Source organism: Paraeggerthella hominis, assembly GCF_021044775.1.
GTDB classification, from domain to species: domain Bacteria; phylum Actinomycetota; class Coriobacteriia; order Coriobacteriales; family Eggerthellaceae; genus Paraeggerthella; species Paraeggerthella hominis.
This window is the reverse complement of record NZ_JAJNOQ010000007.1, coordinates 1-57,412: the sequence shown is the minus strand read 5'-3', so window position 1 is coordinate 57,412 and position 57,412 is coordinate 1. Positions and strand designations below refer to the sequence as shown.

Below are 57,412 nucleotides of genomic sequence, written 5' to 3'. Positions count from 1 at the left end.
CTCGTTTCATTGGTGGGAAGATGGCGCCGCGTACGTGGGCTATGTTCTGCCCATGCAGGCTCGCTTGCGCGAGAAGGGCGCGGACATTCGCTTGAACAATCGCGCGCTCGAGTTCAGCTACGACGAATCGGGCAAGGTCAACGGCGTGTACGCTATCGACGCGTTCGGCGATTTGGTTCAGTATCAGGCGCAGGTCGTGGTGCTGGCTACGGGCGGCTTCGCCAACGATGATCGTCGCCTGACCAAATGGGGCTTCAATCTGGAGACGCTTGAACGCATCGGCACGCCCGGCCATTTCGGAGACGGCGTGAACATGGCTTTGGCTGCGGGAGCTGCCGAGTTCTCCGGTGTTTGCTATTTGAAGTACAACCGAATTTCTCATCAGGTGGAAGTGTTCGGTCCTCAGTGGTCGGCGTTCGCTTTCGGCGGCCCCATGCTTTGGGTCAACGAGGACTGCGATCGCTTCGTGGACGAGTCGTGCGCGCTTGTGGTCGAGAACGTTATCACGCAGTCTGCGCCGATTCACAATCAGAACGGTCACTGCTTCAGCGTATTCGATCAGGCTATTTACGACAAGCAGATCGCTCAATACAACCCTGAGGCTATTTCCGACTGGGGCGTTGATATCACCGAGCAAATGGAAAAGATCATTGCCGAAGGCGACGACGTATGGCGAGCGGATACGCTGGCTGCCGTAGCTGAAAAAGCCGGCCTCGACGCTGCGGCGCTGCAGGCTGCGGTAGACGACTACAATGCAAAATGCGCTGCCGGCGTGGATGATTTGTACGGCAAGAAGGCCGAATACTTGATGCCTATCGCTCAAGGCCCCTTCTATATTTGTGAGATTCACGAATGCATGGAAGGACCTTTGGGCGGCGTTCGAACCGACCGCAAGTTCCGCCCCGTTTTGGAAAAGGGCGGCGTCATGGAGAACGTGTTCGTTATCGGCCTTGACGGTATCATGCTGTATCGAGACGTCTATCCCATGGATGTCCCCGGATCTGCGAGCGCCGAGTGCTTGAACGGTGGTCGCTCTGCTGCCAATCAAGCTCACGATCTGCTTCGCGCGTAAAGCGAGCCGACTTGCTGCTTGAGCGATCGGCAGCAAGGTTTCGAGTCCCTCCCTTGCAAAAGCCAGGCCGAGCGTACGTTCGGCCTGGCTTTTGCTTTCGGGAAAGCTGGTGTGCGAGGCTAGCGCTTGAAAGCCTCGATAGCGTCTAGCAGCTCTTGACGGTTATGCAGGTTGCACTTGGTGTAGATGTGTCGCAGGTGGGTCTTCACCGTGTTCTCGGACAGAACCAGCATTTCTGCGATATAGGGTGCGCTGCGGCCTTCGGCGAAAAGGGCGAAGACGTCCTTTTCGCGTGCGGTGAGCTCGTAGGCGTCCGCAAAGCGATCGAGGTGGTCTTCCTGCTTGTCGCAGGCGTCTAGGGAGCTGTCCGCCGTGCTCGCTTCTACATCATCGCGCTGGCGGCGCCACAGTACGGTGCACAGGCGCGCTAGTCCCATAACCGCAATCAGCAGCAGATAGCTTAATGCCATCATCATGATGCTGTTCGTTGCGTTCGCTGATCCTCCCAATGCAATGCCAATGAGCTGTCCAGCCAGAATGCCGGCTTGCTCAGCCCCCATGGCGACGGCGAGGATGCGCAGGGGGGACGTTGCCGTCGTTTTCGCATAGAAAGCAACCAGCGTCCATACCAAAATGTCGAATCCGGCGTAGCCGATGGGGATGAATATGCGGGTCAGGCCCTGCACGTCGTTGGTGTAAAGCCCTACGGTCATAACCAGCAGGCCAAACACCATGAAGGAAAGGCACGCATTGAAAAGCGATTCCATGCGTCGCGCGGGGGCTGTTAGGCTGGCTATAAAGAACAGCAGCGATACAATGCCTCGCAAACCGACGATGTCGATGATCGTTTGACGCTCGGTGGCGGCGGGAGAGAATATCTCGAAGCTGCACATGAGTCCGAAAGCGATGCAGAATACAAGGATGAACGCAGGAAATCGAACGTCGACTCCCAGCACGTGCGCTTTCGCGGTCATGGTTTGTTCGGGTGTTTGCTCCGCTTGATCAATGCGGTAAGGGTCCGTGTGCTGGAGTTTCGCATCGATTGCGTACAGCGCGAAAGATACGAGGGGCAAAACGATTATGAAGGTGCCTTCTGCGATGGGGACCAAGCCTTCGGTAAGGATGTTGATAGCCAGTCCCAACGCCCAAGCGCCTGCAATGTGGGTCATGGCTTTGGCGGGTCCTTGGGCGATGCAGATGCGGCCCCATGAAATGTTGAGCACAGCCATCGACGAGCCCGTGACGAAAGCCCCTGCCATAGCAAGCGCAGTCATATTGGCGCTTGCGGCAAGAAGGATGGATGCCGTAGAAATTGCGCCTGCTACTGCTGCGACCAAGGTGGTCTTGACGCTCCATATCGATGAGGTCTGCCGTTTGGCGGCGACGGCCAGTGCGAGAAACACGATGGCGCTTGCCGCTAGCATGACTATGAACGATTCCTGGGCTAACTCAGGCGCTTGCGCAAGATCAAGCCCCTTTCGGTCGGCCAGCACGAAGTACAGGGAGTCCCCGAACATCGCCCGATCCATCCAAGTCCAGAAAAAACTTGCGCCAACAATTGCGAGCCAAGAAGAAGAGCCGCTCAGAGCTTTGAAATTCATAACACCGTTTCCCCAGAGGCGAAGTATCGAACCGCAACATCATATCATGATGCGCGACAGGCGTTTTCCAAAGCTCTAACCTCTTGCGTTATCCGCGGGACAGCTTGCCTTTCACCTTGCCGATGAGCGAGCCGACGAACGCGGCTTCGGGCACGTGCAGCTTGATGGACAGGCCGAACGTCACCAGCAGCGCCACGAAGCCTCCGACGAGCACGTACGTCAAAGCCAGCGGAATCGATCCGGCGATGGGGGCGACGAATGCTTGCAGCGCATACAGCACGCCGCCGCCGGCCAGTGCTCCCAAGCCGCCGAACACCAGGCCGGAGAAGCAGGCCTTCGCCACCGATCGCAGGCCGAACGCGCCCAGGCGGCTGCGCAGGTAAGCGAACAGGCACAGGTCCGCCACCACGTAGAACAGCACCTCCGCTACGGCGATGATCTCGATGGGGAAGCGGTCGATGTTGGCGGCGCCGTAGACGGTGAGCGCGATCTGAGCGGCGCCGGCTACGAAGTTGAACGCTGCGAACACGCCCATTTTGCGCAGGCTGCTGAAGATCTTCTGCAGGTACGTGTTGACGCCGTACACGGGCAGGGCAAGCGCCAGCACCGCCATGTACGAGGCGATGGATGCGACGTTCTCGGAGGTGAACGCGCCTGCATTGTACAGCGTGACCAGCGGCAACGAGAACACCATGAGGTACATGGCGAACGGGATCATGAAGAACAGGATCTGGTTCGTGCCCCCTATGATGCCGCGCTTCACGCCCTCCATGTTGTTCTCGGCCTGCATGTCGGCCAGCTCGGTGAACATGGCGGTGGTGATGGGCACGGCCAAAAACGCGTAGGGCAGCGTGAACCACTGGCGCGCGTACAGCAGGATGGACGGCCCGTTCGAGGCGAAGCTGTAGGCCGCCGCGTTCTGCACCGACACCACTGCGAACGAGCACAGCATGACGAACACGGCCGGCACGCCGATTCCCAGCGTCTCGCGCAAGGCGGGATCGCGCAGGTTGATGCGCGGTCTGATGCGGATGCCGTTGCGCTTGAGGGCGGGCAGCTGGATGGCCAGCGCAACGAACACGCCCAGGGGGTTGCCGATAGCTATGATGTAAAGCGCAAGCTCGGGGTCTTGCGGGGCGACCGCTGCGTACAGCAGAAACGAAGCGATGACCACCACGCTTTGCGCCGCCGGGGCGATCGACGACCAAAGGTAGTCCCTGTTGGCGTTGAGCAGGCCCGATACGATAGCCGTCGCGCCGGAGAACACGATCTGGATGGCGAAGAACTGGAAGAAGAACACGGAGAGCGCCATCTCGGATTGCTCCGAGAAGAAGCTCTGCGTGTAAATGGCGACTCCCGGAAACGCGATGCAAAGCGCCGACACCACGCCCAGCAGCAGCACGACGATGGTGAGCAGGTTCGAGGCGTACTCGTTGCCGGCCTCGCGCCCTAGGCGCTTTTTCACCGACAGGTACACGGGCAGGAAGGCGGTTACGATCATGCCGCCTATCACCAGCTCGTACAGCTGAGCGGGAAGGTTGTTCGCCACTTGATAGGAGCTCGACAGAAGCGTAGAGCCCAGGGCGAACGCCATGACCCAGGTGCGGACGAAGCCGAGCACGCGCGAGATCAGGGTGCATGCGCTGATGAGCGCAGCCGACGATCCGACCGCAACGGTTGTTTCCTCGGGCTCTGACGAGGAGACAATGGTCTTGTCCGTTCCGCCATGCTTGCTGATGATGGGCAGCTCCGAGGTGGAACCCGGGAAGGCCGCGCGCTCTTCGCGCGTGCTCCGCGCGGCTGCTTTCGCGGCATCGCGCGGGTCGGGGGTCTGCGGTTCGAAGGGGTCGCGCGGAGGCGTGGTCCGGTCGGGTCCGGCATGGCGCCCGCCGATGAATATCTCGGACGTCTCTCCTGGAGCCGCCGAACGCAGACGCGCCTTCGCGCTGGCGGGGTCGTGGCGCGGCTCCGGCTTCGGCACGACCGTCTGGGCGACCGCGGCCGCGATGGCGGTGCGATCGAGGCCTGCGTGGCGACCGCCCACGAATATCTCCGAGGTGGAACCGGGGTCGGCGGGGCGCATATGTTGAGCTCGTGCGAGCTTGTCGGACATGGAGGGACGCTTCCTTATGCATCGGATATAATGGCCCATCATAGCAAACCCGGAAAGAAGACCTTCATGCACATCCTCATCGTACGCAATAATTCCAACTCGAAAGCCGTGGACGCCTCGCTGCTATTGGCAACGTACCTGGCCACACAGGGGGTTGAGTACACGCTGGTCGATTCCACCGAGCTTTCGTGCGCATGCGACCACGACAGCTTGAACGCCGCGTTGGCGGCGGGCGTGGAGATGGCGGTAGTGCTCGGCGGCGACGGCACGATCCTGCGCACGGCGCGCCAGATCGGTACGACCGGGGTGCCTATCCTGGGCATCAATTTCGGTCGCTTGGGCTTTTTGGCGAATTCGAGCGATGCCGGCGTGGTTGCCATCGTGGCCGCGGCTTTGGCGGGCGACGTGGTGGCCGAGCAGCGCGCGAACCTGCGCATCGACGTTGTGTGCGAGGGCGAGCCCGACCCGTGGAGCGACGATGAGGACGGGGAAGGACCCTCGTGCGATGCGGCATCGCCGTGCAAGGCGGGCGCTCGTAGCTTCTTCGCGCTGAACGAGCTTGCGGTGACGCGCGGCGCGAACGGTCGCGTCATCGACTTCACGTTGGGGGTTTCCGGTTCGCACGTTGCCGAAATGCGCGGCGACGGCCTGGTGGTTGCCACGGCGACGGGCTCGACGGCCTACGCGCTGTCGGCGGGCGGTCCTTTGGTGGCGCCTGGGTTCACGGGGCTGGTGGTGGTGCCGCTCGCGCCGCATACGCTGCATTCGCGCGCCATCGTGACCGCATCGAACGACGTGGTGGAAATGGGCTTGCCGCGCGAGGCGGCCCGACGCGACGCCACCCTGTTTGCCGACGGGGAGCTGTTGTCGTTTGACCGTCCGGTGCGTCGCATCTACGTCAGCCGAGGCGAAGCCCCCACTGTTTTGCTGCGCCATCAGCACGAGGGCTTCTACGAGCACGCAGCGAAGGTGTTTTTCTAGCGGGTCGGAGGTTGGAGCCGCTGTAGCTTGCGTCGCCGTTCGGAGCGCGTGGCTTGACGGCCAAGGACGCCTTGCAAACCGGCCGGGGTGGTTACGTCGCTAATCCAACAAGCTTTCAACCGTGAATAGCTGTGCTGTGCTCGATTTTGTTTGAGCGAGACGGCGTTCGGCGCGCGCGATTTCGTCGCTTCGGGGGATACCGTAGCGTTCAAGGAGCCTTGCGAAACGATCGGCGTCCATCACGTCTTTGTAGGAAAAGCGCACGATAGGCATGCCGTGGAGGGTAAGCTGCGACTCCCGGTGCTGCTCGTCGGCAAGGACGCGCATCGGCGTTCGACCGTTGCGGAATGCGTCGCATTCGTACTTTTGCATGCCGTCGAATTCGCCAATGACATTGCTGCCGTCCATTCGCGTCCAAAGGAAATCGACGCGGAACGAACGTTGCGGGTCGAGCGGCCGCGGAAAAGCAACCTGGAGACAGGGGAGCGCGAGCCCCTGCTCAATCATAGTGGCGCGCGCAATGGATTCTCCGCCGCTTTCGCTCAGGGGATCGGCGTAGTACATGGTTCTTATGGCTTGATTGATGCCTGGGTACGTTGTGCCTAGGCGCTTGAAGCGAGCAGCGAACCAGCTTGGCGCATTTCCAGTGCAGCGTAGTGCGCCGTCGGCGATAGCCAAGGCTTGCTTGAAGCTGGTCGTTCGCATGCAATCAAAGGCGGTCCGAGTGAGGGAGGTAACGCGAAGACCCCGGACGAGAGCGGGCTCATCATCTTCAATCACATGCCAGCGGATGCTGGATGGCGACGCGTTGCGTTTCGCACGAGATGTTTCGACATGGATTGCGTCCATTTGGCTGAACGCGACGGGCAGGCCAAACGCAATCGCTGCCGATTCGTGGCAAAAGATCCAGTCGGGGTGCAGCTTCTGCAACGTGCGAAGGATGTGCATCGCTTGCTGGGGTTTCGCAAGAGCCTGCCAATACGAAGCTCGTGCATACATGCCGCGAACTGGGCGAATGGCTTCCCCTTGATTGATTTGCCGGCGTAAGAGTTCTCGGATGCGCGGGCTCGAGGGCACAAGGCACAGTTGATTGCGCTCGGCGCACAGGAAGAGGCGAGCCAGTTCGACATCGCGGACTTCGGTCATGAGCGCCCTCCTTGCACCGAGTGTTGTTTGCCCATTGTCTCACGATCCGTGCAATAAAATATAAGGAAGTCCATAATACTTATAAGGTACATTGTCGATCCAAAAACACGTTTTCGGGGCCGAAAACGTGTTTTTGGATCGACAATGAGAACGCGAGCGCCTTGCACCTGCAGATGGTAAGGGGTGGTGGTTGCAAGGCGCTCACATATCGAAGGGGCCCGCGGGCCCCTTCGATATTGCTTACTTGTGGTAATACCGGTGCTGCTCGTACTTCGGCTCGCAGCACACGTTGATGCCGAGCGTGCGGTACAGCTTCTCGTCGGTGGCCGAGATGATCACGCTGAAGTACGCATCGCAGCCGCGCAGGTCGTCGATGTGGTCGATCAGCGTGGCCGCAAGCGGATCGGTCGCGGAGCTGATGGACAGGGCGAGCAGCGTTTCGTCGGAGTGCAGGCGCGGGTTGCGGCTGTGCAGCTGCTCGGTCTTCAGGCGGCAGATGGGCTCGATGACCGCATCGCTGATCACGTTGATGTCCTCGACGCCGGCCACGCCCTTGAGCGCGTTCATGAGCAGCGACGATGCAGCTCCCAGCAGCGGCGACGTCTTGCCCGTCACCACGGTGCCGTCGGGCAGTACCATCGCGCCCACCGGACCGCCGGTGGTCTCCTCCTTCAGAAGCGCGGCCGATCGCGCCGGCGAGAAGCTTGCGTTCACGCCGGCTTGGTTCATCAGAAGCTCCAGCTTCTCCACGTGCTCTTGTCCCACGCCGGTGCGGCGCGTTTCCACCGCTGCCTGGAAGTAGCGGCGCACGATCTCCATTTTGGCGGCCTCGCGCACGGCGTCGTCGTCCACGATGGCGTTGCCGGCCATGTTGACGCCCATGTCGGTGGGGGACTGGTAGGGGCTCGTTCCGGAAATGCGCTCCATCATGGCCTTGAGCACGGGGAATATCTCCACGTCGCGATTGTAGTTCACCGTGGTCACGCCGTACGCTTCCAGGTGGAACGGGTCGATGGTGTTGGCGTCGTCCAGATCGACCGTGGCCGCCTCGTACGCGATGTTCACGGGGTGCTTGAGCGGCAGGTTCCAGATGGGGAACGTCTCGTACTTCGCGTAGCCGGCCGCCACGCCGCGCTTGTGCTCGTGGTACAGCTGCGACAGGCACGTGGCCATCTTGCCCGAACCGGGGCCGGGGGCGGTCACCACGACAAGCGGGCGCTTCGTTTCGATGTACTCGTTCTTGCCGTAGCCCTCGTCGCTGACGATGCGGTCGATGTCGTAAGGGTAGCCGGCAATGGGGTAGTGCAGGGAGCTTTTGATTCCCAAGCTGTCCAGGCGCTTGCGAAACGCCTCGGCCGAGGGCTGGTTCGTGTAATGGGTGATCACCACGCCGGTGGTGGTGAAGCCCATCCCGCGGAAGATGTCCATGAGGCGCAGCACGTCTTCATCGTACGTGATTCCCAGGTCGCCGCGCACCTTGTTCTTCTCGATGTCGTTCGCGTTGATGGCTATGATGATCTCGACGTCGTCCACCAGCTGCTTGAGCATGCGGATCTTCGAGTCGGGCTCGAACCCGGGCAGCACGCGGGCTGCATGGTAGTCGTCGAAGAGTTTCCCGCCGAATTCCAGGTAGAGCTTTCCGCCGAACTGGTCGATGCGGTTGCGGATATGCTCGGCCTGCAGCGCGATGTACTTGTCGTTGTCGAATCCGATGCGCATGGGAATGCGGCGCCCCTTTCTTGCCGTCGATGATGTTCGCGCACGACCGCAGAGGGCCGTACACAATCCGATTCAGTATACCCTACTTGGTAGGTGTTTCGTTTTTGTTAATTGCAGGTAACGAAGGGGATCTTCCTTCGGTTCGCCATACCTGCAGGTCCGAAGGCGTTCGGTGCCCGTCCTATCCGCACCTGGTTTTTCATAGCGTCATGCTATGCTGTTCGATCAGTGCGACGGTGCCGCAGCGCGTTTGGCGCGAATCGGCCGATCGTTGCTTTTCATGCCCGCTTGCCGGGTCGACGACGGGGTTGGTGGATGGACGAACTGGTTCGAGAATATCTGGCTCATCTGCGCATCGAGCGGGGAAGCTCGCCCCTTACCGTGTCTGCGTATGCTTCTGACCTGCGGGATTTCGCGGCGTTTTTGAACGCGTGCGGCGTGAAGGACGTCGGCGACGTGCAGCGCGAGACCATCGTGGCCTACGAGGCCGACCTGTTCGGCCGCAAATACGCCGCCGCCACGGTGGATCGCCACGTGTCGGTGCTCAAGGGCTTCTACCGGTTCCTCGTGCGGGAGGGGCACGTGCGTCGCAACCCCACCGACACGTTGCAGCTTCCCAAGGCTCCCGATCGACTTCCCGACGTGTTGAGCGCAGTGCAAGTGGAATCCATGCTAGCCGATCCTCCCAAGCGCGCGCCCATCCCGCTGCGCAACCGGGCCATCTTGGAGGTTCTGTACGGCTGCGGCTTGCGCGTAAGCGAGTGCGTGGGGCTTGACCTGGGCGACGCGGTGCTTGAGGAAGGGTACCTGCGCATTCTGGGCAAGGGCGGCAAGGAGCGCGTGTCGCCCATATCGGGCGCGGCGCTGCGGTCGTTGGCCGACTACCTCGACAACGGGCGTCCCGGTTTGACGAAGCCGGCAGCGAAGCCCACGTCGGCGGTCTTTCTGAACGCGCGCGGCGGGCGGCTCACGCGCCAAAGCGTGCACGCCATCGTGGCCGAGGCGGGGCGATCCATCGGCGTGGCGAACCTCCATCCTCACACGCTGCGCCATTCGTTCGCCACGCACATGCTCGAAGGCGGCGCCGACCTTCGCGTCATCCAGGAAATCCTCGGCCATTCGGACATCTCCACCACGCAGATCTACACGCACATCAACCGCGCCCACATGCGCGAGGAATATCTACGCGCGCACCCGCGCGCGAAGTAATGTACCGGCATCGTTCGGACGGGCGTCAGCACTGTTTGGATGCGCGCCGGCATCGCCTGGACGCGCATCGGCGGCGTCCTGCGGGGCTCGAGGCTTCGGCGCGCCGTCTTTCGCCGGCGAGGGGGGCGGTGGGACGGCATCCCATCGCGATCGCGGTCTGCGGGGGACGCGGTGGGGCGGCGTCCCACCGCAGGGGCGCCTTTCGCCGCTCGATTCCGCCCGTCTCCTCGCGCGTGTTGCCGAACGGTTTGCCCAACGAATCGGTCGGCGATCCGTCGTGCCACAGATTCCGCATAACTCGCTCCATATAGATGCCAAGGCCCTCTAAAGCGGTAGTGCGATCAATATCTTGTGTTCGTTTTCGTCCGTCGGTTCAATATCTAGCCGTGTCTCAATCTTGCATTTTTGGGGGTCGGGGGACAACTTGGGGAACGGGATGGTTTCAAAAGGGTCTAAATGGGTCAAAAGGCCGGATTTTGTTGCGAAGTGGGGCAAAGTGGGATAGAATTCCAAGCATCGAAAGGGCCGTGCGAGTCGCGGCGGGAAGGAAGGCATGGCCGAGGACACCGAAAAGGTGGTTGATCTCAACAGCGCGTACCGCCACAAGGTGGACGCCAAAGGCCGCATGTCTCTTCCCGCATCGTTTCGCAAGGTGCTTTCGACGGATTTGGTGGTAACCCGCAACCCGAAGGACGAATGCCTCTACGTGTTCGAGCCCGATGCGTTTAACGCATGGGTGGCCGGCGTGTTCGAGGACAAGTTCGAGAAGTTCGACCGCACGAACGATCTCCACGTGCGCCTGCGCCGCAAGCTCAAGTCTCGTGCAGCCGACGTGTCCGTTGACGCGTCCGGTCGCATCATGCTCTCGAGCGAACAACGTGCGGCTGTTGGCATTGACAAGGACGTCGTCGTGCTGGGCAACACGGGCTACTTCGAAATCTGGGACGCAAAGCGCTACGACCAAAACGACGAGGATACCGACCTCGGTCTTCTGTTCGACTGATTGTAAGGCGTGAGCGAAATGATAAACGAATATCGGCACACCCCTGTTCTGCTCGCCGAGTGCCTCGAATACTCGAACCTCAAACCACAGCATACATTCGTGGATGCAACACTCGGCGGTGCAGGGCATTCCCTCGAAGCGGCCAAGCTCATCGGGAGCGCGGGTACGCTCATCGGCATCGATCAAGACGAAGTGGCGCTTGCCGCCGCTCGTCAAAAACTCGGGACGTTGCCTGATGATGTACGCCCGCGCCTCGAATTGGTGCGCGGCAACTTCGGTGATATGGACGACGCGCTTCTCAGTGTGGAAGTGCCCGGGGTCGACGCGTTCTTGTTCGACCTTGGCGTATCGTCGGTCCAGATCGACACACCGTCTCGAGGCTTCTCCTTCAAGGAGAACGGCCCTCTTGATATGCGGATGGATCCGGGGAAACAAACCCTAACCGCAGCAGAGATCATCAACACCTACAACGCAGCAGATCTCACTCGGATCATCCGTACGTACTCTGACGAGAAGTGGGCCAGTCGCATAGCCGACTTCGTGGTCCGCGAACGTCAGAACGGGCCCATCGAGACAAGCGCGCAGTTGGTCGACCTGATCAAGGCTGCCATCCCGGCATCGGCGCGCCGAGCGGGAGGGCATCCGGCGAAGCGCACGTTCCAGGCGCTTCGCATCGAGGTGAACGGCGAGCTCGACGTGCTCAAGCGCGGACTGGACGCGGCCATACGCTGGCTGAATCCCGGGGGCAGGCTGGTGGTCATCAGCTACCACTCGCTTGAGGATCGCATCGTGAAGGACGCGTTCCAATCCTTCGCCCGTCGATGCACCTGCCCGCCCGACCTTCCGGTCTGCGTGTGCGGGAAAGAGCCGATACTCGACATAGTAACGCGTAAGCCGGTCCTACCGACCGCTGAAGAAATAGAGCGCAATCCGCGCGCTCGCAGCGCAAAGCTGCGCATCGCGCAGAAGCGCTGAACAACGAAAACCGCAGAACGTACACCACCCGAACAGGCAGCTAAAACGAAGAAAGGGGGTTGGGCATGAGCGCAGCACCGGCGTATTCCTATTATCCTGAGCGCGTACCTGAGCGTGAGCGCAAGGCTCGCATCAGCGTGGTTCCGGGTCGCGGCACGCGCACGCAGCCCGCTTCCCTTCCTTCCAACGTCGTGTTCTTGGCGAAGGCCGTTGCCGTCGTTTTGGTGGTGGCCGCGCTGGTTGCGTTCGTGCGCATCGGGCTTATGTCCGCTACGGTTTCCACCACCATGAGCTCCACGCAGCTTTCCAGCCAGATCAGCGATGCCCGTTCCTCGGGCGCTGCGCTCGAGGTGTCCCAAAGCGCGCTGTCAAACCCCACGAAGGTCAAGCAGCAGGCGGGCAAGCTGGGCATGGCCGCTCCTGAGGCAACCGGCGTGATCGAGCTGGGCAAAGACGTCGTTGCTACCGACGAGTCCGGCTCCCTGTCGCTTTCGAAGAGCATTGCCATAGCCGCCGGCGCTGGAGCGTAAAACCGTGGCCGATAGATCTCACATGCCGCGAGGCGAGCGTTCCGCTCGCGGTCGCGGAAGCTCCCGCTCGTCTGCGCGTCCTCCGAAGTCTCATGGTTCGCGCGGCTCCCGCGGTTCTCGCGGCGCGCGCCCTTCGCATACGGGCGGGCGCGGTTCGTTCGCCGACGTCGGAGCCGATTCCAATCGCGTGTTCCTTCCCATCCTGGTATTCGCGGTCATCGCGGCGCTCTTCTTGCTGCGCCTGGTGTTCTTGCAGGTGGTCGATGCGCCGCGCATGGCGGCCGAAGCGGAGAACGCGCGCATGAGCTACGACTGGATCGAGCCGCGCCGCGGAACTATCTACGATCGCAACGGTGTGGTGCTTGCCACGTCCGTCGAGTCCACCACCATCTACGTGGATCCCACCGAAGTGGACAATGCTGATGCTACGGCTCAGACGCTCGTCGACGTGCTGGGCGGGCAGAAGTCCGACTATCTGCCGGCCATCACGGCTTCGGGGACGCGCTACTCCGTCATCAAGGAGAAGGCCGACGTCGAAGTGGGTGAGCAGGTGCGCGCGCGCGTGAGCGAGGTCACGAAGAAGGACGCCGCGTACGAAGGCAAGGACCTGGGAATTCGCTATAAAACGCTGTGGAAGCGCGAGTACCCCAACGGCCAGGTGGGCGGCCAGGTGGTAGGCGCGTGCAAGCTCGACACGGAAATCGAGAACAACCGCGAGTACTACGAGGGCGTTTCGGGCTTGGAGCTGTACTACAACGACATCCTGTCCGGCGAAGCCGGGTACACGCGCGAGGAGCGCAGCCCCGACGGCACGCCGATTCCGGGCGGCACGCGGGACTCGAAGGCCGCCGTGGACGGCCAGGACATCATCATATCGATCGACATCGAACTGCAGCAGTACGTCGAAGAGCGCCTTACGGCCGACGAGAAGGGCATCACGGCGAACGGCGGCAGCGCGATCGTGATGGACGGCGGCACGGGCGAGATCTACGCCGCCGCGTCGCTTCCGCTGCTCAACCCTGCGGATCGTACGGAGATGAAGCCGGACGCTCCGAAGCTCAAGTGCGTGACCGACCTGTTCGAGCCGGGCTCCATCTTCAAATCGGTGTCGGCCATGGCCATTTTGGAGTCGGGCACCATGACGCCCGACAGCGAGCTGTTCTGCCCGGCCTACATCGAAGCTGACGGGTTCGTCATCTCGGACGCGCACGAGCGCGGCGATGCGACGTTCACGTTGCGCCAGATCATGGACCAGTCGTCGAACGTCGGCATATCGCTGGCCACCGAGAAGATGGGCTTCCAGAACCTGTACAACAAGATCAACGAGTACAACCTGCACACCAAGACGGGCGTGGACTATCCGGGCGAGGGGGAGATCGGCACTGACTACCTGGGCAATCTGCTGCCGTTCGACCAGTGGAGCAAGGTCACCGGCTACAACGTCAGCTTCGGTCAGGGCATGTCGCTCACGCCGCTGCAGATCACTCGATGGTACGGCGCGCTTGTGAACGACGGCGTGGAGTGCACGCCTCATTTCCTGCTCTCGAAGCCTCAAAGCGGCGAGACGCCCGAATACGCCACCGAGCAGGTTATCGAGAACAAAGCGGCCATCGCGGATTTGACCAGCATGCTCAAGTCCGTGGTGTCGGAGGGCACCGGCAAGAAGGCCGCTATCGAAGGGTTCAACGTGGCGGGAAAAACCTCGACGGCCGAGATTTACGACGAGGTGAACGGCGGGTATCGAAAAGGCGTGTACAACCTGGCCTTCACCGGTTTTTTGGCCGACTCGTCAAGCCAATTGGTTTGTTTTGTGGGTGCAAACGAGGTTCCCACCGACGGTGTGGTCACGCCAATTTTTAAGGATATAATGGCAACAGCCATCGACCGTTTCAACATATATCCGGAGTGAGGAAGCTATGGGCAAGACCTGTACCGAACTGTTCGCGGGCATAGACTGCACCATTATCGGCAACGCTGATGACGTGGCGGAGGGCATCGCCTATCGCAGCGACCGGGTTCAGCCGGACGACGCGTTTTTCTGCATCGTCGGCTTCACGACGGACGGCCATTCCTTTGCGCAAGACGCCATCGATCGCGGTGCGAAGGTGCTGGTCGTCGAGCGGAAAGTGTACTTGGCCGACGCGACCGACGTCACGGAGGTCGTGGTGAAGGACACGCGCAAGGCCATGGCTGTTGCGGCGGCGAACTTCTACGACCATCCTTCCAAGGACCTGTCGCTGGTGGGCATCACCGGCACGAACGGCAAGACCACCACCACCTACCTGGTGGAGCATATCGCGAAGGTGGCCGGCAAGCGCACGGGCGTCATCGGAACCGTGGGCGTTCGCATGGGCGGCGTGAGCGAGAAGTCCGCGCACACCACGCCCGAATCGCCCGATTTGCAGCAGCTGTTCGCGCGCATGCGCGACGAGCGCTGCGACACGGTGGCCATGGAGGTCAGCTCGCACGCGCTCGATCTGGAGCGCACATGGGGCACGACCTTCGCTGTCACGGCGTTTTCGAACCTGACGCAGGATCACCTGGACTACCATCATACGTTCGAGGCGTACTTCGAAGCGAAGGCGCGCTTGTTCTCGAAGGACTATCCCGCACGCCGCGTCATCTGCATCGACGACAAGTGGGGCAAGGAACTCCTGCGCCGCTGCTCGGTGGCCGAGGACAACGTGGTGACCACCGGCTTCGACCCGTCCGCTCAGATTCATCCGGTGGACGTGCAGTACGCGCCCACGCACACCACCGTCACGCTCGACGTGCGCGGCAGCCGCTTGACGTTCGACTACCCTCTGGTGGGCAAGTTCAACGTGGAAAACGTCATGTGCGCGTTCGGCATTGGGCTTCAGCTGGGATTCTCAGCTGACGTGATCGTGGAGGCCCTTGAAGAGGCCCCGCAGATTCCCGGCCGCCTGGAGCGCGTGGATGCGGAGCATACCGGCAACGTATCGGTGTTCGTGGATTACGCCCACACGCCCGATGCGCTGGAAAAGGCGCTCGGATCCATCATGGCGCTCACGTCGGGCCGCACCATCTGCGTGTTCGGCTGCGGCGGCGATCGCGATGCCAGCAAGCGGCCCATCATGGGACGCGCGGCGCTTGCGGCCGATTACGCCGTGGTGACTTCGGACAACCCGCGCACGGAGGATCCCAACGCCATCATCGAGGACATCGTAAGCGGCATGGGCGCGGGCTTGGATCGCTTCGACGTGGAACCCGATCGCCGCGCGGCCATCGCTCGCGCGCTGCAAATCGCGAAGCCCGGCGATTCGGTGCTCGTGGCCGGCAAGGGGCACGAGGACTACCAGTTGGTGGGCAACCAGGTGCTTTCGTTCGACGATCGCGTGGTAGCCGCCGAAGAGCTGGAGCGCGCGTTCGGCCCTGGCTCTGGATCGCAGGAGTAGCGCATGCGCTTGAACCTCAAACAGATAGCCGCCTGCACGAGCGGCTCCTTTTCGGTAGAGCCGCTTGATGCGTGCGTTATCGCAACGGGCCTGACGTGGGATTCCCGTGACGTAAAACCGGGCGACGCGTACCTGGCTTTGCCGGGCGAGCGCGTGGACGGCCATGATTTCGTGGCCGCAGCCTTGCGCGCGGGGGCCGTGTGCGCGCTTGTCATGCAGCCGATCGATCCGTCCGTGCAGATGCTCGCGCGCGAGCTGGGCGCTGCCGTGATCGAGGTGTCGGACACCGCGCATGCCGTGACCGACCTGGCGCGCGAGTGGCGCGGCCACCTGAAGGGCCGCATTATCGCGCTGACCGGCTCTACGGGCAAGACCACGACCAAGAACCTGGTGCGCGACGTGCTTGCCGCTTCCCACACGGTGGTGGCGACCGCCGGCAATCAGAACAACGAGCTGGGAGTTCCCAAGACCCTGCTGAACGCCCAGCCGGAAACCCAGGCCGTGGTCGTGGAAATGGGCATGCGCGGCTTGGGCCAGCTTGCCGACCTGTGCGATTTCGTGCGCCCCGATTGGGGCATCGTGGTGAACGTGGGCGAAAGCCACATCGAGCTGCTGGGAAGCCGCCAGAACATCGCGCGCGCCAAAGCCGAGCTGCTGTGCGCCCTGCCCGAGGGCACGGGCCGCGCGTTCGTGAACGCCGACGATGACTTCGCCTCGTACGTGCGCGATCACGCATGCCTTGACAAGCGCCGGGTGGACACGGTGCTGTTCGACGGATCGTTGCAGGCGGCCGACCGTCGCGCGGCTTTCTCCGAGCAGGATCGCGCGAACGCGTCCGTGTGGGCCGAGCAGATCGAGCTTGACGACCAAGGTCGCCCTTGTTTCATGCTGCACGCGTGCGGTTTCGCCGAGGACGGCGCGCACGAGGCGGTCGCGTGCTCGCTCAACCTGCGCGGGCTGCACAACGTGTCCAACGCCTGCGTCGCCGCGGCGGTGGGGCGTTCGTTCGGCATGAGCCTGCACGATGTTGCGGGCGCGCTTGCCAAGGCCGAGCCCGAGGCGGGACGGCAGGAAGTGCTCGAGGCGCGCGGCGGTTTCACCGTGGTGAACGACGCGTACAACGCGAATCCGGATTCCATGCGAGCGTCGTTGTCGACGTTCTGCTCGCTGAACGTTTCCGGAAAGCGCATCGCCGTGCTGGGAGACATGGGAGAGCTGGGCGACTACGCGTTGGCATGCCATGCCGGCATCGGGCGCCTGGCTGCGGATCTGCCCCTTGATCGACTGGTGTGCGTGGGCGAATTGGCGCAGGTCATAGCCGATGCTGCAGAAGAGTTCGGCATGGAGCCCGGGCGCATCGTGCGCGCGGCGGCGTTGTCTGAGGTTTTGGATTGTTTGGACGATTGCGTAGAGCCCGGCGATGCCGTGCTGGTGAAGGCATCTCACTTCATGGGTCTCGAACGCGTAGTCAAAGGACTGGTTAATTAATATGTTCACTATTTTCGCTCAATACCCGACGTTTCTCGTGTTCTTGGCCATCGTGCTGGCCATTGCGTTCACCATCGTGCTGATGCCGGCATGGATCAAGCTTTTGAAGTCGAGCCATATCGGGCAGCAGGTGCGTGCGGACGGGCCTGAAAGCCATCTGGTCAAGCAGGGCACGCCTACCATGGGCGGCGTCATCATGCTAGTGGCCGTTGTGGCGGTTGCTCTGCTGGTGGGCAAGCCCACGGCCGAAACGTTCGCGCTTGTGAGCGCTACCGTTCTGACCGGCGCGTTGGGGCTTATCGACGACGCGTCGAAGGTGGTCAAGGAGCGTTCCCTGGGCTTGACCCCGAAGGCCAAGCTGGTGGGCCAGTTCCTTATCGCTACGGTGTTCTGCCTGGTTGCGGTGAACTGGCTGCACGTTGCCCCCACGGTTGAGATCCCGTTCGTCTACACGTTCGACCTGGGCGTTCTGACCACGGTCGTGCCCGTTGGGGACGGTATCGCCATCCCTTGGCTGTACCTGGCGTTCGTGGACATCCTGCTGGTGGGCCTGTGCAACGCGGTGAACCTCACCGACGGGTTGGACGGCCTGGCGGCGGGAACGGTCATGATCGTCATGATCGTCATGGCGGCCATCGCGTACCGCTCCGACATGCTCGAGCCCGCCATCTTCGGTGCGGCGCTTGCGGGCGCGTGCATCGGCTTTCTGTGGTTCAACTCCTTCCCGGCCGACATCTTCATGGGCGACACGGGTTCGCTCGCTCTGGGCATGTCGCTTGGGTGCCTTGCGGTTCTCACCAAGTCCGAGTTCATCGTGCTCATCATCGGCGGCCTGTTCGTGGCCGAGGCGCTGTCGGTCATGATCCAGGTGCTGTACTACAAGAAAACGAAGAAGCGCATCTTCTTGATGGCTCCGTTGCACCACCATTTCGAGAAGAAGGGCTGGAGCGAAACGAAGGTGGTCGTGCGATTCTGGATCATCTCCGGCGTTCTGGCTGCAACGGGCTTCTCCCTGTACTTCGCCGAAACGCTCATGGCGGTGGCGTAGTCTATGGAGGATCGCGTGTACAGATCGCATTGCAAGCGCGCGCCGGAGAACTTGGGGCGCGTGCTCGTTTTGGGGCTTGGCAAAAGCGGGCGCGCGGTAGCCGATTATCTGGTTGCCGCGGGCGAGCGCGTCGAAAGCCTGACCGTGGCGGCGGGCGCGCGCACGGCGAGCGCCGAGGACGCTGCGGCTTCGCTTGCTTCGGCGGGCGCCGCAGTGCTGTTCGACCTCGATCGCATCGAGGGCGCGTTCGATCTTTGCATCGCCAGCCCCGGCATTCCCGAGGGGTCTTTGCTGTACCGCAGCGCCGCGCAGTGCAGCGCCGAGATCATCGGCGAGGTGGAGTTCGCTTGGCGCGAGAGCGCAGCCGACAGCCGTTGGGTGGCCATTACGGGCACGAACGGCAAGACCACGGTCACGGCTCTTGTCGCGCACCTGCTTCGCGCCGCCGGCATGAACGCGAAGGCCGTCGGCAACATAGGCGATACATGCTTGGAGGCCGTGGCGGGTGGCGACACCGACGTGTACGTGGCCGAAGTCTCGTCGTACCAGCTTGCGTCCACCGTCCGGTTCGCGCCGCAGGTGGCCGTGCTGCTCAACATCACGCCCGACCACCTGCATTGGCACGGCTCCTTGGAGGCGTACCGCGATGCAAAGCTGAAGATCCTCTCGAACCTTGCCGCCGTTCCGGAATCGGTTGCCGTGCTGGATGCCGTGAACGACGTCGTCCGGGTCGAGGTGCGCCGCCTGCGCGCGCTGGAGCCTGCGCAGCGCGGGTTCTCGTACGTGCCGCTGGGCACGAGCGCGGGCGTGCGCGGCGACATGCGCGCCGCATGCGGAAGCGAGAATGCGGCGTTTCTGGGACCTGACGGGTGGCTGCACGTGGCCGAAGGCCAGCATGACCGCGCCCTGGTTCCCGCCGAATCCCTGCTCATCAAAGGCGAGCACAACGTTTCGAACGCGCTTGCCGCAACGGCGGCGGCGCTCGCGTTGGGCGCGGACGAGGCGAGCGTGGCCGCGGGCTTGCGCACGTTCGCGCCGCTTGAGCATCGCGTCGAGCCGTGCGGAAGCGTGCGCGGCGCGGCGTGCTACAACGATTCCAAGGCTACGAACGTCGACGCCACGCTCAAGGCGTTGGCGGCGTTTCCCAAGGCGCGCCCGATCGTTCTTTTGGGCGGCGACGACAAGGGCACCGACCTGGCTCCTCTGGTTGCCGCTGCGCACGAGCATGCGCGCGCGGCGGTGTGCTTCGGCGCGGCGGGCGCTCGGTTCGCCGACGCTTTCGCGGCCGCGTCGCCTGAAGCCCCTGCCGGTTTTGAGCTGTTGCGCGCAGGCGGCCTGGAGGCTGCGTTGGACGAAGCGCTTGCCGTCGCGCGCGCGGGCGACGTGGTGCTGCTGTCTCCGGCGTGCGCGTCGTTCGACGAGTTCGGCTCGTTCGAGGAGCGCGGCCGCGCATTCAAAAGCCTGGTAGCCGCTCGCGCAGCGGCGCTGGGCGCGTAGCGGGTCGGCTATGGCGCGCACGCGAAGCGACAGGCGGGACGCTCCCGCTCACATCATGGGTCCGCAGATCATCCTGCTTCTGACGGTTCTCGCCCTCATGCTCATCGGGTTCGTGATGATCTACTCCACGTCGGCGGTCATCACCTTGGCCAAAACGGGCGCGGACGGAGCCGGGAACTCGATGGCCGAAACCATCAACCAGATCAAGTTCGCCGTCGTCGGCGTGGTCTTGGCGGTGGTGATATGGAAGTTCGTGCCCGTGTCGCTATGGCGCAGCAACGTGGTATGGGCGCTGTGGGCCTTGGCGTTCCTGCTGCTCGTGGCCACGGCGGTGGCGGGCGTGGGCGACGAGGAATGGGGCGCTCGCCGCTGGCTCAGCATCGGCGGCTTCAGCTTGCAGGCGTCCGAGTTCGCCAAGATCGCGCTGATCTTGGTGGCGGCGCGCCTGTTCGCCGACTTCCGTGAGGGGCAGTACACCACAAGCGCGTTTTTGTGCCTGGTCGGTTTGCTGGTGGTGGCCCCGGTGCTCATGATCTTGGGTCCGCAATCCGACCTGGGAACCGCTATGATCTGCGTGGTGGGCATTCTGGCCGTCATGTGGCTGGGGGAGGTTCCGCTTCGGACCATGCTCATCGTGGTGGGCGTGGTGGTCGCGCTGGGCTTGATCGGCATCTTCGGATCGTCGTACCGCCGCGATCGCCTCATGGTGTTCCTGAATCCGTGGAACGACGGGCAGGGAGGCTTCGATACGGGGTACCAGCTGATCCACTCGCTTTACGCCCTGTCGGGCGGCGGCTTGTTCGGGCAGGGCTTGGGCAACTCCCATGAGAAGTACCTGTACCTCACGCAGGCCGACACCGACTTCATTTTCGCCATCATCGGCGAGGAGCTGGGCCTGGTGGGCGCGCTCGTGGTGGTGGCGCTGTTCTTGCTGCTGCTGTACGCGGGCATGCGCATAGCGGGATCGGCCTCCGACAACTTCGGCACCATGGTTGCCGGCGGTTGCACCATCATGATTGCGTTCCAGGCGTTTCTCAACATAGCCATGGTCATCGGGTGCTTTCCCGTGGTGGGAAAGCCGCTGCCCTTCGTGTCGTCGGGCGGATCGTCGCTGGTGGCCATGTTGATCATGGTCGGGATCATTTTGTCGGTGTCCCAAAGCGCGAACGGCCCCACGGTGTACGATCGCCGACGTGCCGATCTGCGCGTGGTGCGCGCCGCCGAGCCCAGCTTGGACGGCAGGGGCGAGGGGCGCGGGTCAAGATCGTCGTCTCGACGTGGCAGGAGGTAGCGTCATGCTTATCGTTTTATCCGGCGGCGGAACGGCCGGCCACATCAACCCCGCGCTTGCGCTGGCCGAAGAGCTGGAGAAGCGCGGATGCACCGTGCGCTTCGCCGGTACTCCGACAGGCGTCGAGTCGCGCCTGGTGCCCGCTGCGGGCATCGAGTTCAAAGCGTTCGAAGCGCAGGGTTTCGATCGAAGCCATCCGCTGACGCTGCCGAAAGCCGTCATGAAGATACAGAAGAGCACCGGTGAGGCCAAACGGTGGTTCGACGAGATCCAGCCTGACGCCGTGGTGGGCTTCGGCGGGTACGTGTGCATTCCGGTGGCGCGCGCCGCCGAGCAGCGCGACATCCCCGTGGTGGTGCACGAGCAGAATTCGGTTATGGGCATGGCGAACAAGTACCTTGCGAAGCGCGCTGCCGCCGTGTGCCTGACCTACGAGCGCGCGGCCGAGGCGCTTTCGGACAAGAGCCGGGTCAAGGTGACGGGCAACCCTGTGCGCTCAAGCGTGTTCGGGGCGACCCGCGCCGAGGGGCGCGCTGCCTTCGGCGTGCCCGACGATGCGCGCATGCTGCTGGTTACCGGCGGCAGCCTGGGCGCGCGCCATCTGAACCAAGCGGTGACGGCGCTCAAAGACGCGCTGCTTTCCTACGAGGATCTGCACGTGGTGCACGTCACCGGCCCGAAGGAGCTTGACGCGGTGACGGACGCGCTTTCCCTCAGCGAAGTCGAGGCTCGCCGCTGGCACCTGTACGGCTACACTGACCAGATGGGCTTGGCCATGGCGGCGGCCGACGCCATCGTCTCGCGTGCGGGCGCCACGTCGCTCGCCGAGATATCGGCGCGCGCCCTGCCTGCTTTGCTGGTTCCGTTCCCGTACGCCACCGAAGACCACCAGACCATGAACGCGCGCGCGTGCGTTGACGCCGGCGCTGCGTTCATGGTGGCCGACGCCGACGTGGAAGGCCCCGAATTCGAGCGCTTGCTGCGCACGCTCGTCGAAGATGCCGACGTGCGCGAGCGCATGGCCTGCGCGGCGCGGGCGCAGAAGACGAAAGACGCCGCCGCCCTTTTGGCGGACGCGGTCATGCAGGCTGCGTCGAGTCGAGGCTCAAAAGACGCTCGGTAGGGTACAATGGCGGTTCGCGAAAGACGAGAGGCAATCGAAGGACGAAAGATGGAAACAACGCGCATCGAACAGGTTCACTTCATCGGCGTGGGCGGGGTCGGCATGAGCGGCATCGCGCGCGTCGCGTTTGACCAGGGGATGCAGGTGAGCGGCTCGGACATCAAGGAAAGCCGCTACACCAAGCAGCTCAAAGACGCCGGCATCACGGTGCACGTCGGCCATGATGCGTCCAATATTCCCGCGGGGGATCCCGTGGTCGTCGTATCGACCGCCATCTTGGACAACAACCCCGAGCTGATCGCCGCCAAAGAGCGCGGACTGACCATCTGGCATCGTGCCCAGATGCTCGCCCACCTGGGCGTGGGCCTGGAGACGCTTGCCGTGGCCGGCACGCACGGCAAGACCACGACCTCGTCCATGCTCGCCAGCGTGCTGGACGGAATGGGCGAGGACCCCACGTTCCTCATCGGCGGCATCGTGCGCGCGTACGGCACCAACGCCCATTCGGGTGCGGGTCGTCATTACGTGGTCGAGGCCGACGAGTCCGACAAGTCCTTCAGGCACCTGTCCCCGAAGGCCGTCCTCGTGACCAACATCGAGGCCGATCACCTGGACCACTATCGCGATCTTGACGAGATCTACGAGAAGTTCGCCGCCTTCATCGCATCGGTGCCCGCCGACGAAGGCGTGGTCGTCGCATGCGGCGAAGACGAGGCTTTGGTGCAGCTGGCGCAGCAAGCCGACCGCAAGCTGGTCGTGTACGGCTTCGCCGAGGGGTGCGACGCGCGCATCACGTCCTACGAGCCTCATGGCGTGGGCAGCGACTTCGTGCTTTCCCTGCCCGACGGCCAGCAGGTTCGCGCGCATGTCAAGCAGAATCCCGGTCGGCACAACGTGCTGAACGCCGCCGGCGTGGTGGCGCTTTTGTGGGCGCTCGGCTACGATGCGCAGGCTGCGGCCGACGCGCTGAGCGGGTTTGCGGGCGTCAAGCGACGCTTCGACCTGATAGGGGAGGTGGCCGGCGTGACCGTCGTGGACGACTACGCGCACCATCCCACCGAGATCGCTGCCACGATCGAAGCTGCCTCGCGCTTGGGATTCTCGCACGTGCACGTGCTGTTCCAGCCGCATCGCTACTCGCGTGCGCCGCTGTTCACCGAGGTGCTTAAAGACGAGTTCGCGGCCGCGTTCGACGCTGCCGACGCCGTGACGTTCATGGACGTGTATCCGGCGGGCGAGGCTCCCGTCCCCGGCGTGTCCGGCAAGACGTTCTTGAACGTCGTGCTCGACCACGTCGGTCATCCGGAGGCGGCGTACGTTCCCCGCCGCATCGAGGTGGTTCCCTACCTGCTGTCCAAGCTGGGCGCGGGCGACCTGCTCATCACCATGGGCGCGGGCGACGTGACGGCTATCGGGCCGCAGCTGGTCGATGCGCTTGAGCGGGGCGTTGATCCGTCTGCAGCGGCTTCCGGCCAGGCCTCGCGGGCGTGATGCCTCGATGACCGCTCGCCATACCTCTCCGCTCGAGGCGCTGCTCGTCGACGACGCGTTCGACGGCGACGTGTACCCGGCAGAGCCTATGGCTCGCCATACCATGTACCGCATCGGAGGGCCGGCTCGCTTTTACGTGCAGGTGGCGTCCGTAGGCGCGCTCAAGCATCTTGTCGAGGTGTGCGAGGCGTCCGGCGTCCCCTGGGTTGCCGTCGGGCGCGGAAGCAACCTGCTGGTTTCCGACGAGGGCTATCCGGGCGTGGTGGTGACGCTGGGCCGCGATTTCCGCACGTGTCGCTTCGACGAGGACGCGAAGCGTTTCTGCGTAGGGGCCGGGGTGCCGCTGTCGTCGGTGGTGCAGGAGGCGTTTCGCCGTTCGCTCGCCGGGTTGGAGTTCGCGGTGGGCACGCCGGGAACCGTGGGCGGCGCGTTGCGCATGAACGCGGGATCCCGCGACGAGTGGATTGGATCGCGCGTGGTTTCGGTGACCACGCTCGATGCTCGAAAAGGCCTGATGCGGCGCGCAGGGGACGAGATTTCCTGGGGGTATCGCTCCAGCTCGTTCGCTCCCGACGAGGTGATCGTGGAATGCGAACTTTCCGTAGAACCGGCCGACCCGTTCTACTTACGAGGTAAGATGGAGGCGTCGCATACGCGGCGCAAGAAGACGCAGCCTCTGTCGCTTCCTTCATGCGGCAGCGTGTTTCGCAACCCCGAAGGGGATTCCGCTGGCCGCCTTATCGAGGCGGTCGGTTTGAAGGGCTGCACGATCGGCGGAGCCCAGGTGTCCGAAGTTCATGCGAATTTCATCGTGAACAAGGGCACCGCGACTGCGCGCGACGTGATGGATCTGATCGAGCTGGCTAGATATAAGGTGTACGAAACGTATGGCATCGAATTACAACCGGAAGTCCGCTTCCTCGGGTTCTCGTAAGGCGTCTTCGCGCCCGCGGCGCTCGGCGGGCGCAAGCGCGCGGCCCGCTGCGCCTTCCCGCGGCGCGGCGAACCGTCCGGGCGGTCGTTCCTCGTCGTACGGCGGGGCTTATCGCGCTATGCCCGGCGGCCAGATGCCCAATCGCCGATCCGGTCAGAACCAGCCGCCGCTCACGTCCGTGCGCGTGGGCGACTTGGATCGTGCGCAGCGCTCTGCGCGCACGCAGCGCACGTATCGCCGCCATCTGGTTCGCATCGGCATTGCGGCCGCGTTCGTGGGCGCGCTCGTCATAGGTGGAGTAGGCGTCTACTATTCCAGCCTGTTCACCATCGAAAGCGTATCGGTGAAGGGCGTCGAGCACCTGACCGCCGAGGACATGCAGAACATGGCTGGAGTTCCGGCGGGCACCACGCTTTTGCGCGTGGACGCCTCCAAGATCAGGGACAACCTGCTGAAGAACTCCTGGGTGCAGGACGTGTCGGTGAATCGCATTTTCCCCGACACCTTGGAGCTGGCGGTGACCGAGCGCACCATCGAAGCCGTGGTGGAGGTGCCTACGCAAAACGCCGAGAAGACGCAGCCGTGGGCCATCGCGTCGGACGGCATGTGGCTCATGCCCATTCCCGACAGGGATTCGGAAGCCGGCAAGAAGACCAGCTCGAAGGTGTACGAGGACGCCGATTCCGTGCTGCGCATCACCGACGTGCCGTACGGAACCAAGCCGGAGGTGGGGGCGTACTGCACCGATGCCAACGTGAACAACGCGCTCGACATCGTTTCGGGAATGACAACCGAGCTTGCCGGTCGCGTGACCGCCGTCAAGGCTACGGAACGGGAGTCGACCACGCTCACCATCAAAGACGGTCCGGACATCGTCTTTGGAACCGCGGACAACATCCGTGAAAAGGAGAGAGTCTGTCTGGAAATCATGAAGCAGCATCCGGACGGCGTTGCCTACATCAACGTGCGCACCGTTGATCGCCCAACCTGGCGCGCTTCGTAAGTACGACGGGACGGCGAGACGTTACGCTCGCCGAACTATATGTGGACGTGCGGTTATCATTACCGCAGCGTAATTTGCAAATGGTTGATCATCGTGTACAATAACCGCACGTGAACGGTTCCCACGGAACAGAATCGCAGCATTTGAAAACGCAGCAGGTGTGGAGGAAACAATGCCAAACAATTTGGGTGATCATTTGGCGGTCATCAAGGTCGTCGGCGTCGGCGGCGGCGGCACGAATGCCGTGAACCGCATGGTCGAAGCGGGCGTGCGCGGCGTCGAATTCATCGCCGTCAACACCGATCGCCAGGCGCTGCTCATGTCGGATGCCGACAAGACGATCCACATCGGCGAAGAGCTGACGCGCGGTTTGGGCGCCGGTGCGAACCCCGAGGTGGGGTGCCAGGCGGCCGAGGAAAGCCGTGCGGAGATCCGCGAAGCGCTCGCCGAGGCGGACATGGTGTTCGTTACGGCTGGCGAAGGCGGCGGCACGGGTACGGGCGCTGCGCCTATCATCGCTGAAATCGCACGCGAGGAAATCGGCGCGCTGACGGTAGGTATCGTCACCAAGCCGTTCTCGTTCGAGGGACGCACGCGTCGCAACCAGGCTGAGCAGGGCATCGACCTGCTGTCCCAGAAGGTCGACACCCTCATCGTGATCCCGAACGATCGCCTTCTCGAGATCGTCGACAAGAAGACCAGCATGCTCGATGCGTTCCGCATCGCTGACGATACGTTGCGCCAGGGCATCCAGGGCGTAACCGACCTGATCACCATTCCGGGCCTTATCAACCTGGACTTCGCGGACATCCGCACCGTCATGAAGGACGCGGGCACGGCCATGATGGGCATCGGCCTGTCTTCGGGCGAGAACCGCGCTCTCGACGCCGCTCAGCAGGCTACGAACTCGAATCTGCTCGAGGCATCCATCGCCGGCGCGTCGCGCGTTTTGTTCTCTATCGCGGGTGGTCCCGACCTTACGCTGACCGAGGTTGACGAGGCTGCTCGTACGGTCGAGGCGTGCGCGGACGAGAACGCCAACATCATCTACGGCCAGATCATCGACGAGACCATGCAGGACCAGGTGCGCATCACCGTTATCGCTACGGGTTTCAAGATGGGCTCTGCGCAGCAGTCCGCCATGGACTTCTCGCGTAAGGACCTGTTCGCATCGACGTCCGCTCCGGAGCCTGCTCCCCAGTCGGTCCCGATGTCGTCGTACTCCTCGCGCACGAACGCATCCGGTCGTTTCGCCGACGAGGACTACATTCCCGACTTCCTGAAGCGCCAGCATTAAGAGCGGCCGCCGAATGGTTGCGACCGAGCAGCTGCCCAGTCCGCTTTTGAACGCGCGCCGTTTCGGCGCGCGTTGTCTTCCTGCGCTTACCGACGACAGGCTGTATGAGAACATCGGCGTGCGCGTTGCTTTCACGGGCCGCGAGGGCGGCGTGAGCAAGGGCCCGTACGCATCGCTGAATCTAGGTTCCCACGTGGAGGACGATCTTTCTTCCGTGCAGGAGAACCGCAGCATCCTGCTTGAAGCCCTTGGCGCTTCGGATGCCCGGCTCGTCATGGCGAACCAGGTGCACGGCGATACGCTGGTATGCATCGAGGATGCATCCGCACCGCTTGTCGACGAGGCTTGCACGCAGGCCCAAAAGGGAGCCGATGCGCTGGTAGTCGGGGCTCGCGGCGTTGCGGCGCTGCTGTGCTTCGCCGATTGCGTGCCCGTCGTGATCGTGTCTCCTACGGGGCGTTTCGCCGTGGTGCATGCGGGGTGGCGCGGCGTGATGAACGGCGTGGCTGCGAAAGCTGCGGAAACGCTGGCGCAGCTTGATCGCCCTCGTTTGGGAGCAGGCGCTTCGAGCGAGTACAACGTGTACGTAGGCCCTCATATTCGCACATGCTGCTTTGAAACCGGCACGGACGTGCGCGATCGGTTCGCTGCTCGATTCGGAAGCGGCTGCATCGCGGACAACGGTCATGTCAGCCTGGTGAAGGCCCTTTCCGTCGGCTTGGAAGAGGTGGGCGTTTCCCCGCATCGCATCGTGGATGCGGGCGTATGCACCCAGTGCTCGCATGAGGAGTATTTCTCGTATCGCGCGTCAGGCGGCGTGTGCGGCCGGCACGGTGCGATCGCGTATAGGAAGGCAAGGTAGGCATGGGCTTCAAAGAACGCTACGAACGTACGCTGGCCGATCTTGCGGCAAGCTGCCGGGACGCCGGGCGCGACCCTCGCGAGGTTCGCTTGGTGGCTGTCTCCAAAACGGTGGGCGTGGCCGAAGTGGCTGCCGCGCTCAAGGCCGGGGCCTGCGATTTCGGCGAGAATCGGCCGGACATGCTTATGGAGAAGGCCGAAGCTTTCCCGAACGCTACCTGGCATTTCATAGGGAACATCCAGTCGCGCAGGATCGGCGACATCGTGGCGCATGCATCGCTTGTCCATTCGCTGCATCAAGAGCGGCATCTGGCTAAGTTCGACGCTGCCGCAGCCGAGGCGGGGAAGGTGCAGGACGTGCTCTTGGAGGTCAACGTGTCGGGCGAGGCCAGCAAAAGCGGCCTTGCGCCCAACGAGGTTGTCCCCATGCTCGCGCGGTGCGCGGATTTCCCGCATGTGCGCGTGCGGGGGCTCATGACGATGGCTCCGCAGGGAGATCTTGACGCGGCGCGCGCGTGCTTCGAGGATCTTGCGCGTTTGCGCGACGAGGTGCGCGGTACTCTCGATGCGCAGCGAGCAGCGGTTTTCGATGAACTTTCTATGGGTATGAGCGAGGATTGGCACGAGGCCGTTCTTGCAGGCGCTACCATAGTGCGCATCGGTCGAGCCCTGTTCGACGAGGAATTCGAAGCAACGCACGCGTGAGAGCGCGACGCGAACCGAAACAGTTTGCAGCGGCGGCGCGACCGTCGGAAATGAAACGAAGCAGGTGAACGGTATGGAGTTGCCAAAGATGAAGAAGTCCGGGGGCGGCGGGATGCTCGACGGGATCAAATCGAAGCTCGGCTTTGCCGATGCGAACCAAGAGTACGACGACGGTTATTACGACCGCGGCTACGATGATCGGAGCTTCCAAGACGACTTCGACGGCGATTACGCCGGGGACTACGGCGAGTACGGCCCCGATTATCGCGAGGATGCAAGCCTGGGCGGTGACGCGCCGGCATCCAAGTACGATCCGTACGCGCCGGTTACCACGCGTCCGGCGCGCTCGTCGAGTCGCGCGTCGGCGCGCAGCGCAGGGTTCACCCCGCCGAAGCTCGTCTCCATCGACGACGTGCGTGCGCACACCCAGGTTCCCGAAAGTCTCAACCGGGATCCGCTGCCGCAGCGCCGCGTGAGCTCGATTTCGTCGGCGGCTTCGTACCGCAGCGATCGCACGATGGTCGACGCGGCAACTTCCGCTCCGGCCAACACGCCGAACGCGCGCGCCGCAGCCGCTCAGAACCGCGAGCGCTCCGAAAGCTTGAACTCGCTGTTCACGTCTACGGCTCCCGATCCGGTCTTGGACGCCGCGCCCGCAGCCGCGGGCGCAAGGTCGAACGCCACCGTGGCGACGGCTGTCGCCAATCCCGGCGCTGGCGTAACCGCTCCCGCGCCTGTTGTCGCGGCTGCTCCTGCGCGCGCCATCACGTTGCTCAAGCCTGCCAGCTACGGTGAGGCGGAGCGCGTCGCGAAGGCCCTCAAGGAAGGCGACGCGGTGGTCATCGCTTTGCGTAACACGCCCGATCATCTGTCGAAGCGCATTCTCGATTTCGCGTTCGGCGTGTCGTGCGCGCTTGACGCAAGCGTCGACTGCATTGCCGACAAGGTGTTCGTCATCACGCGCGGTGCCGCTCTCAGCGAAGCCGAGAAGGCCGCGTTGCGCAATCAGGGCGTGCTGTAATGGCGCGCGCGAGCGTTTCCCGCATCGCCGTCATCGGCGGCGGAAAGATGGGCGAGGCCATCATGGGCGGCTGGATAGCCGGTTCCTCTGCGCCCGCCGATGCGTTCGACGCATCCGTTTTCGTGGTTGCCGATCCCGGCCAAGAGCGCCGCGACTATTTGTCCGAGCGCTATCGCGTTGCCTGCGTGGCGGATGCGAGCGCGGTGGAGGGTGACGTCGATCTTGTGCTTTTAGCCGTTAAGCCGCAGGTTATGATGGATGTGCTGGAGGGAATTGCCAGCCAGCCTTCGTTTGCGGGCGGGGTCGAGGGCCCTTTGTTCGTGTCCATTGCCGCAGGGCTTTCGACCGAGCGCTTGGAAGCCGCCCTGCCGGCGGGCGCGCGACTGGTGCGCGTCATGCCGAACACGCCGCTTTTGGTGGGTGCCGGCGCGACCACGGTTGCCGCGGGCTCGCAGGCGTCTTCGGCCGATGTGGAGCTGGTGCACGGTCTGTTCGCCTGCTTGGGCGAAGCGTACGTCGTCGACGAGGAAGCCATGGACGCCGCAGGTGCCGTGAGCGGCTCCGGTCCGGCGTACGTGGCCGCTATGATAGAAGCGCTGCGCGACGCTGGCGCGAGGCAGGGGCTCGATCCTCAGCTTGCCGAAGCGCTTGCGCTGCAAACCGTGTACGGAACGGCTTCGCTCATGAAGGAGACGGGGCAGGACCCCGCCACCACGCGCGTTGCCGTGTGCAGTCCCGGAGGCACCACGTTGGCGGCGCTCGCCGCTATGGACGAGGCCGGGTTCTCGCACGTGTTCGATGCCGGCGTTGACGCCGCCGTCCGCCGATCGAAGGAGCTTTCTGCATGTTGAGTTTGAAGTACCTGATCATTTCCATCGCCGACGTTTACAGCATGGTGTTGTTCGTGTACGTGATGATGTCCTGGCTTCCTACCGATCGCGGTATCCTGGCCGACATCAACAACGTGCTCGCAAAGCTGTGCGATCCGTACCTCAACCTGTTCAGGAAGCTGATTCCCCCGCTTGGAGGTATAGTGGACGTTACTCCCATCATTGCCCTGCTTGTATTACAATTAGGAGTACGTTTACTGATTGGCTTGTTCTAACGCGTACAATCGTGCCTGCTTGCAGTGTGCGTACTGGATGAAGGGAATAACAGATGGCTATCACCTCGGCTGAGATCCACAACCAGAGCTTCTCGATCGACCGCAAGGGATACGACGTCGATGAAGTGGACGTGTTCCTCGAGCACGTTGCCGACGAGATCGATGGCATGAACGCCCAGATCATTCAGCTTGAAAACCAGCTGGATGACCGCAAGTTCGACGGGTTCGACACGCCGGCTCGCACGGTTGAGATGCCGGTCGTCGACGACAGCCTGCTTGCCGAAAAGGACGAGCGCATCGCCGACCTGGAGCGCCAGCTTGAGGCGAAGAAGGCTGATGACAACGCCATCGCTCAGGCGCTCATCATCGCGCAGCGCTCTGCCGACGAGATTATCGCCAACGCGAACGCCCAGTCTGCGGCCACCATCAAGGATGCCGAAGAAGAGGCGCAGCGCATCATCGACAAAGCCGAGAACGAGAAGCAGAAGGTTCTCGACGCCATCAAGAAGCTCGAGGACGATCGCGAGGATTCTCGCGAGGAGTACCAGGAGCTGCTTACGGACTTCATCAGCGACGCAACGCGCAAGCTGGCCGAAATCGGCGGCTCGCTGCCTACCGGCGGCATCGCGCTGCCCGCAAGCGCTCATGCGCGCGTGTCCGCACCTGCCGAAGCGGCGTCTACGGGTCGCGTGACGTCTCCGGCGCAGGCTCCCATCAACCGCGACGGTGCGGGCGCCTACACCGCTCCTCAGCCGACGACGGGCGCGGTGGTTGCTCCGGCAACTCCCAGGCCGTCGGGCGCAGAGAAGGACCTTTCGGGCTTCGGCGACGCCGACGACGCTTTCGAGTTCGAAGATCTGGACTAGTTCTTGCCGGCCTCGAGCCGGTGAACCTGCTTGACGTTGCGAAGCCCCCGCGCTCCGTTTCGTTGCCGCAGACCCCCGTTCGTGCGTACGTGCATGGGCAGGGATTGCGCGACGGATTCGGATGCGCGGGGGCTTTTGCCGTTCCTTGGTGCCGTTTACGTTGGTTTTCAGTCTATTCCCAGGGATTTTCCCGGTATTTGTTGCCATCTTTTGAAAACCGTTGACGATGACGCTACGTCATCGCCTATGCTCGGACACGTGAACGCGCGGGGGCGTGTTTGCCAGGACGAGTACGTGGCAGCCTAGCGAGCTGCCGCAAAGGAGCATCCATGACCGATCCGAACTACCTGACTGTAGGAGAGCTGGCGCGGCGCGTCGGGGTGACGGTGCGCACTATCCAGTACTACGATCAGCAAGGCTTGCTGTCGCCTTCTGCGAAGGGGCCTCAAAACCAGCGCCTGTACACCGACGCCAACGTGAAAGACCTGTATCGTATTCTGACCTTGAAGTACCTGGGCTTGTCGCTCACTCAGATCAAATCCGACGCAGCTCTTTACCAGCAGGCCGCCGCGGTGCAGGATCTTGCGGATGCGCAGATGGATGCTATCGAAGAGCAGTTCCTTTCCCTGTTCAAGCGCATGACCACGCTTCGTGCGCTGCATGATGAAGCGCAGAGCGCGCAAGACGTCGACTGGGCGCGCATGGCCGAGGCGGTCGAGCGCTGTCAGGACGAAAGCCGCTTTTTCTGGAGGCTCACCTGCATCCGCGACGACGCGCCGCCGCAGGAAGCCGAGGAGCGGATCGCTCGCGGCGAGTCCGTGTCGAAGTGGCACGAATTGATTGCCGACACCATTCGCCAGATGCCCGCGCGCGAGTCCTTGACCAGCCCGCGGAACCAGGATCTTGCGCGGCGGTACCTGGAGCTCGAGGATTCGCAGGACGCCGCCCATGCGGAAGCGAACTTCATCCTTATGGAGAACATGGCCCCGCATGCTCATGGAGACGGCTCGTTCGACGAGTTGCGCCAGGCCGTGTTCGACCACCTTGAGGCTGTGGTGGCCGCGTATCAAAACTATTCCGGGCCGGTCGAGTAGCCGTGCCGAGCGCGACGTTCAGGAGCGGAGACGTCTCTCCTCCATCTCCGACCCGTTCCTGAACGTCGCGGATTTTACCCGTGTTCCAAGCTGAAGGACGGCGTGCGCCGCCCCTGGCTTTGCATACCCTGGACTTGAAAGGAACCGCCCATGATCGTGTCGTGGATGACGACGAACAAGTGCAATCTCAAGTGCGTGCACTGTTACCAGGATGCCGAGGAGGCAACCGATCGGGAGCTTTCGACCGAGGAAGCCTTCGCCATGATCGAGCAGATCGCACGCGCCGGATTCAAGATCATGATCTTCTCGGGCGGCGAGCCGCTCATGCGCCCGGATATCTATCAGCTGGTGTCGCATGCGGCTTCGCTTGGCTTGCGGCCCGTGTTCGGCTCGAACGGCACGCTTATCACGCCCGAAGTGGCCCAGCGCCTCAAAGACGCGGGCGCTTGCGCCATGGGGATCAGCGTGGACAGTTTGGACGCTGCCAAACATGACAAGTTTCGCGGGCTGGAGCATGCCTACGATCTGACGATGGGCGGCATCGAGGCATGCAAGAGCGTAGGGTTGCCGTTTCAGCTGCACACGACCGTGGTCGACTGGAACCGTGACGAGGTGTGCGACATCACCGATTTCGCCGTGCAGGCAGGCGCCATCGCCCATTACGTGTTCTTCCTCATCCCCGTCGGGCGCGGGAAGTTCATTCAGGAGACCAGCTTGCACGTGCTTGAGAACGAGCGCCTGCTCAAAGACATCATGACGAAAGCCGCCGAAGTTCCCATCGACGTGAAGCCTACGTGCGCGCCGCAGTTCACGCGCGTGGCGAAGCAGCTTGGAGTGGACACGCGCTTCGAGCGCGGATGCCTGGCGGGGCTGACCTACTGCGTGATCGGCAGCGAGGGCATCGTGCGACCCTGCGCGTACATGACCGAGGAAGCCGGCGATGTGCGGCAGACGCCCTTCGACGAGATCTGGAGGACGAGCCCCGTGTTCGAGCAGCTGCGGACCCAGGCATATTCCGGCGCATGCGGCACCTGCGACTACGCGCAGGGCTGCGGCGGATGCCGGGCGCGTGCGGCGTACTATCACGACGGGGACATTCTGGCGCAAGACGACTATTGCGCGCACGGGCTTCAGCTGGATGATCCAATGTGCCAGCCGGCGTAGAGCTTGTTGGTTTTGTATAAGTATTTGACCAGGTCATTCGATGAAAGGACTGTTCTATGATCCAAGGCACATTTTCTCAGCGCGCGATGGCGTGCGCAGCTGCGGCGGTTTTGGCTGCATCGATGCTGCTTGCCGGATGCGCAAGCTCGGCTCCCGCCGAATCCGGCGAAACCGCTCCGGAACCTGCGGTAACCGCTGCGGGCAGCGTTACGTTCGTGGACGATACCGGCACCGAGGTGACCGTTGACAACCCGCAGCGCGTGGTGGCCTGCATGGGCAGTTTCGCAAGTGTTTGGGAGCTGGCGGGCGGTACCCTGGTGGGCGCTTCCGACGACGCGTTCACGCTTTCGAACTATGATTTGACGTCGGAGAACGTGCAGAAGGTCGGAGACTTCTCCAATCCCAACCTCGAGTCCATCATTGCGCTTGAACCTGATTTCGTCATCATGACGAGCGGCACCGGCGGGCGCGGTGGCAATTCGAGCCAAGCCGAGATCAAGGCGGCTATCGAGGCGTCGGGGATCCCGGTTGCATGCTTCCAGGTGACCACGTTCGACGACTACCTGCGCATGCTGCGCACCTGCTGCGACATAACGGGCCGCGACGATCTGTATCAGAAGAACGGCCAGGAAACCGCTGACAGGGTGGAGGCCGTCAAAGCGAAGGTGCCTGCGGACAAGTCTTCTACGGCCCTGGTCCTCACCACGTATTCGGGCGGGACGCGCGTGCAGTCGTCTTCGACCATGACCGGCGCCATGCTGGCCGATCTGGGCGTCAAGAACCTGGCCGACGAGAACCGCAGCCTGCTCAAGGATTTCAGCTTGGAATCGGTTATCGAGATGAACCCCGATTTCATCTTCGTGGTTCCCATGGGAAACGATAACGCTGCGGCTATGAAGGCGCTCGAGGACCAGACGGCGGCGAATCCCGCATGGGCAACGCTGTCCGCCGTCGAGAACGGCCGCTATATCACGCTTGATCCCCATCTGTTCCAGTACAAGCCCAACGAGCGATGGGATCAGAGCTACCAGGTGCTGTTCGACGCGCTGTATGCGTAAAGCGAGGTTTTGACGTGCGTTCTGCAGATCGGGGAGTACCGGCCTTGATTGTTTTGCTCGTGTCCGTTGCCGCCCTCGTGGCGGCAACGGTCGCTGCGTTTCTGGTAGGGTCGTCTTCGGTGAGCTTGCCCGAGCTTGTCGCCTGGGCGACGGGCGCAGATGTGAGCGCGGCCGCCAAAAGCATCTTGGTCAATGTGCGTTTGCCGCGCGTGCTCGCCGCGCTTTTGGCGGGTTCGGCGCTTGCCGTTTCCGGTGCCGTCATCCAGGCGGTGCTCGACAATCCGCTGGCAAGCCCCAACGTCATCGGCATCAACTCCGGCGCCGGCTTGTTCGTGCTGATTGCTGCGAGCGTGGCTCCGAGCATCCTGTGGCTCCCGCCGTTGGCAGCGTTTCTGGGAGCGCTTGTCACGGCGCTCATCATCTTCGGCATTTCGCTTGGCGCGAACGTGTCGCGCCTGACCGTGGTGTTGGCCGGCATCGCCATCACCACCGTGTTCGGCGCGGGCATGAACACGGTGCTCATCGTGAACCCCGATGCGTACGTGGGGTCGTCGGCGTTTTTGGTGGGCGGGTTGTCGGGAGTGCTCGTGAGCGATCTTTGGTGGCCTGCAGCGTATGTGGTGGCCGGGCTTGCTGCGGCGCTGTTCGCGGCGGGCAAGCTCAATATCATGGCGCTCGGCGACGACACGGCTCATGCTTTGGGGATGAATGTAGGGGCCTGTCGCTTGACGATGCTCGGCTTGGCCGCCGTGCTGGCGGGCGCGGCGGTCAGCTTCGCCGGCCTGCTGGGTTTCGTGGGGTTGATCATTCCTCATCTGGTGCGGTTCTTCGTCGGTCATGACAATCGCTGGGTCTTGCCGGTTTCGGCGGTGTCGGGCGCGGCATTCGTTGTGGCGTGCGACTTGCTGGCGCGGGTGATGTTCGCTCCTTACGAGGTGCCGGTGGGCATCCTCATGGCGTTTCTGGGCGGGCCCTTCTTCATCTACCTCATTTTGAAGAACAGGAGGGGTTCCCTTGATTGATGCGATCGATTCATCGGGTGCGTTTGGGCGGCGGGGGTCTGCTGCTCAAGCAGTCCTGCTCGCGCGAACAGCCCGCTGGGCTGTTCGGCTCGTGCGGAACTCGCCTCAGACCCCCGCCGCCCAAACGAAGGGGGCGGAATCGAAGGTCGCGGGGCCGTTTGGGGCGGCGGTGGATATTCGAGGGGTTTCGTTCTCTTATGGCAAGGAGCCGTTCATCGAGGGGTTGAGCGCTGCGTTTCCTCACGGTGCGGTGACCAGCGTGGTGGGGCCGAACGGGTGCGGCAAGTCGACTATGGTGAAGCTGATGGACGGCATAGTGCGGCCGAGTGCGGGCGAGGTGCTGATCGACGGCGTTCCCACCTTGGGATGCAAGCCCAAAGAGCGGGCAAGGCGCGTTGCCGTGCTTGCTCAGGCCGGGCGTCCCCCGGCTATGACCGTGGAGCAGCTGGCGGCATGCGGACGCTATCCGTACCAGGCGCATCAAGGCAGGCTTTCGCGCGAGGATCGCGACCATGTTGAGCATGCGCTTGAACTTGCCGGGGTCGCGCGCTTTCGCCATCATGACCTGCGGCGCTTGTCCGGCGGAGAGCGTCAGCGCGCGTTCATCGCCATGACGTTGGCGCAGGATACCGACACCGTCGTGCTCGACGAGCCCACCACGTACCTGGACATTCGCGCATGCCATGAGCTCATGGAGTTGGTACGACGCTTGAATCGGGAGCAGGGAAAGACCGTGGTCATGGTCATCCATGATCTTGACCTTGCGTTGCGCTATTCCGATCGGCTGCTGGTCATGGAGCGCGGGCGCGCGACGGCGGCCGGCACGGTGGACGAGGTTCTGGAAACGGGGGCTATCGAGCATGCCTTCGGAGTGCGGATACGGGAGCATGTCTCGCCCGAAGGGAGCGCGTATTCGCTGTTCCCCGCGTGATGCGACGTTCGTGCAGTTCCGCTGTCGCGCTTCCCCCGCGTCGGCGACGTTCGTGCCGCCTGCTGCCGCGCTTTTCCGTACCGGAGCCTTTCGTGCCGCCCGCTGTCAAAACGGACGAGTTTTGCGGCGATTTTTCGCCCTGGCGGCATCGCTCTGCTTGATGCGTTTTTCATTGTACCAGGTCACAAGCTTGTCGCCTTGTATTATCCTTGCTTGAACATCAGCAAAACTCATCCGTTTTGACAGCGGAGTCGAATCTGCGGTCAGGCTCGGGGCTCAGGGGTGAGGGATGCGGGGCGCGGGGTAGTGGGCGGCGGGGTAGGTGCCGCGAGGTGGAAAGAAGTGCGAGCGGGTCGGTAAGCCGGGTTCTGTCGTTGGACGACCATTTATCTCGAACGCCTGTCGCCAGGCGCCTCAAGCACGCAACCCGAACGTACGACGGGCAGCCGTATCGCGTTCCTATTTGCGCTTGCTCCAGATGGGGTTTTCCAAGCCGCGCCGTTGCCGACGCGCTGGTGCGCTCTTACCGCACCGTTTCAGCTTTTCTCCCGTTGCCGCGCGCCGAAGCGCGTGTTCGCGGGGGAGTTTTCTTTTCTGTGGCACTGTCCGTCGGGTCGCCCCGCCCAGCCGTTAGCTGGCATCTTGCCCTGTGGAGCCCGGACTTTCCTCACATCCGAAGATGCGCGATCGTCTGGCCCGCTCGCGAATGGTATTCTAGCAAATCGAAAGCGGCGCGCTTGCGTGAAACTCGAAGCCCCTCGAAAAACCGATGTTTCAAGGCGATGAAGGCCGCATTGCGTCTCCTCGGTTGGGCGAGGGTTTTGCGAGCGAAGCCAAGGACTCGTTGTGGAGCTCTGCGTTTGCGCGCTATGCTATGCTGACAGGTCGAACGACAACGATGCGAAAAGGACGGACGATATGGCGGCTTGCGCTTTGGTGGGGGCGATCGATTTCAACGCAGATGATTTTCTCGCACGGCGCGAATCGGGCGAGATCGAGTATGTGATCGCCGTCGACGGAGGCTTCGCGCATCTAGAGGGCATCGGCGTGGCTCCCGATATGGCCGTGGGCGACTTCGATTCGCTTGGATACGTGCCGAAGTGCAAGCGCGTATCCCGTTATCCCGTGCAAAAGGATCAGAGCGACATGGAGCTGGCCATCGAGAAAGCCCTGGCATGGCGCTACGACGAGCTGCTGGTGTACGGCGGATTGGGCGGGCGGCTCGACCATACCGTTGCGAACCTGCAGTTGTTCGCGCGCTTCTCGGAGCAGGGCGCCTATATCACGGCCATAGCCGATTCGTACGCGGTGCGCCTGCTGACCGGTCCGGACGTGTTCGAGTTGCCGCTCCTTGAATCCGGGACGGTGTCGGTGTTCGCCGCCAATGATCGGGCTGAGGGCGTCATCGAGCGCGGCATGGCCTACTCCCTTGACGACGAGCCGCTTTCGAACCGCACGTCGCGCGGCCTTTCCAACGAGTTGACGGGCGAACCGGCAACTGTGGCCGTCGAATCGGGCACGCTGTACGTGTTCTACCCGCTATCGGAGGCTGTTCGCAACTAGCGCCGTTCGCGCGGGGCGTCGGAGTAGTTGTTCAGGCGTCCTTTTGAAAGCGGCATTGCTTCGTCGCTGTTGTTTTCGCGTGGAACGTTCTAGGGAAGACTTCCGATCGTTTCGAACGTGCGCTCATCTTCTTCGCGCGTTATCTACAATGCTTGCGGACGTTTGTTCGATCCGCTTCTTTCGTTGTGCGGGAATGCGGTCGCAAAACGTGCGTCCCGCATGTAGCAAATCTCTTTCAAAAAGATGGTTGACGGCGACGTTGCGTCATGTCTTATGCTGCGCTTGCGGTCGATCGAGAATCGACTGAAGACGATGGCCCTTGTGCTTTAAGAAAGCGCAAGGCGAAAGACGAGAATCCGAGACAAGTTCAAACGAGGTTCGAAACGAACCGAAGAGTCGACGTGCGCGGCTTGGGCATTCGTGTGTCTTCATGTGCGAAAAGCAGGGCGGTTGTGCTGATCGCTGGGAAAGGAGACCAGTTATGAGGAGGTCGTATGGACAACTCAGTTGCGGTGTGTGCTCCGAAAAAGCCGCGTACGTGTACGCCGTATTATCCAGTGTTTCTTGACGTACGGGGACGTTTTACCGTTGTGGTAGGCGGTGGAAGTATCGCCGAGCGGAAAGTGGACGGGCTTTTGAAGGCGGGTGCACGCGTACGCGTTGTGTCTCCTGACGTTACGGCGGGCCTGGAAGTTCGGGTGAACGAGGGTTCGGTGACGCTTGAGCGACGTCTTTATGGCGAAGGTGATCTGAAAGGGGCGTTCCTCGTGTACGCCGCAACCGACGACGCGGCAATCAACGAAGCTGTTTATGCCGAAGCCGAGGCGCGCGGTGTTCTGGCCAACGTCGCGGACGATCCGCAGCACTGCAATTTTATCGTGCCGTCCGTTGCTCGACGCGGATCACTGCAGTTTGCCGTATCTACTGGCGGCGCTGCGCCAGTGCTGGCGAAGCGTTTGCGATGCGAGTTGGAAGAGCGTTATTCGGATGATTGGGCGGTATACACGGATTTACTGTCTGAAGTGCGAATGCTCGTTCGCGATCGTATCTCGGGGGGCGAAACCGAGCGCGCTGCCGTGCTCGAGGCGGCATGCGATCTGGGGTTGCTCGGTCGTCTTCGCGCCGGCGAGGTTCTTGATGCGGAATCGGTTTACATCGAAGCTCTCGATGCCGTCGACGAGTCGGGCTTTAAGGCTGGCGAATCGCGATGATGCTTTTGTCTGCCGGCGTGAGCCATGCAAGCGCTTCCGTAGAGCTGCGGGAAAAGCTGGTTGTACCTTCCGAAAAACTGAACGTTGCCCTTGAGTGCCTTGTTTCGAATGACGTGGTGTCGGAGGCGGTCGTTCTGTCCACGTGCAACCGCACCGAGGTGTATGCGACGGTTGTCACCGTGACTGATGGAATACGAGCTATCTTTGATTTCCTGCAGGGTCTTCCTGGCATGAAAGACGCCGATGCGGAAGCGCTTGCCCAGGCTCTTGTCGTGAAGCAGGGTCCGGGAGCGGTGGAGCATTTGTTTCGAGTTGCTTCGTCGCTTGATTCAATCGTGCTTGGCGAAGCTCAGATCATCGGCCAGGTAAGGCGCGCGTTTGCGGCCGCCGAAAGCGCTGGTGCGGTGGGCGAGGTGACGCGCCGGCTGTTTCGCAGCGCTCTCGAAGTTGGAAAGCGCGTGCGGGATCAGACGGCTATCGGTTGTCGTTCGGTGTCGATTTCCACGGCTGCGGTTCAACTTGCCGAACGAGAGCTGGGGACGTTGGACGGACGAAGAGCGCTTGTGGTGGGCGCCGGCGAAATGGGAATGCTTGCTCTCGGGTACCTCAAAGAGCGTGGAGTGGAAAACATTACGGTGGTTAATCGCACGTTCAAGCGTGCGAGAGAAGCTGCAGCTCGTGTGGGTGGCAAATCGGTGAAAATCGACCAGTTGGAGAAGGAGCTTGCCCGAGCCGATCTGGTGGTTGCTTGCGCTGGCGGCGAAGAGTTGCTGGTGACTCGTGCCATGATGTCTCGTTCGTTGAAGAAGCGGATCGATGGATCGCACCGTCTTGTGACGGTGGATGTGGGGATGCCTCGAGCGGTCGACCCCGAATGTGCGCGCATGGAAGGAATCGTTTGCTTTGATCTTGATGATATTGGCGCAGAAGCAGCCGGCAACGCTCGTATTCGCGCAGCGGAATCGGTGCGAGCGGAAGCTCTTGTAGCTGAACAGGTTGACGACTTCCTTTCTTGGATGCAAGAGCGAGTGGTGACTCCTACGGTGAAGCAGATGCATGGCAAGGCTCGTGACGTGTGCGAGCTGGAAGTTGCTCGCGCCGCTAAAGCGCTTGCCGCGCTTCGGGAGGGCGCGTTGTCTGACAGCGAGCGCGCGGTGCTTGATTTGCTTGCGAACGCTGTGGCGAAAAAACTGCTTCATGGACCCACGGCCCGCTTGCGCAAGCAAGCAAGCGATCCTGACGCTTACCGTTATACCGAAGCCGCACGCTATCTGTTCGGTCTTGACGCGTGCCCGCAGGGATTCTCATGCCGCAGCGACGATGGCCGCATGTGTCGACTGTCCTCCGGCTCTGCTTGCGCTCGTCGCGGTTGCGGTGCATGCCCTCATGACCGAAAGGATGCTTCATGCCTTGTTTGAAAATAGGCTCTCGTGGCAGCGAACTTGCTTTGTGGCAGGCCCATTACGTTGCCGACCGTTTGCGCCTTGTCCGTCCGGATATCCAGGTCGAGATCGAGGTCGTGAAGACCAAAGGAGATCGGGTTCTCGATGTGGCTTTGTCAAAAATAGGTGACAAAGGGCTGTTTACGAAAGAGCTCGAGCAAGCCTTGCTCGATGGTCGTGTAGACGTATGCGTTCACTCCATGAAAGACGTTCCCACGGTGCTGCCGGAAGGTCTTGTGCTTGCGGGGTGCTTGGAACGAGCGGATGCCCGCGATGCCCTCGTTGCCGTGCCGGGCGCGACGTTCGCTTCCTTGCCTTCCGGCGCGCGTGTGGGAACGGGTGCTCTTCGTCGTCTTGCTCAGCTGAGAGCGGTGCGCGACGATCTCGAGTACATGGAGGTTCGAGGGAACCTGGATACCCGGATAGCTAAAGTGCGCGATGGATCGCTTGACGCTATCGTTTTGGCCGCCGCTGGGATAAAGCGTATGGGTTGGGAGCGCGAAATCGTCGAAGCATTCCCTGTCGACGTTGTGGTTCCCGCCGTAGGGCAGGGGGCGATTGGGCTCGAGATACGCGCTGATGACGAAGCTGTAGCTCGCGTTTGCGCTCTTGTGTGCGATGCGGTCACCAACGTATGCGTGACGGCTGAACGCTGCGTCATGCGCGCTCTCGATGGAGGGTGCCAGGTACCCCTGGGAGCCTATGCCCGCTTCGAAGGCCCTGAACTGGTTCTCGACGCGTTTGCGGGGAGATTGGACGGTACTCTCGCATTGAGGAGTCGGCTGCGCACGAAGCTTTCGCAGCCTGGCTGCCTTGTCGAAACCGAGCAGGCTGTGCGTGAGGCTCGTGCGCTCGCCCTTGCAGCCGTGGAGGATCTTGAGTCTCTTGGAGCGCGCGCTGTTCTTGACGAGGCGCGTGTTGCAGGCGATGAAAGGCGGCTTGCATGACAACGCCAAAGCCGATCGGTCGCGTAGAGGTCTTTCTCGTGGGTGCAGGGCCGGGAGATCCTGGCTTAATGACGGTGGCGGGCGCCGCCGCGCTCAAACGCGCCGATGTCGTGGTGTACGACTATTTGGCAAATCCCCTGCTTCTGGCGCATGCGCCCGGCTCTTCCGAGTGCGTATACGTGGGGAAGAAGGGTTTTTCGAATCACGTAACCCAAAACGAGATCAACAGCTTGCTCGTTGACAAGGCTCGCCGGCTTGAAGCGCGCGGCGGCGGGGTGCTCGTCCGCCTCAAGGGCGGCGATCCGTTCGTGTTTGGTCGAGGCGGCGAAGAGGCCGCCGCGCTCCGCGATGCCGGCGTGGCTTGCTCGATCATTCCGGGCGTAACGAGCGGGATTGCTGCGCCGGCGTATGCAGGCGTGCCGGTTACGCATCGTGGCATGGCATCGTCGGTCGCGTTCATCGCGGGAAGCGAGGATCCGACAAAAGACGAGTCCTCCCTCGACTGGGAGGGCATCGCGCACGGCGCGGACACGTTGTGCTTTTACATGGGCGTCCGAAACTTGCCCCTCATCTCCCGCAAGCTTATGGAGGCTGGCCGGGATCCGGAAACGCCCGTTATGCTCGTACGTTGGGCGACGACGCCTGATCAAGAGGTGCTTTCGGGCACGTTGGCAACGATAGCCGAAAGCGCAGCTGCTGCCGGATTCAAGGCGCCCGCTATTATCGTGGTCGGGGCGGTGGTTGCCTTGCGTGAGCGCATCGCTTGGTACGAATCCGGGCCGTTGGCGGGCATGACCATTGCGGTCACGCGCGCACGTTCTCAGATAAGCGCGTTGGCGTTGCGGCTTCGCTCGCTTGGCGCCTGCGTCTTGGAGCTGCCCGCCATCGCCATAGCGCCGCTTCCCTCCTATGATGAGGTCGATGCGTGCATAGCAGACTTGAGGTCGTATCGTTTCGTGGTGTTCACGAGTGCGAATGGCGTGAAGGCGTTCTTCGAGCGGTTGTCGCATGCCGGTTTGGATTCTCGTGCGCTTGCGAGTGCGCGCGTTGCCGCTATCGGCCCGGCTACGGCTGAGGAATTGAAAGGATACGGCATTGCAGCCGACTTCGTGCCTTGTGAGTACCGAGCGGAAGCGGTTGCCGATCAGCTTATCGAAGCGGGTTTGGCCGATGGCGATCGAATACTTGTTGCTCGAGCGTTCGAAGCTCGGGAGATCCTGCCTAGCATGCTGCGTGCGCGCGGAGCTTCGGTCGACGTCGTTCCCGTGTATCGAACGGTGGCCCCATCGCGGGAATCAGTGGAGCCTTCGTTATCGCGCCTTCTTGCCGGAGATGTTGACGCCGTGACGTTCACTTCCTCGTCTACCGTGCGAAATTTTGCGAGCCTTGTGAACGACGTCTCTGCGGACTCCTCGTCGTTGCTCGAAGGATTGTCTTGCTACTCTATCGGGCCCATCACGTCGGCTGCCGCCTTCGATGAAGGCTTTTCTATCGCTGCCGAAGCCAAGGAGTATACGATCCCCGGCTTGGTGGAGGCTATTGTCGAGCATCGGGCTGCATGCTCCGAAGGAAAGTGAGGAAGCGTTTATGATTGGGATATCGAAATTGTATTGCGGGGCTGTGGAACCTGCTGACGTACTGCGTTACGGTCGTGATTCGCGCAGCCTGCCAAGCGAGCTTCTTCAGTTCTCGAGGGACAAGAAGCCCGTTGTCGTGTGGAACTGCACTCGAACGTGCAATCTTCGGTGCGTGCATTGCTATGCCGGATCCGAATGCAAGCTCTACGAAAACGAGATGGGTACAACCGAAGCTTTGCGCATGATCGACGATCTGGCTACGTTTGGCGCGCCGGTGCTTTTGTTCTCGGGGGGAGAGCCGTGCATGCGTCCCGATGTCGTGGAGTTGATGCAGTACGCGAAGAGTCGCGGTATGCGCGTGGTCCTGTCGACGAACGGCACCCTCATTACGCCTGACCTTGCGAAGCGTTTCGCCGAGGTCGGGCTGTCTTACGTTGGCGTATCCCTTGACGGTTCACGCGCGACGCATGATCGGTTCCGCGGTTTGCCCGGGAGTTTCGATCGGGCGATCGAGGGCATTCGAAACGCAAAGGCAGCCGGCATGAAGGTTGGCGTGCGGATGACGATCAGCAAGCGCAATTGGCGCGAGATAGGCGACGTGTTCGACATCATGGAAGCCGAAGGCATCAATCGCGCTTGCTTCTACCATTTGGTGTACACGGGGCGCGGCAGCGCGCTCATGGACGAGGACCTCGATCATGGGGAGACTCGCGCGGCGGTGCGCTTCATCATGGATCGCACGCGGGCATGGTTCGATCGCGGGGGATCGCCCGAGATTTTGACCGTGGACAACCATGCCGACGGCCCCTTCGTGTACCTTGAACTGCTGCGGGAAGACCCCGCCCGCGCTGAAGAGGTGCTGCAACTGCTCCAATGGAATCGCGGCAATTCGACAGGAGCAGGCATTGGCTGCATAAGCTGGGACGGCGAGGTGTACGCTGATCAATTCTGGCGCCATTTCCCGTTGGGGAACGTGCGCGAACGTTTGTTTTCGGAGATATGGACCGATACGAGCCGTGCAACCGAGCAAAGCGAGCTCATGTTCCGGCTCAAGGATAAGCGCCCCTTCGTGGAGGGCCGGTGCAAACGCTGTCGCTGGCTTGCTATCTGCAATGGAAACTTTCGGGTGCGCAGCGAAGCGGCAACGGGCAACTTATGGGGCCCTGATCCGGCTTGCTACTTAACCGACGAGGAAATCGGCGTCGCGTAGGCGCGTCGGAGAGGAGGCTACCGTATGAGATTTCCCGATTACCGTCCGCGTCGCATGCGTGCAAATCCCACGGTGCGCGCATTCGTGCGCGAGACCGTTTTGGACCCGAGCGACTTCATCTATCCGCTGTTCGTCAGGTCGGGCGCAGGCGTGCGCAACGAAGTTGCATCCATGCCGGGGGTGTTCCAGCTTTCGGTTGATCAGCTTGCGTCCGAGGTGGACGAGTTGCGACGTTGCCACGTGGGATCGCTTATCCTGTTCGGGTTGCCCGCATGCAAGGATGCGCGGGGAAGCGAGGCGTACGACGATCATGGAATCGTGCAGGAAGCTGTTCGCGCGATAAAGCGCCATGCGCCCGATTTTCATGTGATTACGGATGTGTGCTTGTGCGAATACACCGATCATGGGCACTGCGGCGTACTCGATGAACGGGGCGACGTGAAAAACGACGACACGCTTGCGCTTCTTGCTGCAGAAGCCGTGAGCCACGCGCGTGCCGGCGCCGACATGGTAGCGCCTTCGGACATGATGGACGGGCGCGTGGCTGCTATTCGCCGCGCGCTTGACGAAGCGGGATTCTCGCAGGTGCCCATCATGGCGTACTCGGCGAAATACGCGTCAGGTTACTACGGGCCGTTTCGCGATGCTGCCGATTCTGCGCCGGCGTTCGGGGATCGCTCGACCTACCAGATGGATCCCGCGAACAGTGACGAGGCGCTGCGCGAGGTGCAACTCGATATCGAGGAGGGAGCCGACTTGGTCATCGTGAAGCCGGCGCTTTCCTATCTTGATGTGGTGCGGCGAGTGAAGGATTCCTTTGCGTTCCCTGTGGTAGCTTACAACGTGTCTGGAGAGTACGCTATGGTGAAAGCGGCTGCGGCGCAAGGATGGATCGACGAACGTCGCGTGGTTCTGGAGACGCTGTTGTCCATGAAGCGCGCCGGTGCTGACGTTCTTATCACGTATCATGCCAAAGACGCTGCTCGTTGGATCGTCGAGGATTGCCATGCATGACGATAGCAGTCTCTTTTCGGTCGAACGTACGACGTGCGACAGCTTGGGGGCGGCGGTTTCCCGTACGGTTCTCACGCAGGTGCAGCACGCGCTTCCCCTGTGCGAGCGGCCTTACGCCTCTCTTGGGGAGGCGTGCGGCCTATCGGAAGGCGAGGCGTACTGCGTCGTGGAGTCGCTTCGATCGGAAGGGATCGTTCGCCGTATCGGTGCGAGTTTCGAATCTTCTCGTCTCGGATACGCATCGACGCTTGTCGCATTGGCGGTTGCTTCCGATGAGATCGAGCGCGTTGCTGCTTTGGTGGGCGAATATGCGGGCGTCACGCACAGCTACGAACGCGATAACCGGTACAACCTGTGGTTCACGTTTATCGCGCGCGGCGTGTTGGAGCGCGATGCCGAACTTAAGCGTATCGTAGCTGCAACAGGGTGCGACGACTGCCTCGTGCTTCCTGCGCGCCGGCTGTTCAAGATAAACGTTGCGTTCGATGTGGCCGAGACGTCGGTCGGCGGCGATCTTGCGCGCGCCGCTGCGAAGCCTGCGTCGGCCTACGCGCCTCTCGAGCCGTCCGGCATCGTTGCCGAAGAGCTCGATGCCGCCGACCGTGCGCTGGTTCGCGCCCTGCAGGGAGACCTCGCTGGCACGTTGCGTCCCTTTGCTCGAGCCGCACAAGTCGCGTCGGAATACGCGAACCGGACGCTTGGAGAGACGTGGGCGATCGACCGCACGCGGTCGTTACTCGAGACCGGAGTTGCCCGTCGTTTCGGCGCCATGGTTCGCCATCGGCGCATGGGCTTCGCCGGCAACGCGATGGGCGTGTGGGACGTGCCCGACGACAAGGTTCTTTCCGCTGGCGCAGTGTTGGCAGCTCCGTTGCTCGTGAGCCATTGCTACGAACGCCCTCGTTGCGTCACGTGGCCGTACAACCTGTATACGATGATTCACGGATACGACCGCGCAAGCTGCCAGCGCATGGCAAGCGAACTGCATTTCAACCTTGGCCAGGAAGGCATCAGCGTGCGTCCGCCGCGCTTGCTGTATTCCACGCGCGAGTTCAAAAAGACGTCAATGCGATACTTCGAGGAGGATCAATGAAAGTTGCCGCTCTTTCGCGCAACCGTTCGGCTGCGCTGTTCTCTGAGGCATGCAGGTGCATACCGGGGGGCGTGAATTCGCCTGTTCGCGCATTTGCGAACGTCGAGGGCGCTCCGGTGTTTTACGAACGTGCTTTCGGAAGCCGCGTTGTCGACGTGGACGGCAACGAGTACGTTGACTTCATCGGTTCATGGGGTCCCATGATCCTGGGGCATCGCCCCTTGGAGGTCCTTGACGCCGTGCGCTCCCAGCTTGAGCGGGGCCTGTCGTTCGGCGCACCCTGCGAAGCGGAAGTGCTCCTAGCCGAAAAGGTATGCGCGTTGGTCCCGTGCGCCGAAAGGGCGCGCATGGTGTCTTCAGGAACCGAAGCCACCATGAGCGCGGTGCGCCTTGCGCGCGGGTTCACGGGCAGGCCCCTCGTGATCAAGTTCGACGGGTGCTACCATGGCCACTCCGATGCGCTGCTGGCAAGCGCGGGCAGCGGCGTTGCCACGCTTGGCATACCTGGGACGCCGGGCGTTACCAAAGGTGCTGCACGCGATACGCTTGTCGTTGCGTACAACGATCTCGACGCTGTCGAGCGTGTTATGCATGCTCATGAAGGAAAGGTCGCCTGCGTTATCGTAGAGCCTATTGCGGGAAACATGGGCGTCGTGCCCCCTGCGGCCGGTTTTCTGGAAGGATTGCGCCGCTTATGCGATCTTTCAGGTTCGCTTTTGATTTTCGATGAAGTGATCAGCGGGTTTCGCGCAGCGCTCGGCGGCGCTCAGGAACGTTTCGGGGTTCTGCCGGATCTCTGCACGTTGGGGAAGATCATCGGCGGCGGGTTTCCCGTTGGCTGTTTTGCAGGGCGAGCCGATGTGATGGAGGCTCTTGCCCCCTGCGGCCCGGTGTACCAAGCTGGGACTCTTTCGGGGAATCCTGTTGCCATGGAAGCAGGGCTCGCCACCCTTGCGGTTCTCGAACGTCCAGGGGTCTATGAAGAGCTTGAGATCAAAGGGCTTCGTCTGGAGACCGGCCTCAAGCAGGCCATTGCCGAAGCGGGTGCGCCTTGTACCGTGAATCGATCGGGCTCTCTTGCCACGCTGTTCTTCTCGCCCGAGGTCGTTCGCGATTACGAAGTCGCTCGTGCATGCGACATCGCTGCTTTTTCGCGTTATTTCTCGAGAATGCTCGATCGCGGATTCCTTGTTGCCCCGAGCCAGTTCGAAGGATTGTTTCTTTCTCTTGCTCACTCCAATGAGGACATCGACGGGTTCGTTCATGCGGCAGCTGAAGTGCTTGCCGAACTGTACGGGGAGAACCGGTCGTCTTCCTGATCGTATTCAAGAGGCTTTTTTGGAACTAGGGTCTCGATGCCTACAAGCCCCCATCGTCTAGCGGCCAAGGACGCCGGCCACTCAAGCCGGAAACGGAGATTCGAATCCTCCTGGGGGCACCACGCATTCTCCCGGCATGTCCGGGTGCATTCTTTCGTGCTGCCATGCGCGCATAGCGCCGCTTCCGTGAAAAACCCGTCGTTCGCATCCGGTCCACCTTGTTCTTTCGCGATGACGGCTATACTGATCGCGTACCTTTTCATACCGGGGAGCTTGCAGCCGCATCGCGGCCGGGCAGGCTGAGAGGAAGCGCCGACGCACGCTTCGACCCGAGGAACCTGACATGGGTAATGCCAACGAAGGGAGCTTCATGACGCAGATCGATGCGGCACGTGCCGGAACCGTCACGCGCGAAATGGCGATCGTCGCCGAAAAAGAGGGGCTCGACCCCGAATTCATCCGGGAGGGCGTGGCTGCAGGCCGCATAGCCATTCCCGCGAACATCCATCACGCAAGCCTCTCGCCTGAAGGCGTAGGCGGCGGGCTTCGCACCAAAGTCAACGTCAACCTGGGCATTTCGGGTGACCTTGCCGACGAAGCCGAAGAGTGGAAAAAGGTCGAAGTGGCGTTCGAGCTGGGTGCCGAGGCCATCATGGATCTGTCGAACAGCGGCAAGACGCAAGGGTTCCGCACGCGCCTCATCGAGAAGTCGTCGGCCATGATCGGCACCGTGCCCATGTACGACGCCATCGGCTATCTGGAGAAAGCGCTCGTAGACATCACGGTGGACGACTTCCTGCGCGTGGTTCGCGCGCATGCGGAAGACGGCGTGGACTTCGTCACCATCCACGCCGGCATGAACCGACGCACCATCGAGTCGTTTCGCGAAACGGGGCGCCTTACCAACATCGTGAGCCGCGGCGGGTCGCTCATTTTCGCCTGGATGGAAGCTACGGGCAACGAGAACCCCTTCTACGAGTTCTACGACGACGTGCTGGCCATTTTGCATGAGCACGACGTAACCATCAGCATCGGCGATGCCATGCGTCCCGGCTCGACGTTCGATGCGACCGATGCGGGTCAGATCGCCGAGCTTATCGAGATCGGCAAGCTTACGAAGCGCGCGTGGGACGCCGGCGTGCAGGTGATGGTGGAGGGCCCCGGGCATATGGCGCTCGACGAGATAGCCGCGAACATGAAGCTGGAGAAGCGCCTGTGCCATAACGCGCCCTTTTACGTGCTGGGGCCCCTTGTTACGGATATCGCCCCAGGATACGACCATATCACGGCAGCGATCGGCGGCGCGGTCGCTGCCAGCTCGGGAGCCGATTTCCTCTGCTACGTGACACCCGCCGAGCATCTGCGCCTGCCCGACGTGAACGACGTGCGCGAAGGGCTGGTTGCCACGAAGATAGCCGCCCATGCCGCCGACATCGCCAAGGGCGTGCCGGGCGCGCGCGACCGCGACAACCTTATGAGCGACGCGCGTCGCCGCGTGGACTGGGAGGGCATGTTCGAGCAGGCTTTGGATCCGGTCAAGGCGCGCCGTTACTTCGAAAGCGCGCCGCCTTCGACGGACGGCACCTGCACGATGTGCGGTAAGATGTGCGCTATGCGCACGGTGAACACCATCATGGACGGCATAACCATCGATCTGGGAAAGGAGCTGTGATGCAGCCTTTCGCTTTGAAGAACGCACTCGACAATGTGCGGCAGACAACCCCGCTTGTTCACAGCATCACGAACTACGTGACGGTCAACGATTGCGCGAACGCGCTTCTGGCCATCGGCGCGAGCCCCATCATGAGCGACGAGCCTGCCGATGTCGAAGACATCACGGGCGTTTGCGGCGGGTTGGTGCTGAACATCGGGACGTTGAACGAGCGAAGCATCGCCGGCATGTTCGCGGCGGGAGAGCGCGCGAGCCAGCTGGGCCATCCCATCGTGCTCGATCCGGTGGGGGCGGGAGCGTCGGCCTTGCGTACGAAGACGGCGGGGGATTTGCTGGACAAGCTGGCCGTGTCGGTGATTCGCGGCAACATGTCCGAAGCGAAGGCGCTTGCCGGCGGCTCGGCCGCTACGCGCGGCGTGGACGTATGCCCCGACGACGCGGTGACCGAGGACAATCTGGAGGCGACTGCTGCGTTCGCGCGGGAATTCGCGGTGAAGACCGGCTGCGTAGTGGCGATTACCGGCGCTATCGATGTCGTGGCCGACGGCGAGCGCGCCTACGCGATCCGCAACGGCAGTTCGCTTATGGGCCGCGTTACGGGGGCGGGCTGCATGCTTTCGTGCGTGTGCGCGGCGTTCGCAACGGCGAATCCGGACGATATCTTGGATGCGACGGTGGCCGCCGTTTCCTCGATGGGCCTGGCGGGCCAGATAGCTCAGGGACGCATGGGCGGCTTCGACGGCAACGGGTCGTTCCGCACGTACCTGCTTGATGCGCTGTTCAATTTGGATGGAGACGCGCTGGAGGCAGGCGCCAAGGTGGCCAAGCTGTCCTAGCGGCGCTCGCGCGCAGTGCGATCGTCTGCTTCGGTGCACTGCGCGCAAGCTTGAGAAAAGAAAGGAGCACCGATGTATCCACGTGAGAAGCTGCGCCAGGCATTGGCCCTGTACGCGGTTACCGATGACGCATGGCTGGGGGAGCGCGCGCTTTCGGATTGCGTCGAGCAGGCCATCGCCGGCGGCGCGACGTTCGTGCAGCTGCGCGAAAAGGAGATGCCCCAGATAGCGATGGTGCTGCGCGCTCGCACGCTTGCACCTGCATGTCGCAAAGCCGGCGTGCCGTTCGTCATCAACGACGACGTGGAGGTGGCGCGCATCGTGGAGGCCGACGGCGTGCACGTAGGGCAGGGCGACGCCGCCGTATCCGATGCGCGTGCGAAGCTGGGCCCCGATGCCATCGTGGGCGTGTCCGTGCATACGGTCGAGCAGGCGTTGGAAGCGCAGGCTGCGGGCGCGGACTACCTGGGCGTGGGAGCGGTGTTCGGGACGTCTACCAAAGAGGATGCGATCATCACGGGCGTAGACGGCCTTGCCGCCATCTGCCAGGCCGTGGACATTCCGGTGGTCGCCATCGGCGGGTTGAACGAGCGGACCGTTTCCGAACTGGCGGGGACGGGGGCGGACGGGGCGGCTGTCGTGTCGGCTCTTTTCTCGGCGGGCGACATCGAGGTCGCTGCGCGCACCCTGCGCGCAAAGGTTCGAGAAGCGCTTGGCGTGTAGGCTTGGAAGAGAGGGATTCATCATGAAGGCGGTATTGAGCATAGCCGGGTCGGACTCCAGCGGCGGCGCGGGCATCCAGGCCGACATCAAAACCATCGCCGCTCACGGCCTGTTCGCCGAAACCGCCATCACGGCGCTCACGGCGCAGAACACCTTGGGCGTCACCGGTGTGGCGGGCGTCGAGCCTGATTTCGTTACAGCCCAAATCGACGCCGTGTTCGAGGACATCCGCCCGGATGCCGTTAAAATCGGCATGGTGTCTTCGGCTGCCATCATCGAAGCCATTGCGCGCGCCCTGGCGCGCCATGAAGCGCGCAACGTTGTTGTGGATCCCGTCATGGTAGCCACCAGCGGCGCGCGCCTGATCGACGACGACGCCGCGGCGGCTTTGGCCGAGCTTCTTTTCCCTTTGGCCGACGTGATCACGCCCAACATGCCCGAAGCTGCGGTGCTTTGCGGTTTCGCCGTGGAAGGGGAGCCCGACATGGAGCGCGCGGCTCGCTTGCTCGCCGAGCAGAGCGCTGCGGCGGTACTGGTGAAAGGCGGCCATCGAAGCGATTCGGCCGACGACGTGCTGGCTTTGCCCGACGGGTCGTTGACTTGGCTGCGTGCGCTGCGCGTGGATACCCGGAACACGCACGGTACGGGGTGCACGCTCTCGTCCGCGATTGCGTGCGGGCTGGCGCGCGGTCTGACCGTCGAGCAGGCTGTGCGGTCCGCGAAGGACTACGTGCGCGGAGCCTTGGGGGCGGGCTTGAACCTGGGGGAGGGCAGCGGTCCGCTCAATCACATGTGGGAGTACTGATCCTGTCGTTCGTTTCCCGAACAGCCGTTGATTCCCGAACGGCCGGCGGTTCGATTGCGGGGGCGCTGCCGTGTACGGGCGGCGCCCCCGCAATCGTGTGTTAGCGTTCGTACACGCAGTGACCGCCGACGAAGGTGGCCAGTACGCGCGTTTTCTGGATGTCGTCTTCTTCGCAGGTTAGTACGTTGCGATCGAGCACGGTTACATCGGCGAGCATGCCTGGTTCGATCGTGCCCAGCTCGCGTTCTCGTCCTGCCGCCGCCGCGCTGCCCTGCGCGTAGGCGCGCAAGGCTTCGGCCATGCTGATGCGCTCGGCGGGAAGCCACCCGCCGCAAGGTGCATGCGTTTCCGGGTCTTGCCTGGTCACGGCGGTGTAAAGGACGTTCATGGAGTTGACGTCAACCACGGGGGAGTCCGTTCCGAACGCCAAGGTTGCTCCCTCGTCCAGCATCGTGCGAAACGGCCACATGAGCGGTACGCGTTCTTGTCCCAGATCGCGTTCGGGGCCGCCGGGATCAAGCGTGATGTGGGGAGGCTGCACGGCGCCCACCACTTGCAGGTCGGCCAGGCGCTCGATGTCGCCCGGCAGGAAGTTCTCCAGATGCTCCAAGCAGTTGCGCCGCCCATCCGGAAGCGGGCCGTACGTCGCGCGCGCCTCTTCGAAGAAGTCGAGAGCCGCGTGAATGGCGGCATCGCCGATCGCGTGGATGCGCACGGGGTAGCCCTTGCTCGCCGCAGCCATGATGTAGGAGCGCATGAGGTCCGGCTCCACCGTGGGCCGTCCGCAGTCGCTCTCGAACTGGGCGTTCGTGTACGGCTCGGTCACCCAAGCAGTATGCTGGCTGGAAACGCCATCGAAGAACTGCTTGAACCCGGGGGCTTGCAGCATCGGCCCCGTGTACGTTGCGCGCATCGTCTCAAAGCGGCTCATGTCTTCAAGCAGCGTGGGGAACAGATGCACGCGCGCCGTAAGCTCGCCGCGTTCCAAGAGAGAGGCGTGCACGTCGTCGCGAATGAAGTCGAGGCCGGGGCTTGCCATAAGGGACATGTCGCATATGCTGGTCACGCCGTTTTCCGCCAAGCGGGCGAAGAACCCGCGGTAGGCGTCGGCCACCTCCTCGTCGGTGAACGACCCCATGATCTTGGGCATGAGCTCCATGGCCGCCGCTTCGCGCACGATGCCCGTCAGCTCGCCTTCGTCGTCGCGGTCGTACGATCCTCCCGCCGGCGGCACGCTCGTGCGGTCGAGGCCCAGCTCTGCGAGCGCGGCGGAGTTCAGCCACAGCGTATGGGCGTCTCCCGAATAGAGGGCGACCGGGCGGGAGGGGAACGCTTCGTCAAGCGACGCTTTCGAGGGCAGAACGGGCGGATCCCATCGGTACTCGCGCCATCCCTGCGCAAGAAGCCATCCCTTGGGGCGGCTCTTCGAGAACTCGACCATGCGCTGCACGCAATCGGCCTCGTTCTTTCCCAAAAACGTGGTAGCCAGCGGCGAGGCGTAGATGGCAGAGTGAAAGAAGTGCAGATGGGAGTCGTGAAAGCCGGGAACGACAAGGGCGTCTCCCATGGCTCGAACCGGCGGGAGCTCGCCGCCTTCGTTCTCCTTTCGAACGAAGGCGCGCACCTCGTCGTGCGACCCCACGGCCACGATGCGATCTTGGGCGATGGCGATAGCCCCAGGTTTGGCGGCATCGCTGATTCCGGTGAACACGTTTTCGCTTTCGATTACCAAATCGATGCGCACGATCGCGCTCCTTTCGAACGGCGGCTTTCGTGGGCCGCGGCTGTTTCTGCGATGCCGCTCGACTCTAAGGGAGTTCGAAGCGGTATTCGTCGCCGCAGATGGTTTGCTTGATCTTGCCCTCGCACACCAGGTACACCAGGTGCGCCATGGTTTCTCCCATCGAGAAGAACTTCTGATCGAGCGGCCATTCGCGCCAGTTGTCGTAACGCCATTTCGCATGCGAGGAAATCGATACGATGTCGGTGTGGCCGGCTGCCACCAGGTCGTACAGCTCTTGCAGTCGTTCTTCGTGATGCGAGATGAGGTACATCACGCGATCGCGCAGATTTCCGTACGGTGCGCCATGGGCGGGAAGAACCAGGTCGACGTCGTAGGAGTACATTTTGCCCAGGCTTTCCAGAAACTCTTCCAAGGCGTTGTAGGCCGGGAACCACGATGATACGGAAGGCGTGATGCGCTCCAGCACGTGGTCGCCGATGATCATGAGGTTGCGGTCGGGCTCGTACAGGCAGATATGCCACGGATCGTGCCCGGGCGTCTCGATGATCTGGAACGTGAAGTCGCCAGCGTGCAGCTCGTCTCCTTCGTGCAGGTAGATGAGGTCGGGCTTGCACGTCAGGGGGAGCAGTTCCGCAGATACGTGCAGGCGGTGCTTTCCCTTCCTGAACGTCAAGCCGCTTTGCTGCGGGGTTGCCGCTTTGCGCAGCAAGGGGCCGAACACGTTGCCCTGCATCTCCATGAGATTCTCCACTTCCTTGAACGAGTGGAGGTTGGCGTACACGCGCATGCCGTCGCGGTAGATGCGGTCGAGATTGCCCGTATGGTCGGGGTGCGAATGGGTGAGGACGATTTCGACGCTGTCCCATGACCGATCGAGCTGGTTCAAGGCATCGTCGAGCGCCTCTTCGCATGCGGGGTGGTTGAATCCCACGTCGATGATGGTGGTGGTTTCCTCTCCCAGGATGATGTAGGAGTTGAGCGCTTGCAACGGGTTGTGGGGAAGCGGCACGCGCACGCGGTAGAGCCCGGGGCAGATGAGAACCGGCTCGCCGAACGCGGGATCGGTTTCAACGGGGGTGCTGCTGTTTTTCGTGTCGGGGTCTTCAGTTTGCATAGCGGTCCTTTTCTCTTGGTTCGCGGCTATTGTACGCCACCGATCACCATGAGGAAACAGCCCGGTTTCTTTTCTGCCGGCTAACGGTACTATCCTGAGAAAAGAAAAAGATCGGAACCGAGAGGTTCCGATCTGCAATTTCTTGGTAGCTCCGACCGGATTCGAACCGGCGACCTCCGCCTTGAGAGGGCGGCGTCCTAAACCGCTAGACGACGGAGCCACATGGTGCGCTGTGCAGTATACCGTAAAAATGGCTGGGGTGGAAGGAGTCGAACCCTCACATACGGTACCAGAAACCGCTGTCCTGCCATTAGACGACACCCCATCGGGTTACCGATGCGCATCTCTTTCTTTTGGAGAGAGGTGCGAGCGCGAGAAAGTATATTACGGGGTCGAGCGCGCTGCGTCAAGCCTTTATTTCAACTTTTTTGAGAAAAGTTTCAAGGCATGGCATGCGGCGCGTCGGAGGCCTCGTTCTGCCGCTCGAGCCAGTTTGCGACGAAGGCTTCAAGCGACGGGCGGTCGTTGTCCAGGCATTCGTCGATCACGGCGTCGAGGGCCGCAGCCAGGACTTGCCCGACCAGTGGGCCTCGCGGTACGCCAAGGGCGAGCACGTCGTGCCCGTTTATCGCAAGCTTCTTGAGCGAGAACGCCTCGTCGGCCGCCAATACATCGTCAAGGACGGCTTCAAGCTGGTCGACCGTGCCCACGCGCTGCGCGCAGCGGGGGGCTTGTCCGAGCGCATCGCCGCGCTTGAGGTCGCAGAGCGCATGGAACAGCTCCGTGTCCCCGTCGAGCCGCGCGAGCGCGCGCTTCACGGCCTTGGGCGTGGGCTCGATGACGTCGTCATGGCGTTCTACGAGCTTCAAGACGCGCGTCGAGAACGCCGAGGGCAGCGCGAGCCTGCCCATGATGCCCCGCGCCAGCACGACGCTGACCGCGGCGTGGTCGTAGAAATGGCCGACGCCGTCAGCATCGGTGAAGAACAGCGCCGGTTTCCCCATGTCGTGAAACAGGGCGGCCCATCGTACAAGAGGGTATGCGGGCACGTTTTGCACCACGTGCGCCGTATGCTCGAGAACATCGTATATATGGTAGGGGGTATGCTGGTCGAATCCTTTCATCGCCACAATCTCGGGCAGCACGGCCGCCAGAACGTCGGCCGTTTCCACGAGGGCGCGTCCCGCATGCTCCCCAAGAAGCAGACGATCGATCTCGTGGGTGACGCGCTCGGCCGATATGCGGCAGAGCAGTCCTTTGTTGCTGAGCATTCCCTGAAAGGTGTCCTGGTCTATGTCAAATCCCAATTGCGAGGCGAAGCGGCAAGCGCGCAGGATGCGCAGCGCGTCTTCCGCGAAGCGACGCTGGGGGTCGCCGACCGCGCGTATCGTGGAGGATGCAAGGTCGTCCGCTCCGCCGTAGGGATCCAGCAACCCGCGCGCGGGGTGGTAGGCAAGGGCGTTCATAGTGAAATCCCGCCGAGCAAGGTCTTCCTCTATGGATCGAACGAACGTCACGCGGTTCGGGTGGCGCGCGTCGCTGTAAGCGCCGTCGGAGCGGTACGTCGTTATTTCGAGAGGACGATCGTCCACGATCACCGTGAGCGTTCCGTGGGCGACGCCCGTTTCATGCGTGCGGTGTCCCCGCTCCTCGAAGGCGCGTTGCGTTTCGCGCCATCCGGCGGACGTTGCGATGTCCACGTCGGCGCAGGGTCGTCCCAAGAGGGCGTCTCGTACGTACCCGCCGACGATCCATGATTCGTAGCCCGCGCGCTCAAGCGCGTCGAGCGCTTTTTCAGCGTAAGCGGGCACGGGAATGCGAAGCTCGTTTGCAGCCGATCGGCGCGCAAGCGGGGGATTCTGCGGTTCGCGGTTCAGCATGGCGTTTCCTGTCTGGGCAACGTGGTTCCTGTCGCGTCTATACTAATATATGCGATTGCTGTTGTGCGGGCGGCGTGGCTTGGCTTTTGCTCCGATGTTCGGAACGCTGCCATCCCGAACGGGCTAGGGGAACCTTGCGGCGCGCGCCGGCTCCGCCGAAAGCCGCGAGGCCGCCCCGGCGGAGGGTATCCAAACTTTTCGAAAAAAGTTCTTGACGCCGGGCGGGGGCACGGGTAGTATATCTCCTTGCGCTTCGGGCTTCGGCCCCAGGCGGAGAACCTTGAAAACCGGATACTGAGAAGCAGAACAAGCGAGAAAAAAGCCAAGTGAACGGATCCGCATGAGACGGACCCCGGCCGGCCGCGGACCCCTCGGGGCAGCGGGCGGCGGGAAACCAAGATCGAACGCGGCAGCGATGCCGCACTCTTTTAAACGGAGAGTTTGATCCTGGCTCAGGATGAACGCTGGCGGCGTGCCTAACACATGCAAGTCGAACGG

At 62.5% G+C, this 57,412-nt stretch carries 48 protein-coding genes, 3 tRNA genes, 1 rRNA gene, 1 other RNA gene and 1 riboswitch (1 of these 54 cut by a window edge); of the genes, 43 read left to right on the top strand and 10 right to left on the bottom strand.

Annotated features, from left to right (window positions below; genetic code table 11):
- Positions 1–1,072, top strand: the 3' portion of a protein-coding gene (locus tag LQE90_RS08570) for an FAD-dependent oxidoreductase (protein ID WP_216529441.1). Its footprint begins 557 nt before the window's first position; 1,072 of the gene's 1,629 nt are visible here — the last part of the coding sequence; its start codon lies beyond the left edge, outside the window; the stop codon is at positions 1,070–1,072.
- Between the two features lie 119 nt (positions 1,073–1,191).
- Here LQE90_RS08570 and LQE90_RS08565 read toward each other — a convergent pair whose 3' ends face one another.
- Together LQE90_RS08565 and murJ are read right to left on the bottom strand one after the other, a co-directional pair.
- The gene (locus tag LQE90_RS08565) at positions 1,192–2,589 is read right to left on the bottom strand and encodes a helix-turn-helix transcriptional regulator (protein ID WP_231088268.1); all 1,398 of its coding nucleotides are present in this window, start codon (positions 2,587–2,589) and stop codon (positions 1,192–1,194) included.
- A gap of 172 nt (positions 2,590–2,761) precedes the next feature.
- A complete protein-coding gene (gene murJ / locus LQE90_RS08560) occupies positions 2,762–4,786 on the bottom strand; it encodes a murein biosynthesis integral membrane protein MurJ (RefSeq protein WP_231088267.1) in 2,025 nt (674 codons plus the stop codon).
- 66 nt (positions 4,787–4,852) lie between these two features.
- Between murJ and LQE90_RS08555 the strand changes: the two genes are divergently transcribed.
- Positions 4,853–5,767 carry an NAD(+)/NADH kinase gene (locus tag LQE90_RS08555; protein WP_216529438.1) on the top strand — a complete coding sequence of 305 codons (915 nt, stop codon included), beginning with the start codon at positions 4,853–4,855 and terminating at the stop codon, positions 5,765–5,767.
- A gap of 99 nt (positions 5,768–5,866) precedes the next feature.
- On the opposite strand, the gene LQE90_RS08550 is transcribed toward LQE90_RS08555, so the two are convergent.
- Complete coding sequence (locus tag LQE90_RS08550; protein WP_216529437.1) at positions 5,867–6,913, bottom strand: type IV toxin-antitoxin system AbiEi family antitoxin domain-containing protein; 1,047 nt, start codon at positions 6,911–6,913, stop codon at positions 5,867–5,869.
- Between the two features lie 240 nt (positions 6,914–7,153).
- Positions 7,154–8,632, bottom strand: a complete 1,479-nt coding sequence (locus tag LQE90_RS08545) for a DUF1846 domain-containing protein (protein WP_114567194.1) — start codon at positions 8,630–8,632, stop codon at positions 7,154–7,156.
- A gap of 315 nt (positions 8,633–8,947) precedes the next feature.
- Here LQE90_RS08545 and LQE90_RS08540 point away from each other — a divergent pair, with 315 nt between their 5' ends.
- From LQE90_RS08540 to LQE90_RS08415, 26 genes are all read left to right on the top strand, one after another.
- Positions 8,948–9,841 carry a site-specific tyrosine recombinase gene (locus LQE90_RS08540; RefSeq protein WP_114567195.1) on the top strand — a complete coding sequence of 298 codons (894 nt, stop codon included), beginning with the start codon at positions 8,948–8,950 and terminating at the stop codon, positions 9,839–9,841.
- A gap of 553 nt (positions 9,842–10,394) precedes the next feature.
- Positions 10,395–10,844 (top strand): division/cell wall cluster transcriptional repressor MraZ, encoded by a 450-nt coding sequence (locus LQE90_RS08535; RefSeq protein WP_114567196.1) that lies wholly within the window; start codon positions 10,395–10,397, stop codon positions 10,842–10,844.
- A gap of 18 nt (positions 10,845–10,862) precedes the next feature.
- Positions 10,863–11,819, top strand: a complete 957-nt coding sequence (rsmH, locus tag LQE90_RS08530; protein WP_114567197.1) for a 16S rRNA (cytosine(1402)-N(4))-methyltransferase RsmH — start codon at positions 10,863–10,865, stop codon at positions 11,817–11,819.
- 65 nt (positions 11,820–11,884) lie between these two features.
- Positions 11,885–12,349 (top strand): cell division protein FtsL, encoded by a 465-nt coding sequence (locus LQE90_RS08525; protein ID WP_114567198.1) that lies wholly within the window; start codon positions 11,885–11,887, stop codon positions 12,347–12,349.
- A 4-nt stretch (positions 12,350–12,353) separates the two neighbouring features.
- Positions 12,354–14,258 (top strand): peptidoglycan D,D-transpeptidase FtsI family protein, encoded by a 1,905-nt coding sequence (locus LQE90_RS08520; protein WP_225749403.1) that lies wholly within the window; start codon positions 12,354–12,356, stop codon positions 14,256–14,258.
- A 7-nt stretch (positions 14,259–14,265) separates the two neighbouring features.
- Positions 14,266–15,765: a UDP-N-acetylmuramoyl-L-alanyl-D-glutamate--2,6-diaminopimelate ligase gene (locus LQE90_RS08515; RefSeq protein WP_216529436.1), complete on the top strand. Its 1,500-nt coding sequence runs from the start codon at positions 14,266–14,268 to the stop codon at positions 15,763–15,765.
- Between the two features lie 3 nt (positions 15,766–15,768).
- Positions 15,769–17,253, top strand: coding sequence for a UDP-N-acetylmuramoyl-tripeptide--D-alanyl-D-alanine ligase (locus tag LQE90_RS08510; protein ID WP_114567201.1), 1,485 nt, complete (start codon positions 15,769–15,771; stop codon positions 17,251–17,253).
- A 1-nt stretch (position 17,254) separates the two neighbouring features.
- Positions 17,255–18,301, top strand: coding sequence for a phospho-N-acetylmuramoyl-pentapeptide-transferase (mraY, locus tag LQE90_RS08505; protein ID WP_114567202.1), 1,047 nt, complete (start codon positions 17,255–17,257; stop codon positions 18,299–18,301).
- A gap of 15 nt (positions 18,302–18,316) precedes the next feature.
- A complete protein-coding gene (murD, locus tag LQE90_RS08500; protein WP_231088266.1) occupies positions 18,317–19,798 on the top strand; it encodes a UDP-N-acetylmuramoyl-L-alanine--D-glutamate ligase in 1,482 nt (493 codons plus the stop codon).
- Positions 19,799–19,808: 10 nt separating this feature from the next.
- Positions 19,809–21,089, top strand: a complete 1,281-nt coding sequence (locus tag LQE90_RS08495; protein ID WP_114567204.1) for an FtsW/RodA/SpoVE family cell cycle protein — start codon at positions 19,809–19,811, stop codon at positions 21,087–21,089.
- A 4-nt stretch (positions 21,090–21,093) separates the two neighbouring features.
- Entirely contained in the window at positions 21,094–22,212 is a 1,119-nt protein-coding gene (murG, locus tag LQE90_RS08490; RefSeq protein WP_114567205.1) for an undecaprenyldiphospho-muramoylpentapeptide beta-N-acetylglucosaminyltransferase, read from the top strand.
- Positions 22,213–22,260: 48 nt separating this feature from the next.
- Complete coding sequence (gene murC / locus LQE90_RS08485) at positions 22,261–23,703, top strand: UDP-N-acetylmuramate--L-alanine ligase (protein WP_114567206.1); 1,443 nt, start codon at positions 22,261–22,263, stop codon at positions 23,701–23,703.
- Between the two features lie 7 nt (positions 23,704–23,710).
- Positions 23,711–24,637 (top strand): UDP-N-acetylmuramate dehydrogenase, encoded by a 927-nt coding sequence (murB, locus tag LQE90_RS08480; RefSeq protein ID WP_114567207.1) that lies wholly within the window; start codon positions 23,711–23,713, stop codon positions 24,635–24,637.
- Positions 24,591–25,640, top strand: coding sequence for a cell division protein FtsQ/DivIB (locus LQE90_RS08475; protein WP_114567208.1), 1,050 nt, complete (start codon positions 24,591–24,593; stop codon positions 25,638–25,640). Before murB ends, LQE90_RS08475 begins: the two co-directional genes overlap by 47 nt.
- Before the next feature lie 172 nt (positions 25,641–25,812).
- Positions 25,813–26,937, top strand: a complete 1,125-nt coding sequence (gene ftsZ, locus LQE90_RS08470) for a cell division protein FtsZ (protein ID WP_114567209.1) — start codon at positions 25,813–25,815, stop codon at positions 26,935–26,937.
- 13 nt (positions 26,938–26,950) lie between these two features.
- On the top strand, positions 26,951–27,799 hold the full coding sequence (locus LQE90_RS08465; protein ID WP_114567210.1) for a purine nucleoside phosphorylase YfiH/LACC1 family protein: 849 nt from the start codon (positions 26,951–26,953) through the stop codon (positions 27,797–27,799).
- Between the two features lie 2 nt (positions 27,800–27,801).
- Complete coding sequence (locus LQE90_RS08460; RefSeq protein ID WP_114567211.1) at positions 27,802–28,503, top strand: YggS family pyridoxal phosphate-dependent enzyme; 702 nt, start codon at positions 27,802–27,804, stop codon at positions 28,501–28,503.
- A 73-nt stretch (positions 28,504–28,576) separates the two neighbouring features.
- Positions 28,577–29,524: a cell division protein SepF gene (gene sepF / locus LQE90_RS08455; protein ID WP_114567212.1), complete on the top strand. Its 948-nt coding sequence runs from the start codon at positions 28,577–28,579 to the stop codon at positions 29,522–29,524.
- Positions 29,524–30,375, top strand: coding sequence for a pyrroline-5-carboxylate reductase (proC, locus tag LQE90_RS08450; RefSeq protein WP_114567213.1), 852 nt, complete (start codon positions 29,524–29,526; stop codon positions 30,373–30,375). The genes sepF and proC overlap by 1 nt, the downstream gene beginning before the upstream one ends.
- Positions 30,369–30,629: a YggT family protein gene (locus tag LQE90_RS08445; protein ID WP_114567214.1), complete on the top strand. Its 261-nt coding sequence runs from the start codon at positions 30,369–30,371 to the stop codon at positions 30,627–30,629. Before proC ends, LQE90_RS08445 begins: the two co-directional genes overlap by 7 nt.
- Positions 30,630–30,682: 53 nt before the next feature.
- Complete coding sequence (locus LQE90_RS08440) at positions 30,683–31,495, top strand: DivIVA domain-containing protein (RefSeq protein ID WP_114567215.1); 813 nt, start codon at positions 30,683–30,685, stop codon at positions 31,493–31,495.
- Positions 31,496–31,824: 329 nt separating this feature from the next.
- Complete coding sequence (locus LQE90_RS08435) at positions 31,825–32,589, top strand: MerR family transcriptional regulator (protein ID WP_114567216.1); 765 nt, start codon at positions 31,825–31,827, stop codon at positions 32,587–32,589.
- 150 nt (positions 32,590–32,739) lie between these two features.
- Positions 32,740–33,753 carry a putative heme d1 biosynthesis radical SAM protein NirJ2 gene (nirJ2, locus tag LQE90_RS08430; RefSeq protein ID WP_114567217.1) on the top strand — a complete coding sequence of 338 codons (1,014 nt, stop codon included), beginning with the start codon at positions 32,740–32,742 and terminating at the stop codon, positions 33,751–33,753.
- Positions 33,754–33,809: 56 nt separating this feature from the next.
- The gene (locus LQE90_RS08425) at positions 33,810–34,811 is read left to right on the top strand and encodes an ABC transporter substrate-binding protein (RefSeq protein ID WP_114567218.1); all 1,002 of its coding nucleotides are present in this window, start codon (positions 33,810–33,812) and stop codon (positions 34,809–34,811) included.
- 44 nt (positions 34,812–34,855) lie between these two features.
- Positions 34,856–35,833, top strand: a complete 978-nt coding sequence (locus LQE90_RS08420; protein WP_231088265.1) for a FecCD family ABC transporter permease — start codon at positions 34,856–34,858, stop codon at positions 35,831–35,833.
- Between the two features lie 169 nt (positions 35,834–36,002).
- Positions 36,003–36,764, top strand: a complete 762-nt coding sequence (locus tag LQE90_RS08415) for an ABC transporter ATP-binding protein (RefSeq protein WP_231088264.1) — start codon at positions 36,003–36,005, stop codon at positions 36,762–36,764.
- 341 nt (positions 36,765–37,105) lie between these two features.
- On the opposite strand, the gene rnpB is transcribed toward LQE90_RS08415, so the two are convergent.
- Positions 37,106–37,467: RNase P RNA component class A (gene rnpB, locus LQE90_RS08410), an RNA gene on the bottom strand.
- A 215-nt stretch (positions 37,468–37,682) separates the two neighbouring features.
- Here rnpB and LQE90_RS08405 point away from each other — a divergent pair.
- From LQE90_RS08405 to thiD, 14 genes are all read left to right on the top strand, one after another.
- Positions 37,683–38,327 (top strand): thiamine diphosphokinase, encoded by a 645-nt coding sequence (locus tag LQE90_RS08405; protein WP_216529434.1) that lies wholly within the window; start codon positions 37,683–37,685, stop codon positions 38,325–38,327.
- Positions 38,328–38,821: 494 nt separating this feature from the next.
- Positions 38,822–39,538: a precorrin-2 dehydrogenase/sirohydrochlorin ferrochelatase family protein gene (locus LQE90_RS08400; protein ID WP_216529433.1), complete on the top strand. Its 717-nt coding sequence runs from the start codon at positions 38,822–38,824 to the stop codon at positions 39,536–39,538.
- Positions 39,535–40,956, top strand: a complete 1,422-nt coding sequence (gene hemA, locus LQE90_RS08395; RefSeq protein WP_216529432.1) for a glutamyl-tRNA reductase — start codon at positions 39,535–39,537, stop codon at positions 40,954–40,956. The genes LQE90_RS08400 and hemA overlap by 4 nt, the downstream gene beginning before the upstream one ends.
- Complete coding sequence (gene hemC / locus LQE90_RS08390; RefSeq protein ID WP_216529431.1) at positions 40,944–41,927, top strand: hydroxymethylbilane synthase; 984 nt, start codon at positions 40,944–40,946, stop codon at positions 41,925–41,927. Before hemA ends, hemC begins: the two co-directional genes overlap by 13 nt.
- The gene (gene cobA / locus LQE90_RS08385; RefSeq protein ID WP_114567223.1) at positions 41,924–43,504 is read left to right on the top strand and encodes a uroporphyrinogen-III C-methyltransferase; all 1,581 of its coding nucleotides are present in this window, start codon (positions 41,924–41,926) and stop codon (positions 43,502–43,504) included. The genes hemC and cobA overlap by 4 nt, the downstream gene beginning before the upstream one ends.
- Positions 43,505–43,514: 10 nt before the next feature.
- Positions 43,515–44,714 (top strand): 12,18-didecarboxysiroheme deacetylase, encoded by a 1,200-nt coding sequence (gene ahbC, locus LQE90_RS08380; RefSeq protein WP_114567224.1) that lies wholly within the window; start codon positions 43,515–43,517, stop codon positions 44,712–44,714.
- Positions 44,715–44,738: 24 nt separating this feature from the next.
- On the top strand, positions 44,739–45,728 hold the full coding sequence (gene hemB, locus LQE90_RS08375) for a porphobilinogen synthase (RefSeq protein ID WP_123192227.1): 990 nt from the start codon (positions 44,739–44,741) through the stop codon (positions 45,726–45,728).
- The gene (gene ahbB / locus LQE90_RS08370; RefSeq protein WP_216529430.1) at positions 45,721–46,821 is read left to right on the top strand and encodes a siroheme decarboxylase subunit beta; all 1,101 of its coding nucleotides are present in this window, start codon (positions 45,721–45,723) and stop codon (positions 46,819–46,821) included. The genes hemB and ahbB overlap by 8 nt, the downstream gene beginning before the upstream one ends.
- On the top strand, positions 46,818–48,140 hold the full coding sequence (hemL, locus tag LQE90_RS08365; protein ID WP_114567227.1) for a glutamate-1-semialdehyde 2,1-aminomutase: 1,323 nt from the start codon (positions 46,818–46,820) through the stop codon (positions 48,138–48,140). Before ahbB ends, hemL begins: the two co-directional genes overlap by 4 nt.
- Positions 48,141–48,186: 46 nt before the next feature.
- Positions 48,187–48,262 (top strand) — tRNA-Glu (locus LQE90_RS08360).
- Positions 48,263–48,395: 133 nt separating this feature from the next.
- Positions 48,396–48,522: riboswitch (TPP riboswitch) on the top strand.
- Entirely contained in the window at positions 48,484–49,812 is a 1,329-nt protein-coding gene (thiC, locus tag LQE90_RS08355; protein ID WP_216529429.1) for a phosphomethylpyrimidine synthase ThiC, read from the top strand. (Overlaps the previous riboswitch by 39 nt.)
- A complete protein-coding gene (gene thiM, locus LQE90_RS08350; RefSeq protein WP_216529428.1) occupies positions 49,812–50,648 on the top strand; it encodes a hydroxyethylthiazole kinase in 837 nt (278 codons plus the stop codon). The genes thiC and thiM overlap by 1 nt, the downstream gene beginning before the upstream one ends.
- A gap of 72 nt (positions 50,649–50,720) precedes the next feature.
- Positions 50,721–51,371: a thiamine phosphate synthase gene (thiE, locus tag LQE90_RS08345; protein WP_216529427.1), complete on the top strand. Its 651-nt coding sequence runs from the start codon at positions 50,721–50,723 to the stop codon at positions 51,369–51,371.
- 22 nt (positions 51,372–51,393) lie between these two features.
- The gene (thiD, locus tag LQE90_RS08340; RefSeq protein WP_216529426.1) at positions 51,394–52,176 is read left to right on the top strand and encodes a bifunctional hydroxymethylpyrimidine kinase/phosphomethylpyrimidine kinase; all 783 of its coding nucleotides are present in this window, start codon (positions 51,394–51,396) and stop codon (positions 52,174–52,176) included.
- A gap of 100 nt (positions 52,177–52,276) precedes the next feature.
- On the opposite strand, the gene LQE90_RS08335 is transcribed toward thiD, so the two are convergent.
- The 5 genes from LQE90_RS08335 to LQE90_RS08315 all read right to left on the bottom strand — a co-directional run bounded on the left by LQE90_RS08335 (position 52,277) and on the right by LQE90_RS08315 (position 56,914).
- Positions 52,277–53,920 carry an amidohydrolase gene (locus tag LQE90_RS08335; RefSeq protein WP_216529425.1) on the bottom strand — a complete coding sequence of 548 codons (1,644 nt, stop codon included), beginning with the start codon at positions 53,918–53,920 and terminating at the stop codon, positions 52,277–52,279.
- A gap of 64 nt (positions 53,921–53,984) precedes the next feature.
- Positions 53,985–55,034: an MBL fold metallo-hydrolase gene (locus LQE90_RS08330; protein WP_216529424.1), complete on the bottom strand. Its 1,050-nt coding sequence runs from the start codon at positions 55,032–55,034 to the stop codon at positions 53,985–53,987.
- A 143-nt stretch (positions 55,035–55,177) separates the two neighbouring features.
- Positions 55,178–55,254: transfer RNA gene (locus tag LQE90_RS08325), tRNA-Glu, on the bottom strand.
- A gap of 31 nt (positions 55,255–55,285) precedes the next feature.
- Positions 55,286–55,359, bottom strand: a tRNA-Gln gene (locus tag LQE90_RS08320).
- 115 nt (positions 55,360–55,474) lie between these two features.
- Positions 55,475–56,914, bottom strand: a complete 1,440-nt coding sequence (locus tag LQE90_RS08315; RefSeq protein WP_216529423.1) for a CCA tRNA nucleotidyltransferase — start codon at positions 56,912–56,914, stop codon at positions 55,475–55,477.
- 429 nt (positions 56,915–57,343) lie between these two features.
- Between LQE90_RS08315 and LQE90_RS08310 the strand changes: the two genes are divergently transcribed.
- A 16S ribosomal RNA gene (locus LQE90_RS08310) occupies positions 57,344–57,412 on the top strand; the annotation flags it as partial.

What these genes read in the sequence shown, in the direction of transcription:
- LQE90_RS08545 (WP_114567194.1), bottom strand. Translation starts at nt 8,632, where the DNA reads ATGCGCATCGGATTCGACAACGACAAGTACATCGCGCTGCAGGCCGAG.
- LQE90_RS08515 (WP_216529436.1), top strand. Translation starts at nt 14,266, where the DNA reads ATGGGCAAGACCTGTACCGAACTGTTCGCGGGCATAGACTGCACCATT.
- LQE90_RS08475 (WP_114567208.1), top strand. Translation starts at nt 24,591, where the DNA reads ATGGCATCGAATTACAACCGGAAGTCCGCTTCCTCGGGTTCTCGTAAG.
- thiC (WP_216529429.1), top strand. Translation starts at nt 48,484, where the DNA reads ATGGGTAATGCCAACGAAGGGAGCTTCATGACGCAGATCGATGCGGCA.
- LQE90_RS08445 (WP_114567214.1), top strand. Translation starts at nt 30,369, where the DNA reads ATGTTGAGTTTGAAGTACCTGATCATTTCCATCGCCGACGTTTACAGC.
- murB (WP_114567207.1), top strand. Translation starts at nt 23,711, where the DNA reads ATGACCGCTCGCCATACCTCTCCGCTCGAGGCGCTGCTCGTCGACGAC.
- LQE90_RS08435 (WP_114567216.1), top strand. Translation starts at nt 31,825, where the DNA reads ATGACCGATCCGAACTACCTGACTGTAGGAGAGCTGGCGCGGCGCGTC.
- LQE90_RS08535 (WP_114567196.1), top strand. Translation starts at nt 10,395, where the DNA reads ATGGCCGAGGACACCGAAAAGGTGGTTGATCTCAACAGCGCGTACCGC.
- hemC (WP_216529431.1), top strand. Translation starts at nt 40,944, where the DNA reads ATGCCTTGTTTGAAAATAGGCTCTCGTGGCAGCGAACTTGCTTTGTGG.
- LQE90_RS08460 (WP_114567211.1), top strand. Translation starts at nt 27,802, where the DNA reads ATGGGCTTCAAAGAACGCTACGAACGTACGCTGGCCGATCTTGCGGCA.
- LQE90_RS08330 (WP_216529424.1), bottom strand. Translation starts at nt 55,034, where the DNA reads ATGCAAACTGAAGACCCCGACACGAAAAACAGCAGCACCCCCGTTGAA.
- LQE90_RS08550 (WP_216529437.1), bottom strand. Translation starts at nt 6,913, where the DNA reads ATGACCGAAGTCCGCGATGTCGAACTGGCTCGCCTCTTCCTGTGCGCC.
- hemL (WP_114567227.1), top strand. Translation starts at nt 46,818, where the DNA reads ATGAAAGTTGCCGCTCTTTCGCGCAACCGTTCGGCTGCGCTGTTCTCT.
- rsmH (WP_114567197.1), top strand. Translation starts at nt 10,863, where the DNA reads ATGATAAACGAATATCGGCACACCCCTGTTCTGCTCGCCGAGTGCCTC.
- thiM (WP_216529428.1), top strand. Translation starts at nt 49,812, where the DNA reads ATGCAGCCTTTCGCTTTGAAGAACGCACTCGACAATGTGCGGCAGACA.
- LQE90_RS08315 (WP_216529423.1), bottom strand. Translation starts at nt 56,914, where the DNA reads ATGCTGAACCGCGAACCGCAGAATCCCCCGCTTGCGCGCCGATCGGCT.
- thiD (WP_216529426.1), top strand. Translation starts at nt 51,394, where the DNA reads ATGAAGGCGGTATTGAGCATAGCCGGGTCGGACTCCAGCGGCGGCGCG.
- mraY (WP_114567202.1), top strand. Translation starts at nt 17,255, where the DNA reads ATGTTCACTATTTTCGCTCAATACCCGACGTTTCTCGTGTTCTTGGCC.
- hemA (WP_216529432.1), top strand. Translation starts at nt 39,535, where the DNA reads ATGATGCTTTTGTCTGCCGGCGTGAGCCATGCAAGCGCTTCCGTAGAG.
- thiE (WP_216529427.1), top strand. Translation starts at nt 50,721, where the DNA reads ATGTATCCACGTGAGAAGCTGCGCCAGGCATTGGCCCTGTACGCGGTT.
- LQE90_RS08565 (WP_231088268.1), bottom strand. Translation starts at nt 2,589, where the DNA reads ATGTTCGGGGACTCCCTGTACTTCGTGCTGGCCGACCGAAAGGGGCTT.
- ftsZ (WP_114567209.1), top strand. Translation starts at nt 25,813, where the DNA reads ATGCCAAACAATTTGGGTGATCATTTGGCGGTCATCAAGGTCGTCGGC.
- LQE90_RS08400 (WP_216529433.1), top strand. Translation starts at nt 38,822, where the DNA reads ATGGACAACTCAGTTGCGGTGTGTGCTCCGAAAAAGCCGCGTACGTGT.
- LQE90_RS08405 (WP_216529434.1), top strand. Translation starts at nt 37,683, where the DNA reads ATGGCGGCTTGCGCTTTGGTGGGGGCGATCGATTTCAACGCAGATGAT.
- murC (WP_114567206.1), top strand. Translation starts at nt 22,261, where the DNA reads ATGGAAACAACGCGCATCGAACAGGTTCACTTCATCGGCGTGGGCGGG.
- LQE90_RS08425 (WP_114567218.1), top strand. Translation starts at nt 33,810, where the DNA reads ATGATCCAAGGCACATTTTCTCAGCGCGCGATGGCGTGCGCAGCTGCG.
- proC (WP_114567213.1), top strand. Translation starts at nt 29,524, where the DNA reads ATGGCGCGCGCGAGCGTTTCCCGCATCGCCGTCATCGGCGGCGGAAAG.
- hemB (WP_123192227.1), top strand. Translation starts at nt 44,739, where the DNA reads ATGAGATTTCCCGATTACCGTCCGCGTCGCATGCGTGCAAATCCCACG.
- LQE90_RS08540 (WP_114567195.1), top strand. Translation starts at nt 8,948, where the DNA reads ATGGACGAACTGGTTCGAGAATATCTGGCTCATCTGCGCATCGAGCGG.
- nirJ2 (WP_114567217.1), top strand. Translation starts at nt 32,740, where the DNA reads ATGATCGTGTCGTGGATGACGACGAACAAGTGCAATCTCAAGTGCGTG.
- LQE90_RS08555 (WP_216529438.1), top strand. Translation starts at nt 4,853, where the DNA reads ATGCACATCCTCATCGTACGCAATAATTCCAACTCGAAAGCCGTGGAC.
- LQE90_RS08440 (WP_114567215.1), top strand. Translation starts at nt 30,683, where the DNA reads ATGGCTATCACCTCGGCTGAGATCCACAACCAGAGCTTCTCGATCGAC.
- LQE90_RS08525 (WP_114567198.1), top strand. Translation starts at nt 11,885, where the DNA reads ATGAGCGCAGCACCGGCGTATTCCTATTATCCTGAGCGCGTACCTGAG.
- LQE90_RS08465 (WP_114567210.1), top strand. Translation starts at nt 26,951, where the DNA reads ATGGTTGCGACCGAGCAGCTGCCCAGTCCGCTTTTGAACGCGCGCCGT.
- LQE90_RS08495 (WP_114567204.1), top strand. Translation starts at nt 19,809, where the DNA reads ATGGCGCGCACGCGAAGCGACAGGCGGGACGCTCCCGCTCACATCATG.
- ahbB (WP_216529430.1), top strand. Translation starts at nt 45,721, where the DNA reads ATGCATGACGATAGCAGTCTCTTTTCGGTCGAACGTACGACGTGCGAC.
- LQE90_RS08510 (WP_114567201.1), top strand. Translation starts at nt 15,769, where the DNA reads ATGCGCTTGAACCTCAAACAGATAGCCGCCTGCACGAGCGGCTCCTTT.
- murJ (WP_231088267.1), bottom strand. Translation starts at nt 4,786, where the DNA reads ATGTCCGACAAGCTCGCACGAGCTCAACATATGCGCCCCGCCGACCCC.
- cobA (WP_114567223.1), top strand. Translation starts at nt 41,924, where the DNA reads ATGACAACGCCAAAGCCGATCGGTCGCGTAGAGGTCTTTCTCGTGGGT.
- murG (WP_114567205.1), top strand. Translation starts at nt 21,094, where the DNA reads ATGCTTATCGTTTTATCCGGCGGCGGAACGGCCGGCCACATCAACCCC.
- ahbC (WP_114567224.1), top strand. Translation starts at nt 43,515, where the DNA reads ATGATTGGGATATCGAAATTGTATTGCGGGGCTGTGGAACCTGCTGAC.
- sepF (WP_114567212.1), top strand. Translation starts at nt 28,577, where the DNA reads ATGGAGTTGCCAAAGATGAAGAAGTCCGGGGGCGGCGGGATGCTCGAC.